Genomic DNA, 55,756 nt, shown 5'->3' on the forward strand with positions numbered 1-55,756 from the left:
GTCGACTGACAGTCGACTCTACCGGCTCCGATGCGTTCACGCAGTACCTGCCTGCAGGCGGTCATACATCCGCACAAGGTCGACCAGGGTGCGCGCACCCATCTTGCGCATCACCTGCGCGCGGCGCACCTTCACCGTGATCTCGCTGACCCCGAGGTCGCCGGCGATCTGCTTGTTGAGGCGGCCGCGTACCACACCGTCGACCACCTCGCGCTCGCCGGCGTTGAGAGTGTCCCAGCGCAGTCGCAGCGCGCCGAGTGCCTCGCCGTCGCGGCGGCGCTGGCGGTCGATCTCGATGCCCTTGTGGATGGCATCCAGCAGTTCCTGGTCGCGGAAGGGTTTGGTCAGGAACTCGATGGCGCCGTCCTTGATCGCGTTGACGCCCATCGCAATGTCGCCGTGGCCGGTGATGAACACCACCGGCAGCTGCAGGCCGTGACTGCCCATCGTGCGATGGAACTCCAGCCCACTCTGGCCGGGCATGCGCACGTCCAGCACCAGGCAGGCCGGTGCATCTTCCAGTTCGTGTTCGAGGAAGGCCTGGGTGGAAGCGAACGCCCGCACCTGCAGGCCCATCGAGGCCAGCAGGTCTTCCAGTGCCGCGCGCACCGACGGGTCGTCGTCGATCACGTAGACGATGGGTGCTGGATCGATGGCTGGGGCAGCGGGCTTACGCATGTTGAACGTCCGTGGCGATGGGCAGGTCGAAGACGAAGCAGGCACCGCCGCCTGCTGGTCGTTCGGCGCGGATCTGGCCGTCGTTGGCCTCGATCATCGAACGGCTCAGGCTGAGGCCCAGGCCGAGCCCATGTGATTTGGTGGTCCAGAATGCATCGAATACGCGCTCGGGATGATCGGCGGGCAGGCCCACGCCCCGGTCGCGCACGCTGAGACTGACCCGCTGGCCGTCACGCCGGGTCAGCAGGGACAGCCGACGGTCGGCGGCGGGGACTGACTCCATCGCGTCCACCGCATTGAGGATCAGGTTGCCAATTACCTGCTGCACCTGCACGCGGTCGGCCTGCACCAGCGGCAGGTCGGCATCCAGCAGCAGGGCCACCGCCACGCCGTGCTGGTCCAGTTCACTGCGCGACAGCGCCAGCATCTCCTCCACCGCCTGGTTCAGGTCGAAGGCCCGTCGTTCCGGTGCCGCGCCCTGGGTCAGGCCGCGGATGCGGACGATCACGTCACCGGCGCGGTGCGCATCGGCCAGGATGCGGGCTACGGTCTGGCGTGCCTTGTCCACGTTCGGTGGGTCCTGGGCCAGCCAGCGTTGGCAGGCCTCGGCGCTGCTGGCGATGGCCGCCAGCGGCTGGTTCACTTCATGGGCGATGGAGGTGGTGAGCTCGCCCACGGTGGAGGCGCGCGCCACCCGCAGCAGACGGCCCTGCGCTTCCTGCACGGCGGCCTTGGCCGCTTCCATGTTCAGGGCGAGATAGGTGGTGATGCCGATCACCAACATGCCGATCACCGAATTGACCAGGCCGATGCGGTAGGTGCCGAAGCGGGTCAGGAAGAAGCTCAGCCCGGTGAGTGCGATGCAGGCGACGGCCAGGGTGATCAGCCCGCGCGCGCTCAGTACGCGCGCTGCGGCGAGGATGACCGCCGCGTAGAAGCAGGCGGCGGCGACCGCGTAATCGGTGACGGTGTCGATCACGAAGATCGCCGCCATCACGACGATCAGGGCCAGCAGCACCAGCGGGCGACGGGGCGACAGCGATGGCATCGGGACGGCTCCCTGGCGTGGGCGGAAAGGATAGCAAAGCCATCGTCGGTCGATGCCGGCCCTGGTCGGCGTGCTCTTGTGCCCTGGGTGCCAGCTCCTGGTAGGTGCCGACCAACGGTCGGCACACACCAAAGCGATGTACGGTGCGTCCGGGGATCATGAGGTTGCCGGCCAGCGGCCGGCACTACTCCTCCAGGCTGGCGTTCCAGAACCCCTGCAGCACGCCGGGGGTGGTCGCCAGCGTGGCCAGCACCGCATCCAGTTCACCGGCATCGACCGTGGTGGCATACAGTACGGCTTCTATCTCCACGTCGCGCTCGCCGAACGGGCGCTGGTCCACCGCGCGTACCGGGTACTGCGCCTGCTCAAGCAGCAGCAACAGCTGGTCCAGCACCTCGGCCTGCTGCTCGCGCTGGCAGACCACGTTGATCGCATAGGTCGCCTCGCTGAACGCTTCCGGCAGCGGCTGCCGCTGGATGCGGTTCACCACCGGCCGCAACAGGGTGTTGGCGGCCAGCACAAACACCGCAGCCAACACCGCCTCGGGCAGCAGCTTGATGCCGGCACAGGCGCCCACTGCCGCCGATCCCCACAGGGTGGCGGCGGTGTTCAGGCCGGACACCTGCGCACCGTCCTTCATGATCGCGCCGGCGCCGAGGAAGCCGACGCCGGAGATCACATAGGCCACCACATGCAGCGGCGAGGGTGGTCCGCCATACAGGTCATGGAAGCGCACGGCCAGGTCGACGAACACCGCCGCACCCACCGCCACCAGCGTATTGGTACGCAGGCCGGCGGTGCGTTGGCGCAGCTGCCGTTCCAGGCCGATGGCCGTGCCCAGCACGAACGCCACCGACAGGCTGATCAGCGAACTCAGGGTTGCGCCGGCGTTGAACGCCGGCAGGTTCGGATTGATGTCCATTGTGATTCTCCCTGGACAAGGCGGCGGGCGCTTACTGCCAGCCGTAGCGACGGATGTAGAACTTCTTCAGCGCGGTGGTCAGCACCGCATAACCGAACAGGATCGCCACCAGGAACGGCCAGTAGCCGGCCGGCAGCGCCTGCAGCTTGAAGTAGCCGGCCAGCGGGCTCATCGGCAGGGCCACGCCGATTGCCATGATCAGGCCGGTCATCACCAGCAGCGGCGGCGCGGCGATGCTCTGCAGGAACGGCACCTTCGGCGTACGGATCATGTGCACGATCAGCGTCTGGGTCAGCAGGCCGACCACGAACCAGCCGGACTGGAACAAGCCTTGGTCGGCCGGCGTGCGTGCATCGAACACGTACCACATCAGCGCGAAACAGGTCAGGTCGAAGATCGAGCTGATCGGCCCGAAGAACACCATGAAGCGGCCAATGTCCGCCGGGTTCCACTTCAGCGGCTTGCGCACCAGCTCCTCGTCAACGGTGTCGAACGGGATGGCGATCTGCGAGATGTCGTACAGCAGGTTCTGCACCAGCAGCTGCAGCGGCAGCATCGGCAGGAAGGGCAGGAAAGCCGAGGCCACCAGCACCGAGAACACGTTGCCGAAGTTGGAGCTGGCGGTCATGCGGATGTACTTCAGCATGTTGTTGAACGTGCGCCGGCCCTGGATAACGCCTTCCTCCAGCACCATCAGGTTCTTTTCCAGCAGGATGATGTCGGCCGCCTCCTTGGCGATGTCTACTGCGCTGTCCACGCTGATGCCGATATCGGCCGCACGCAGCGCTGGTGCATCGTTGATGCCGTCGCCGAGGAAGCCGACCACCTTGCCCTGCGCGCGCAGCTCGCGCACGAGGCGTTCCTTGTGCAGCGGCGTCAGCCGTGCGAACACGCGATGGTGGTGCAGCGCCCGCGAAAGCGCACCGTCATCCATGCGCTCGATCTGCGGGCCGGTCAGGATGGTGTCGGCGTCCAGCCCCACCTGTGCGCAGACGCGGGCGGTCACCAGTTCGTTGTCACCGGTGAAGACCTTGACCTCCACGCCATGCGCGGCCAGCGCCTGCAGCGCCTGCGCAGCCGATTCCTTCGGCGGGTCCAGGAAGGCCACGTAGCCGACCAGGGTCAGTCCGCACTCGTCGGCCTGCGAGTAGGCGGTCTGGCTGGCGGCGGTCTCCTTCATCGCCACCGCCACCACGCGCAGGCCCTGTTCGTTCAGTTCCTCGGTGGTCTGCCGCACCCGCGCCAGGCGGCGCTCGTCCAGAGGCATGTCCTGGCCGTTCTCGCGCACGGTGCTGCACACCGCCAGCATTTCTTCCACCGCGCCCTTGCAGATCAGCTCGTGGTGGTCCTCGCGCTCGGACACCACCACCGACATGCGACGACGCTCGAAATCGAACGGAATCTCGTCCACCTTGTGGTAGTCCTGGGACAGCCGCAGCGAACTCTGCAGCTCCACGTGTTCCAGTACCGCACGGTCCAGCAGATTGATCAGGCCAGTCTGGAAGTGGCTGTTGAGATAGGCGAACTTCAGCACGTCTTCCGAATCGTGACCGAACACATCGGTGTGACGTTCCAGCGCGATCCTGTCCTGGGTGAGCGTGCCGGTCTTGTCGGTGCACAGCACTTCCATCGCGCCGAAGTTCTGGATCGCATCCAGGCGCTTGACGATCACCTTGCGCCGCGACAGCAGCACCGCACCCTTGGCCAGGGTGGAGGTGACAATCATTGGCAGCATTTCCGGGGTCAGGCCCACCGCCACCGACAGCGCGAACAGGAACGCCTCGGTCCAGTCGCCCTTGGTCCAGCCGTTGATCAGCAGCACGAACGGCACCATCACCAGCGCGAAGCGGATCAGCAGCCAGCTGACACTGTTGACGCCGGCCTGGAACGCGGTCGGCGCACGGTCGGTGGCGGTGCTGCGCAGGGCCAGCGTGCCGAAATAGGTGCGGTTGCCGGTGGCCAGCACCACGGCGGTGGCGGTACCGGACACCACATTGGTGCCCATGAACAGCAGGTTGTGCTGTTCCAGCAGGCCAGCCAGGCCGTCGCCCGGGTGCGCGAACTTCTCCACCGGCAGCGACTCGCCGGTCATCGCGGCCTGTGCCACGAACAGGTCCTTGGCAGTCAGCACGCGGCAGTCGGCCGGAATCATGTCGCCGGCCGACAGCACGATGTGGTCGCCGGGCACCAGTTCGCGGATCGGCAGGTCCAGCAGGCGCGCCGGGCGCCGGCTGTGCAGGTGCGCACCGAAGTACTGGTCGGCCACATCGGCGGCCTCGGTACCGGGATTGCGGCGCAGCACGCGGGCGGTGTTGCCGACCAGTGCCTTCAGCCGCTCGGCCGCGCGGTTGGAGCGACCCTCCTGCACGAAGCGGATCAGCGTGGACAGCAGCACCATTGCACCGATCACCATGGTGGCCTTGATGTCCTCGGTCAGCCAGGACACCGCCGCCAGCACGGTCAGCAGCAGGTTGAACGGATTGCGGTAGCACTGCCAAAGGTGCCGCCACCACGGTAGCGGCTTTTCGTGATCCACCTCGTTGGGACCGAGCGTCGCCAGCCGCTCCTCGGCCTCATGCGGGCTGAGGCCATCGGCATGCGAATCCAGCGTGAGCAGCAGCTGGGTTTCATCCTGCTGGGCGAGGGTGACCAGGCCGGTGGTGAGCGCGAACGGCGCTGCTTCAGTGCTACCCGGGCCAAATCCGGCTTCGGGCATCGCACGGCGGCGGAACAGGTTGCCTGCGCGACGGCTGCGCAGGAAGGCGTTGAACCAGGCGTTGAGCAGGCTCATGGGACGCTCCTCGAATGTCAGAGCCGGCCGCGGCCGGAACATGAACGGAATAGTTGGAAAGGTCAGGCGTGGCGCATCGCCAGCACCGCCGGCGACCACGGCTGCATGTGCAGGCGCTGGCTGCCACCGATGCACAGTGGCTTCATCGCATCGCGCAGGGGATAGGGCAGATGGCGCAGCACAGTGATGCGCTCGCTGATCGGCAGCAGCGACAGCGCGTCGGCCACCACGCGCGGTGAACCGAGCGACAGCGAGCGGGCGAACATCACGGGGCCGTGCTGCAGCAGCTGGCTGCGCAGGGCGGCGACATCGCGCTCGCCAATCAGGCGGCGCAGGGTGATGTAGAGGATCTTGTAGGACATGGGGGCGATCTCCAGGCAGGCGGCGCCTGGCGGTCCCCCGTCACTCAGGCAGGCAGGGACCGGCGGGCAGGCGCCAGGAACAGGCAACAAGCGGTCATCCGGGGCGCGGTGCGCCCGGCAGGGTCGGGGTCCATCTGCGTCTCCATGAGGGGAGGGTGCCGGCCAGGATTGCCCTGGCCAGTCGCGCTATTGTCCGCCCCTGAATGGGGCAGGCCTAGAGGCTCGTGGGTTAGCCGGGCTATACCTTGGTATAGCCGGGCATGCGCAGCGCCAATCAAGGGTTCAGTGATGGATCAATGCGAAGCGCTGGTCTGCTTGCACACGTCGTACTCGCCACGGGTCAACGTCTTGTCACGGTCGGTATCGCAGGCATGCAGGCGTTCGGCCCAGTCCGGCGCCACGGCATCCACCTCGGCCAGCGTGACGATGCCGTCCTTGTCCTTGTCCAGCGATTCGTAGGCAGGGATGAGCCTTACTTCTGTCACGTCCTCGGCGGCGGTGGCCCTGCTGGCCTCCTGCGGATTGGAACAGGCGCCCAGCAGCAGGCCCGCAGATAGCGAGAGAGCGATGGGAAGGCAGCGATAACCGGTCATGGCGTGCTCCTGGGGAAAGGGCGAACCACCGGTGCGGTGGTCACCGCCGGATCTTCTGCGCGGAGCTGTAAGCGGGCTGCGAAGAATGGGGCCGTGGACCGTTGCCGGTGGGTCGCCATTCACCTGGCCGCGCAGCAGCGATTGCGCGGAGTCGACGCTACCCTCGAACGGTGGGATGCCGGCCAGCGGCCGGCACCACCATCTGCTCAGAAACGGTCGGCAAAGGCGTCCGTCGCCCGCACCAGCGCATCCACCGTGGCCGGCTCGTTCGCGCTGTGGCCGGAGGTCACCATCTGCAGCCGGGCTTCCGGCCAGGCCTTGGCCAGATCCCACGCACTGCGCGGCGGGCAGATGATGTCGTAGCGCCCCTGCACGATCACGCAGGGCAGGTGGCGGATGCGATCGATATCGCGCAGCAGCTGGTCCGGCTCCAGGAAGATGCTGTTGCGGAAGTAATGCGCTTCAATGCGGGCCTTTGCCAATGTGTCCAGCGGGTCGTCGGTGGATTGCGCATCCACGTCGTGCTGCAGGGTGGCGGCGTTGTCTTCCCAGCCCAGCCAAGCCTGCGCGGCTTCGATGCGGGTCGCTTCATCCGGGCCATCCATGCGCGTCCAGTAGGCCGCGATCATGTCGCCACGCTCGGCTTCCGGTATGTAGGCCTCATAGCGTTCCCAGCGTTCCGGGAAGATCCAGCGCGCACCGCCGTTGGCCTCGGCGAACCAGCGGTTCTCGATCTCGCGGCCGAGGAACACGCCACGCACGATCAGGCCGGTGGCGCGTTCGGGATGCGCCTGCGCATAGGCCAGCGACAACGTCGAACCCCATGAGCCGCCGTAGACCAGCCAACGCTCGATGCCCAGGTGCTCACGCACCTTCTCGATATCGGCCACCAGATCCTGCGTGGTGTTGTCGCGCAGTTCGCCGAACGGTGTGGAGCGGCCGCTGCCGCGCTGGTCGATCAGCACGATGCGGTACCGCGCCGGATCGAAGAAGCGGCGGTGGGTGGGCGAGATGCCAGCACCCGGGCCGCCGTGCAGGTACACCACCGGAATGCCCTCTGGCGTGCCGCACTCTTCGATGTGCAGCGTGTGCAGATCGCTCACCTTCAGGGTGAACTCGCGGTACGGCTCGATGGCGGGGTATAGGGTTCGCACGGCGGACGTCTCACAAGCAGGGGCGGCCAGCATAGCGCCCCCGCCTGCTGCCTGCAGCGTCGTGCTCCTGCGCGGCGCTGGAAATGGGCTGGCCGATGCGCATAAGCTTCCGCGATGCAAGCGACCACGACCGGGACGTCAACCTTCAACTTCACCCTCCGCAGCGGCGCGCGCGAGCTGCTGAAGTGGATCGCACTGCTGGCCATGACGGGTGACCACGTGGCCAAGGTGGTCTTCGGCGGCTACGTGCCGGTGGTCAGCGAACTGGGGCGCATCGCCTTCCCGCTGTTCGCGCTGGTGATGGCCTGCAATCTCGCCCAGCCCGGAGCCGACCTGCGCAAGTCGATGCGCCGGCTCGCGCTGTGGGGGCTGATCGCACAGCCATTGCACGCATTCGCGTTTGGTTCCTGGCTGCCGCTCAACATCCTGCTCACCTTTACATTTGCAGCAGTAGCCGTACATGCGCTGGCGAACAATCGGCCGGTGCAGCTGTTGCTGGCTGCCGGCGTGCTGCCGCTGTTCGTGGACTATCAGTGGGCCGGGGTTGGCAGCGTGCTGCTGGCCTGGATCGCGTTCCGGCACCGGGCGTGGTGGCTGTTGCTGGTTGCGCTTGCAGCGGTGTGCTGGGCCAACCACAACGGCTGGGCACTGCTGGCCATTCCGGTAGTGCTGCTGGCGGCGCGGGTGCCGTGGCAGCTGCCGCGCTGGCGGTGGGCGTTCTACGGGTATTACGTGGGGCATCTGGCGGTGCTGGCGTTGGTTGCCCATCTGCTTGTGTAATGTCGGAACTGGCATGTCGAGTGTCTTGAATGCCGGATGCGGTCAAGGAATGCGCGTCGCAGGTGGGGGTGAAGCATGCCGCCATCGGCGTGTGTAGAGTCGAGCCATGCCCGACTCAGCGGGCGAACCGGAGCCGAGCATGGCTCGGCTCTACACGTTCTGGGAAATCCACGCCATGCGTGACCGGCAAAGCGAGCCGAGCATGGCTCGACTCCGCAGGTGATGCATGTCTGGCGTGGAGGCGCCTGCCTCAGAAGTCCATCGTCGCCGACACCAGCACCGTCCTCGGTGCACCCAGCGCCAGGCTCGACAACAACGGCATGCCCCAATACGCCTTGTTGGTCACGTTGTTCACACTGGCTCTCAGCGCAAGCGGTCGACCCGCCACGGTGGTGCTGTAGCGCGCCCCGACATCGAACAACGTGCGGCCCGGCACTGACAGGCTATTGTCGGCACTGATGTACTGCTTCGACATCGCCGTGGCATTGCCGGTCAAGGTCAGGCCCTGCAAGGTCGGTACATCCCATTCCACCCCCAGCTTGGCCTGCCGTTGCGCTACGGCGGTGGCGATGCGTCCCTCATTCACGCCACCGGCCGTGCGGGTCAGTTTCGGCTGCACGTAGGCCACGCCACCGAGCAGGCGCACGCCATCCAGTGGCGTGCCGAAGAAGCCCCATTCCACGCCGCGATTTCGTTGCTCGCCACCGAACGAGAAGATATTCGTGACCGGGTCGGTATAGCTGCTCGGTCGCTTGATTTCATACACACTGAAGGTGTGCGCGAAGCTGCCGAGGTCCAGCTTCAGGCCCAGCTCCTTCTGCCTGGTGCGGAACGGTGCGAACACATCACCGGCATTGGCAGCGGTCATCGGCGCGGTGGCGCCCTGGCTGAGGCCTTCGATGTAGTTGGTGTAGATGGAGACCCTTCCGGTGGCCTTCACCAGCAGCGCCGCTGCCGGCGTGTTGGCGCTCTCGTCGTAGCGCGAGGTGCGCGCACCGCTGGCGACATTGAAGGTCTCACTGACCACCTGCTGGCGGCGCACGCCCAGGGTCAGCTGCACGCGGTCATCGGCGAAGGCGAGGGTGTCGGCGAAACCGAGGCTGTCCAGCCGCAGCTCGGTGTGCGAGATGTGCGGCGCTACGAACGGTGCCGCCGGGCCCCATGCCGGGTTGTACAGATTGGTGGTCCAGTCCCAGCCTGGCACGCTGCGGCGGCCGTAATCGTTCTGGGTGTGCTGGTAGTGGGTCACGTTGGCGGCCCACTGATGGCTGACGCTGCCGGTGTGGAACGAGCCGCGCAGGCCGGCATCTGCGGACTGCTTCTTGATATCGAAGGCGAGCTGGCCGATCACGGTGGTGAAGTCGGCGGCTGGATTGAGGATCTGCGCGCTGATCGAACCATTGTAGCGGTAGTCGGTCTTGCTGGTGCCGTAGGCCAGGTAGGCCATCAGGGTGTCATTGATGTCCAGCTCGCCCCGCAGCATCGCGCCCTTGTCCTGGCTGTCCACGTAGGCCCAGTCCGGGTTGATCAGCGTATTGCCACGCGGCGGCCGCGGAATGGCCACGCCCGGTGCCAGACCGACACCGCGTGCCGGGCCGTCCACGCGGTCATCGGCGCTGTACAGGTCGGCCGACAGCCGCGCACGTTCGCCGCGCCAGTCCACTGCCAGTGCGCCGAGCTGCACCTTCTTGCTCTGCTTGCCGACCGCGCCATCACCATCACGGTACGCGCCGTTGAAGCGGATGCCGAACTGCTTGTCGGCGCCCAGGCGACGGCCCATATCCACATGGGTGCCGAACTGCGCATCGGAGGCAAAGTTGGCGCTGACGCGCAGCAGCGGTTGATCGCCGGCACGCTTGGGGACCAGATTGACGCTGCCACCAACCGAACCGCCCGGCGGCATGCCGTTGAGCAGCGCGGAGGGGCCCTTCAGCACCTCGATGCGCTCGAACATTTCCGGCGAGGTGCGGTAGTACGGCGCCATGCCGCTCAGGCCATTGAAGGTGGTGTCGCTGGTGTTGGAGGCGAATCCGCGGATCGCGTAGTTCTCGCTCCACGAACCGGTGACGCCGTTGCTGAACACCGTAGGGTCGGTGGCGGCGATGACGTCGGTCAGGTCCTTGGCCTGGCGGTCGCGGATGAAGGACTCGGTGTAGCTGACCGTACTGAACGGCGTGTCCATGAAGTCCTTGTCGCCAAGCAGGCCGACGCGGCTGCCGGCAGCCACTTGCCCGCCCGCGTAGTCCGCAGTGACCCGGCGCTGTTCCTGCACCTGCACCGAGGGCAGGGTGGACGGTGCGGTGTCGGCCAGCGCGGCGAACGAGGCAAGCAGCCCCAGCGTGAGGGCTGACACCCGGTAGCGCAGGGGCATGCCCGGCGGATGCATCTGACCGGAGAAGGGGGCGGCAGCACGATGCTGCGGAGAAGAGAAGTCGTACACGTTCATGCCAGATTCCTGTGAATCGCAGGCGCGAGCGCGCCTGGCGCGCTGCCGACGGCAAGCACGGGGAGAAGGCGCAGCGCAGGGTTGTTGGCTGGGTGGGGACCTGGCGGGAGGTGAGCCATGGGCTCGACTACGGGCAGCGTGCTGGACGCATTCCGAATTAGTTGAGTAAATTAAACTAAATCAATCGAAGCGGACAAGGGGGTCCCTTTACTGGCACCCTCAGCAGGGTATGAGCACGCACCCAGATCCAACGGCGCCGACCCGTGGCCGCCCACCGACCATCACCCCGGAGCGCCTGGCCGACATCGGCATCCGCCTGGGCCTGCCCAACCTGACCATGGCCAACGTGGCCGCCGAACTGGCGGTGACCCAGGCGGCGCTGTACAAGCGCGTGGCCAACCTGGAGGCATTGAAGCGCCTGGTGGCGGAGACGGTGTTCCAGCGCTGGCAGATTCCGCTTGCGTCGGTCGATGCACCGGGTGGGCTGGAGGCCTACCTGATGGGGTTCGTGGAGTCACTGTGCGAGGTGGTGAAGGCGCATCCCGGGCTGCCCCCATACCTGCTGCGGCGCACGGTGGCGACCGCGTCGATGCTGGAAAAGATCGCCTCGCACCAGGCGCACGTGGCTGATGTGTTCGGCCTGCCGGTGGACAAGGTGCGCTGGCTGCTGGCCACGATCGCCTTCTACTGCATCGCCGGCGCCGACACCATCTACGCGATTGCGGACGATGAAGAAGGGCAGGTGATCACCGAGTTCAAGCAGGGCATGCGGGCGTTGGTGATCGGCTCGTTGCAGCTAGTGGAGGCGGACGGCGCCCTGCAGGGTCGAGCCATGATCGACGGATCTTCCCGATGAATGCAGTCGAGCATGGCTCGACTCTACAATGCGGCCATGCCTGCCACGCCTACTCTCGATGATCTTCGCCGCCACGCGGTGGCGCGCACCCTGTTCAAGCCGACCACGCTGCTGACCGCGATACGACGGCTGGGCTTCGTGCAGGCCGACCCGATCCGTGCACCGGCACGCGCGCAGGACCTGACCCTTCGGCACCGGGTAAAGGACTACCGCGCGGGCGATCTTGAGCGGCGCTACACGCGTCTGCCGGTGGAAGAGGATTGCCTGGTGAACTACGGCTTCCTGCCGCGTGAACATCTGGCGCTGATGCACCCACGGGTTTCCAAGCGCGAGTGGGATGCCGAGACCCGTCGCCGCGCCGCCGACGTGCTGGCCTTCGTGCGCGAGCGCGGCAGCGTGCACCCGCGTGAGGTCGACCAGGCGTTCGCGCATGGGCGGGTGACCAACTACTGGGGAGGCACCAGCAATGCCAGCACGCATCTACTGGACGGCATGCACTACCGTGGCCTGCTGCGGGTGCAGCGGCGCGACAGCGGTACGCGCATCTACGCGGTGGCTGAGCATGCCGAGCCCGATTCCAGCGAACAGGCGCAGATCGAACGTGCTGCCGCCCTGATCGATCTGGTGGTGCGCAAGTACGCGCCGCTGCCCTCGGCGAGCCTGACCTATCTGGTGCGCCTGCTGGGCTATGGCGCACCGCATCTGTCCGAGCAGACCCGGCAGGCGTTGGCGTTGGCCAAGCAACAACTTGCCAGCTGCACGCTGGAGGGCACTACCTGGTACTGGCCGGCGGACGAGAACCCGCGCTCGCGCCGCCATGCGCCGGACGACCAGGTGCGCCTGCTGGCGCCGTTCGACCCCGTGGTGTGGGACCGCCGCCGCTTCGAGCTGCTGTGGGGCTGGGTGTACAAATTCGAGGCGTATACGCCTGCACCGAAGCGCCAGTACGGCTACTACGCGCTGCCAGTGTTGTGGCATGAGCAGGTGGTGGGCTGGGCCAACCTGAGCGTGCGCGAGGGTGAGTTGATGTCGAACGTGGGCTATGCCGGGAAGTCGCTGGCCCGCGACAGGGTGTTTCGTGGTGCGCTTGAAGACGAACTGCAGCGCATGGCGGATTTCCTGTAGCGCCGAGCCATGCTCGGCTGTTGTTTGCGCGGGCCCAGGTGCCGAAGCAACGCGCGTGGCGTCGTGATACCTGGCGCCCACCAAGATGGGCCGCTACCAGCGCAACGTTAGTGGCCGACGTTGGTTGGCGTTGCAATGTCAACGACGCGCATGCACCGGCCAGCGGATCTCGAACGCGCTGCCGCCGCGTTCGGTTGGACGGCATTGCGCCGTTCCGTGATGGGCCACAGCAATCGCCCGTACCACGGCCAGGCCGAGACCTGAGCCACCGCTCTGCCGTGAGCGCGACACATCGGTGCGCTGGAAGGCTTCGAAGATGCTGTCGCGCAGGTCGTCTGGCACGCCGGGGCCGCCATCTTCAACGGTCACGGTGCAATGGCCTTCAGCCAGCGACACGTGCACTTGCAGCGGGCAGGGAATGGCATGTCGGCGTGCGTTTTCCAGCAGTGCCAGCACCGCCTGGCGGATGCGTGCCGGATCGCAGTCGGCAAGCGAGGGCCGTGCGTCCAACGTCACCGAGAAACCACTCTCGGTCAGCGCCTCGGACATCGCCTCCACCACGGCCGCGACCTGCACGCTGACATCGCTGCGCTGCAGGCGCAGATCGAGGTGGCCACTCTCGGCCAGGCTGACCACGCGCAGGTCCTCGATGATGCGGGTCAGGCCCTCCAGCTGGGTGAGCATGCTGTTGAACTGCTCGGGGCCGGGCTCGAACACGCCCTCGGCGATACCCTGCAGGCGGCCACGCAGGATGGTCATCGGCGTGCGCAGCTCGTGTGCGATGGCCGCGTTCCAGAACACGCGGTTCTCAGACATCCGGCTCAATCGCTCGGCCATGGAGTTGAAGTCGCTGACCAGCGTGGCGGCCTCGGTCATCGAGGTGTCTCCGCCGCGCGCACGCGCCTCCAGGTCACCGCTGGCCACGCGACGCAGGCTTGCGGCCACCGAGTTCAGCGGGGTGATGATGCGCCGGGTCAGGCGCGAAGCGATCAACGTGGCCAGCGCCACCACCACGGTGGCGGTCAACCCGATCCACAGCCATTCCAGTCCGGACGGCATGATGGTTTCCGGCTCGTCGTACCACCGCGGATAGAACACCTCCATCAGGTAGTAGAACAGGTAGAAACCGCTGATCGACAGCACCGTTGAGCACAACGAGGCGACGGTGATGGACAGCGTGATCTGACGACCGATGCTCTTGCCCTTGGGATTCATCATTCAGTCCAGGAAGCGGTAGCCAACGCCACGGATGGTGGCAGGAATGCCAATGACACCTACCTCTTCCAGCTTGCGACGCAGCTTGCTGACATGGCTGTCCACGGTGCGTTCCTGCGCATCGCCCTCAGGCAGGCAGGTCTGCAACAGGTCCAGCCGGCTGTGCACCTGACGCGGTGCACGGGCCATATGCACCAGCAGGCGAAACTCGGTAAGCGTGAAGTTCAACGCGCGCACATGATCCCCGGTGCGCACGGCGACCTCGTGGCTGCGCAGGTCGATCTCGAATGGTCCCTGGCGGATCACCCCATCCGGCTCCTCGGCGACAGGCTTCGCGCTTCGGCGCAGCACCGCCTGTATACGGGCGACGATCTCGGCCGGATTGAAGGGCTTGGCCACATAGTCATCAGCACCGACGCGCAGTCCGGTCAGCTTGTCCACGTCCTGGTCGAGCGCGGTGAGCATGATCACCGGCGTGTTGCCGCGCCGGCGCAGCTCGCTCAGCACCTGCCAGCCATCGAGTTTGGGCATCTGCACATCCAGCAGCACCAGGTCCGGGCGCAGTTGGCGGTGGCTGGCCAGGGCGGCCTCGCCATCCGCGGCGCGGGCGCTGCGCAAGCCGGAGCGGGTCAGGTAGGCGCCGAGAATGTCTGCGATCTCACCCTCATCTTCGGCAATCAATACCAGAGGTGGTTGTCGGGTGCGGAGATCGTGTTTCATGGGGTGCTGCGGATTCGGAAAGAGAGTGGGCAGATGCGTCGGCAGGGGCAGCGTCATCGTCGGCGCTCCATGGCCTGTGCTTCCTCATTGGCGGCCCACGCCAGCGTTGCCAGCACCAGGGTGCGATGCAATGACGGTTGCATCGGGTCCTTGCTGAGCAGCTGCTGTACAGCAAGTGCGGATACGGCGGCGGGCAGCTTGATCCAGCGCGCCGCCATCGTGGTTGCATCCACCCGCGCCTGCAGGCGCATTGCCATGTGCAGGACGGTGCGCAGACGGAGGGCCGCCAGGGCGATGACCAGTACGGCGGCAGCGATGATCAGCAGATGCAGCGCAGTACCGCTTGCCGGGTGGGTCGCCCACCATGCCGCCAGGCCGATCAGGGCCAACGCAGCGGGCGACCCGAGGTGGTTCAATCGGCCGGGGCCATCGCTGTGGAACCACACCAGTGCGGCGGCGCCGAAGCCTGCCAGCACGGACGGCAGCGCGTGCTGGCTGGCCAGCGTGCAGACGCCGGTTGAGGCCAGCACCAGCACGAGCAGCCACGGCGAAGGCGCGCAGCAGGCCAGATAGGCGCGACGCACGTCGATCGAGGGCATATCTGGATAAGGTCGGGTCACGGCGCGCAGGCAGTCGACAAGGGCGCCGAGGCTAGCCTCCATTGATGGAGACTCGGTCGAGATTGTGTCGAGATTGCGTGGACGCGGGGAGCCCGATTCAGCCGGCGGTGGCGCGCCTGAACGGCGGCCACGTCTCCATGCAGTCTCCACAGTGGCTCCAAGAAACGTCCACTCCGGGCTCGCAGACTGCGGCCTCAGCGGTCGCACTGGGTGGCCGCCCGAAGCCGGGCGTTTCAATGAACAACCGCAGGACCTGGATCATTGCCGCGGCCGTAGCTGCCGTTGCAGGCACCGCCGGCTGGTGGGCATTCACAGGCGGCGATGATGCCGCGCTGATCACTGCGCCGGCAAGGGTTGCGGACCTGGAAAAGACCGTGCAGGCCGTTGGCCGGGTCAACCCCAAGGAACTGGTGGCGGTGGGCGCGCAGGTGTCGGGCCAGGTCACGCGCCTGCACGTGGTGCTGGGCCAGCGTGTGCACGCTGGCGACCTGATTGCCGAAGTGGATTCGCAGCCGCAGCGCATCGCCCTGCGCAGCGCCGAAGCGGCTGCCAACACGCTGCGTGCCCAGCATGCGGCCAGCCAGGCGCGCTACGCCCAGGCCATCCGCGTGCATGAGCGCCAGTCGCAGCTGGTGGCGTCGCGGCTGGTCTCGCAGGAAGGTTTCGAGTCCGCGCGGGTGGCGCGCGAAGCGGCGCGCTCTGACGTCGCAGCGCTCCAGGCCCAGATCGACCAGGCGGTGACCCAGGTGGAAACGGCGCGGATCAACCTGGGCTACACCCGCATCGTCTCGCCTTCCGACGGCTACATCGTGGCTATCGTCACCAAGGCCGGGCAGACGCTGAACTCGATGCAGACCACGCCGACCATCGTGATGCTGGCACAGATGGACACGATGACGGTTCGCACCGAGATCGCGGAGGCCGACGTGGAGTTGATCGCGCCTGGCCAACCCCTGTGGTTCTCCACGCTGGGACCGGGCGGACGCCGCTACGAATCGCATCTGCAGCAGCTTGAACCCGCGCCGTCGTCGATTGCCGACGTGGCCACCGGCAACACCGGTGGATCGGCGCAGACGCCGAAGGCGGTGTACTACGCCGGGCTGTTTGACGTACCCAATCCGGGCCTGAAACTGAAGCCGTCGATGACGGTGAAGGTGACGATCCAGCTGGCGCGCGCCGCCAACGCGCTGCAGGTGCCGTTGACGGCAGTGTCCGAGAGCGATGACAGGGCGGGCAACCGCGCGACCGTGCAGGTGATCGATGCCAAGGGCCGTGCCCGCGAGCGCGCGGTGACGACCGGCCTGCGCACCGCTACTGCGGTGCAGATCCTGTCCGGGCTCAAGGCAGGTGAGAACGTGGTGGTCGGGCAGGCGCCCAGTGGCGCGGAAGCCGAGCCCACCAGCCTGCTGGGGATGTGAGCATGGCCGACGCGCTGCTTGAACTGCATGGCGTATCGCGCGCCTATCGCTCGGCCGCCGGCGAGGTGGCGGTGTTGAAAGACGTGTCGCTGCGCATCCTGGCGGGCGAGTTCATCGCCATCATCGGCCCGTCCGGTTCGGGCAAGTCCACCTTGATGAACATTCTGGGCTGCCTGGACCGGCCGACCGAAGGCAGCTACCGCGTGGATGGGGCAGCGACCGAGCAGATGTCGCCTGACCAGCTGGCACGGCTGCGGCGCGAGCACTTCGGCTTCATCTTCCAGCGCTACAACCTGATGGAGAACCTCAGTGCCACCGAGAACGTGGCCTTGCCCGCCGTCTATGCCGGGGTGGACGCCGATGCACGTACGGCGCGTGCACGCCTGCTGCTGGAAACACTCGGCCTGGGCGAGCGCACCACGAACCGGCCCAGCCAGTTGTCCGGTGGCCAACAGCAGCGCGTCTCCATCGCACGCTCGCTGATGAACGGCGGCGCGATCGTGCTGGCCGACGAGCCGACCGGTGCGCTGGACCAGGCCAGTGGCCAGCAGGTGATGGCCGAGCTGAAGCGCCTGCACGGGCAGGGCCATACCGTGATTCTGGTGACCCATGACGCTGCGATTGCCGCCCACGCGTCACGTGTGATCGAGATCGCCGATGGATGCGTGGTGGCGGATCGCCAGGGACGAGGCCCTTCAGTGCGGCAGCGTGCGGACGCGCCGGGGCGCACACCCACGGTGGCTACCGAGCGGCGCGCGCGCATCGATGCCATGCGCGAGGCGACGCGGATGGCCGTGCGCTCGATGCTGGCCCATCGCCTGCGCACCCTGCTGACCATGCTCGGCATCATCATCGGCGTGGCCGCGGTGGTGACCGTCGTGGCCCTGGGCAAGGGCGCACAGGCGCAGGTCGAGTCACAGATCAACGAGCTGGGCGCGAGCACGCTGGAGATCTTCCCGGGCGCTGATTTTGGTGACCCGCGAGCGGCGGAGATCGAAACGCTGGTGGTGGGCGATGCCGATCACCTGGCCGCCCTGAGTTACGTGGACAGTGTCAGCCCCAACCTGAGCGGTTCGGTGACAGCACTGCAGGGCGGCCGGCGCGCCAACACGCAGGTGCTGGGTGCCGGTGCTGATCTGCCGCGCGTGCGCGGGCTGCGCCTGAGGGCCGGCCGGTTCCTCACCGACGCCGAGGTGGAGGCGCATCGGGCGGTGGGCGTGGTCGACCAGAAGGCCGCGAAGGCGTTGTTCACCGGCAACCCCATCGGCAGCACGGTGCTGCTGGGCGGCATGCCGGTCGAGGTGATCGGCGTGGTCGGCCCCAATGCATTCGCCGGTGGCGCCACGCCGACGGTCTACGTTCCCTACACCTCGGCTGCCTCGCGCCTGCTTGGCAGCCAGCGGCTGGAGAGCATTACCGTGCGTGTGCGCGATGACGTTCCGACCCGTGCAGCGGAGGTCTCGCTGGGTGCGGAACTGCAGCGGCTGCACGGGCGTCGCGACTTCTTCATCTACAACTCGGACCAGATCCGCAAGGCGGTGATGAAATCCAGCCAGACCATGGCGGCGCTGGTTTCGGCGATCGCGGCGGTGGCGCTGGTGGTCGGTGGCGTGGGCGTGATGAACATCATGCTGGTGTCGGTAAAGGAGCGCGTGCGCGAGATTGGCGTGCGGCTGGCGGTGGGTGCGCGGCAGCGCGACATCCTGCGCCAGTTCCTGATCGAGGCGGTGCTGATCTGCCTGTTTGGTGGCGTGCTGGGCGTGTTGTTCGCGTTGGGTGCGGGCGCCCTGTCCAGCCTGCTGTCGCTGGGGGTGCCGTTCCTGTTCACGCCTGGACCGGTACTTGCCGCGCTGGCATGCTCGTCTGCCATCGGTCTCGGTTTCGGTTACTTCCCGGCGCGCAATGCCGCACAACTGGACCCTATCCAGGCATTGGCGGCGGAGTAGTGTCGGCCGCCGTGGTACCCGTAGAGCCGAGCCCGCGCTCGGCTGCTCTCCGTGCAGACCGCAAGGCACCCTGCGCTGTGTGCAGCGAGCCGAGCTTGGGCTATGCCGGTCGTCGTGACCGGCACCCTTCGGGCCGTCGCACGCGACGTTGGCAACGGCTCTTGCCGCGGCCTTCGGCTCTACACGGGATTCCCGGCGGCAGAGCGAGCGTGTCAGTGCGGCGGAAAGGCGATGACGATGTCATTCAGCGGCAGCTGGTTCTGCCGTGGCGCGGCCACGGCTGGCTTCCAGGCATCACCCTGGCCGAACAACTGCGCTTCGCCTTCAGGGCCGAGATCCTCGAAGGCCTGGAAGACATAGGGAATGCCTTCGGATCCTTCGAAGCTTGCCTTGTTGGAAAGCTGGAAGTGCAGATGCGGAGCGGCGGAGTTGCCTGACTGCCCAAGTTCGGCCAGCGGCTGTCCGCGCTGGACACGTTGCCCGGCTTTCACCCTGATGCTGCCGGTGCGCAGATGGGCGTAGCTGGCAAAGGCTCCCGGCGCGATTTCCAGGACCACGTAGTTCCCGAACAGACCGTCTGCTGTCAGTGAGGCAGGCTCCGGCTGTGGGATGAGGGGCGGATGCTCGGATTGCCCATCTCGCACCGCGCGCACGATGCCATCGGCGACCGCCAGTACGGGTGCTGCGTATCCTATCCAGTCCGAATGACGCGTGTGCTGCAGATCCTTGGCGGTCGAACGCAGTGCGTGGCCGTGTTCGTCGACACCGACCAGATCGAGTGCGAAGCGCTGCGGAATGGTCAGCTCACCATTCACCGCTACCAGGCTGCCCCAATGGTGTGACTGCGCGTCGCCGGGTCCTTCGTGGGCGAGCCACCGGCCTCCTCGCAGGGGCGGACCGAGCGCAATGGCTGGCGATGCGTTGATCGCAACGCGGGCGCCATCAAGCGCCACTCTGCCGTGGTCCGCGGTCTCCAGCAGCATGCGGTGCCGGAGCGAATGCGGCACGTGGGCTGCGGCGGGCAGTGACAGCCACAGGAACACCACCAGACGCTTGCCCGGCGCAATGGAGACCACGCCATCCTCCGCTGGCGTCGGCCGCACCCAGCGGCGCAGGGCAGAGGCGTCCAGGCTCAGCAGCGGCGTGCCGGCATCGTCGCCCAGCACCTGCAGCCACTGCGGCTGCAGCGCACCGGTATCGCCGTAGTAGTTGGTGATGTGCAGCTCGTAGGCCAGATGGCGCAGGCCGTCGCTGCCGACAAAGAGAGTCGGTGCGAAAGGTATCCTTGCTTCGACCGGCGCAGGGGTCGGCGTCGGCAACGCCAGTGAAGGAAGCAGCAACAGCAGCAGGGCGAGGCAGATGCTGCGGGTCATGCGCGTTCCCCAGTCGGCCGTGGGCGGCCGATGGCGAGCATAGCGCCGTGTGACGGCCAGGGATATACGGACAGGGGTTGATCAGGGCTACGCCCGCGGGTGCCTGCGCACGCGGGCGCGCTCGCGATACAGGTGGCTGTCGGCACGTTGCAGGGTATCGGCCACCGACTCGCCCGTTGCATGGTGGGTCGCCCCCATCGAGAAGGGCGTGGGCGATTGCCCCGCGTGCTGCGTATACCACTGCTCCAGCGCGGCCAGCCGCCCCGGTTGCGGGGCGGTCAGCACCACCATGAACTCGTCACCGCCCATGCGCACCACGTTCTCCGCCGTACCCAGCGGCGAACGCAGGAAGGCGGCGAATTCCACCAGCACGGCGTCACCCCGCGCATGGCCCTGGATGTCGTTGACCTGTTTGAAATGATCCAGATCGAACACCAGGCAGGCCCATGCCTGGTCGGCCAGTTCATCAAGGCGGGGCAGGAAGCGGCGGTTGTAGCTCTGGGTAAGCGGATCCTTGACGGACATCTCGCGCAGTTGCTGTTCCTGCATCCGCAGCGCGGTGACGTCCTGCGCATGCCCCAGCACGTAGGGTGGGTTGGCTTCGCTGTCGAGCACGTTGTGATACGCCCAGTAATGGCGCGCTCCATCGGCGGCGATCAGTTCGATCACGCCGGCATCGGTGTGGTTGGCCTGGATCCGGGCGAGGTAGGCCTTGAAACCCTCGCGCTTCTCAGGCGGCATCAGGTCACACAGGCTGCGCCCAATCATCTGGCCCTCATCGTATCCCAATGACTGTACGGCCGCAGGATTCACCGAAGTAAGAACGCCTTCCAGCGTGTGCGTGCAGATCAGGCCGAGGCTGTAGTGGAACAGGCGGCGGTAGCGCGTCTCGCTGGCTTCCAGCGCATCCAGCGCGGCGCGCTCTTCGGTGATGTCCTGGATGGCCCCGACCAGCCGCGGGCGGCCATCGACCTGCTGCCGGCTACCGACCACGCGGGTCCAGATGGCGCGCTCGTCGGCGGTGGTCATGGGCAGCTGCACCTCCCAGGACCTGCCTTCGTCGATGCAGCGCTGCACTGCGGCGCGGATGATGTTGCGGCTGTCCTCGCGATAGAACGAGAGTGCAGTCTCCAACGTGGGCTCGAAGTTGCTGCGCACGCCGTGCAGTTGCTTGGTTTCGCGGGTCCAGCGCACTTCGTTGGTGAGCAGGTCCATCTCCCAGCCGCCCACCCGCGCCGCGCGGTTCGTGCGCTCCAGAAAATCTTCGCTGCGTTTCAACTCGCGATGCAGTGCTTTGGCCTGGGCAACCTGCGCCATCAGGGTGCTGCGCTGTTCCAGCACCTGGGTGGTGACCCGTGCCAAGTGAACCATCAGTTCGCGCTGCGAGGGCGACAGCACACCGGGCATCGGGTCGAGCAGGCACAGCGTGCCAATGCGTGCACCATGGGCCGAACCCAGAGGGATACCGGCGTAGTGGCGGATGCGCGGCCCACCGGTGACCAGCGGATTGGTGGAAAAGCGTGGGTCCTGGCGCGCATCGGGTATCTCGAACAGCTCGTCCTGGCGTATGGCATGGGTGCAGAAGGAGATCTCGCGGGCTGTCTCGCTGACGCCCTCCAGGCCGATGTTGGTCTTGAACCATTGGCGGTCTTCGGCCACCACGGTGATCAGGCCCATGGTCAGTCCGGTCGCGGCGCGGGCCGCGGCGACGATGGCATCGAACACCGGCTCAGGGGGCGTATCCAGCAGATGGAGTCGTTCGATTTCGAGCAGTCGTTCGGCTTCGTCCATGGCGCTTTTCAGGGCTGGGTGGCGAGGGCGGTTGCGGCGGCTGTCTGGCGCTACGCTAGTGCGCGCACCGTTATGTATCGCCACGGCGGGGTGATGCCGATGTGAGGCGGGCGCGCCGGATCAATGCTGTTGGAGCGATGCCTGCAAGGCGGCGGCCAGCGCGGCGTCTCCGGATACCAGGTCCTGCCAGCGTAGGGTGATGCCCTTGCGGCGCCCCTTCTCAACCAGCTTGAGGCCTTCGGGGTCCACGGTGAGGGTATAGGGACGGCCATCAATGTGCACTTCGCGGCGCAGTGGTTTGTCGAGCGGGGTCATCATCGTTTCCTCGCAGGGGCGGAAGCGCGACGTGGCTGGATCGATACGTGACGGTGATCACGGATGTGCCACCGCCAAGGGAAATCAATGGCGCGGCTGATGCCGATGCGGGGCCCGATCACTGGATCCTCCGGGGGCTGCACGCCGTCGCTGGCGATGACAATGCCGTGGCTGCCGGTCACCAGATCGGCGCCGTCGAAGCTGCGGTCCAGCCCGAAGGCCTGTGACAACTTGCCGGGGCCGCTGGCCAGATCGTGGTCGCGGCGCGCGGCGGGGCGCAGTTCGCGCATGCGCTCCAGGCCCACCAGCGGCTCGATGGCCCGCAGCAGCACCGCCACCCCTTCACCCACTTCGCCGCAGACAACGTTACTGCCCCAGTGCATGCCGTAAGTGAAGTAGACATACAGGTGCCCGGCGTCGCCGAACATGCTGGCCGTGCGCGGCGTCTGCCCGCGATAGGAGTGCGCCGCCGGATCGACGCTGCCCGCGTACGCTTCGACTTCAACGATGCGACCCGTTCGGCCATCGTCACGGACCAGCAGTTTGTTGAGCAGCTCGGGCGCAACCTCGACGGGCGGGCGCCGGTAGAAGCTGCGGGGGAGGATCTGAAGAGCGGCGGGCAACCAATCCGGCACGGTAGAGGCAGGCTCGGGCAAATGTTGGTGGCACTGTGGCATTGGGCTGGTGAAACGGGCGCAGACGCAGCGTCATTCCGGCGCGGGCGGTGCAGCCAGCGCGGCGCGCCGGGCGGCATAGACCTCGGGTGTCTGCGGTTTGATGAACAGTGCCACCAGTTCCGGATACTCGCGCTTCACCGCCGTTTCGATGCGGGTGATGCACGCCTCGATCTGGGGCGTCTTCCGGTCATCCTCGAACTCGGCGCTGAGCATGGCCACGACCTGTTCCGGTCCCATCTGCATGGTGGTCACGCCGTTCGCGCGGCGCAGGTCCGGATCAGTTTCCGCCACCGCCATGATCCGCTGGGCCACCGCCGGGTGAGCAGGCTCTCCAACCAGCAGGCCCTTGGTTTCACGGGCCAGGAGGAAGGCGGTTGCGGCCAGCACGCCGGCGATGCACAGCGACGCCACACCATCAAGCACCGGCATATCCAGCGCCTGCGCGGCCACCAGGCCGATCAACGCGAAGCCCAGCCCGAGCAACGCAGCGCTGTCTTCCAGCAGTACGGTGAAGGTGGAAGGATCCTTGCTGCGACGGAAGGCCTCGAAGTAGCCCAGTTTGCCCTTGGTACGCCGGAACTCCCGCAACGCCACCCACCAGGAAGCGCCCTCGAACAGGCTGGAGATGCCCAGCACGCTGTAGCTCAGCGCATGGTTGGTGGCCGGTTCCGGCCGGCGGATGTGCTGGATGCCTTCGTAGGCCGAAACACCGGCGCCGGCGGCGAACACCAGCAGGGCGACGATGAAGCTCCAGAAGTACAGCTCGCGGCCGTAGCCAAATGGATGCAGGGAATCCGGCGCCTTGCCGGCACGGCGCAGCCCGTACAGCAGCAGGAGTTCATTCAATGTGTCGACCAGCGAATGCACGCCCTCACTGAGCATGGCCGAGCTGCCGGAGATGCCGGCAGCGATGAACTTGGCGATGGCGATGGCCAGGTTGCCCGCGAGGGCGGCGTAGATGACCAGACGGGAACCGGTGGGAGCAGACATCAAGGCAAGGGGGAGGGCAGGTGGATGCCTGATCTTCCGGACGGGCATGTCCCCGGGATGTGCAGGTGTCCGATGTGCCGGGGCCGGGCAGGGGCCCAACTGCCGCTGCGATCAAGCCGGTTAGACGACGGGACTGCGGACGCCAGGCCCTACGCTTGGGTCAGTCGTCGTTGCCGATCCTGTTCGAAGCGACGTCGACTATTTTTCCATGACCTGAAGAGACTTCGATGAATCGCAAACTTTCCTCGCCGATGCCTGACCCTACTCCCCGCTCGAACGGTGGAGAGGTGCCCGTCTGGTACGCCCTTATCAGTCTGGCGTTCTGCGCTACCGTCGCATCGATCTCCAGCACCCTGCTGTACATTGCGGGTCGCACGTTTGTTGCAGTGGCAGGTGCAGCCCCGATCGCAAGCTGGGGACGCCCGGGATACGGGCTGCTGATCGTCATGGGATTCCTTGCGTTGGCGTCCTGGTACTTCAAGGCGAGCGTAAAGGCCGCACAGAAGGTTCTGCCGGCCCGCTTCTTCATCTGATACAGTCGTTTCGGCCCAGGGTGCCGGCCAGCGGGCGGCACCACCGTTCAATCCGCCATCACGCGCCCAATTGCATCGGCCAGCAGGGCGCGTACCCGTTCCGGTGGCAGGTCGGGATCGCGCACGGCGCGCATGGCCAGGCCTTCTACCAGCAACCGCAGCAGCAGGGTGCGGCCGGCAATCTGCTCTTCGTCCAGAACCCGGCCAAGGCTGGCATCGCGCTGGCGCAGCCAGGCATGGATGGCGGCGCTGGTCTGCTTGTCATGGGTACGCAGCACACCGGCCAGCTCCGGATCGCGATGGGCTTCGGCATTGATTTCCGCGTACAGCGCAACGCTTGCAATCGCATTGCCGTGAATAGGCAGCACTTCACCGCGCGCCCATTGCTGATAGCACGCGAGCAGGCCATCGACCAGGTCCGAGGCCGCCGGCATCTCGCTGATCGAGGCCTGGTCGTGACGCAGCTGGCGCTCGATCAGCGCCAGGATCAGGGCGCGCTTGTTGGCGAAATAGCGGTACATCAAGCCTTGGCTGATCTCGGCCTCGGCGGCGATATCGCCGATGGACCCGGCGTGAAATCCACGAGTGATGAAGCACTTCTGGGCGGCGTCGAGGATGCGCCGGCGCTGGGCCTCGGCATGGGCTGCAGCAGGATCTTCGGCGGTCGGGGCTACGGCGGATCTCGGCGTCATTGCGTGAGGTCAGGGCGTCCAGAGGCGGGATAGTACGTCACAAAAGGTGTGAATGAACGGTCATTCATTTGTAATTCCCGCCTCCCAGACTGCGCCGGCCTTCTCCTTCCGCGAATGAGTCCGATGCGCCACGCTATGCTGCACCGCCCGCTGCTCACCCTCGCCATCGCCGCCGCTCTGCCGGCGCTGGCCCATGCCGAAGACAGCCCCAGCGCCGACGCCAGCGCGTCCGCCGATGCCGCACGTACCGTGGTCGCCCTCGACCAGGTAATGGTGACCGCCCAGAAGCGCGCCACCAACCTGCAGGAGACGCCGATCTCGGTGTCGGTGGTCGATGCCGAAGCGCTGAAGGATCGCAGCGCGATCTCGCTCGGCAGCCTGTCCGATGGCTCCATCCCGTCGTTGCGGGTCACGCCGTTCGCCACCCGCAGTTCCGCACTGAATATCGGCATCCGTGGCATCGGCGCCTCCGGCGACGCCAACCAGCCGGCGCGCGATGCCGGCGTCGGCATCTACGTCGATGGCGTGTTCATGGGCCGCGCGCAGGGCCTGGGCAGCATGCTCTACGACGTGGAGCGCATCGAAGTGCTGAAGGGCCCGCAGGGCACGCTGTTCGGCCGCAATACCGAAGGCGGCGCCGTGAGCATCGTGACCAAGGCGCCGACCGGCGAGTTTGGCGGCAGCGTCAGCGCCGGGGTGTCCAACTTCAGTGGGTACAACAGTGCGCTGCACCTGGACCTGCCCAAGGTGGGCGATGTCAGCTTCAAGATCGACGCCGTACAGGCCAAACGCGGCGGCACCACCGACAATCCCATGCGCGGCGAGCGCGACTTCAACAGCTACGACAAGCGCGGCGCACGCCTGAGCGCGCTGTGGCAGCCGAGCGATGACTTCTCGCTGCTGTACGCCTTCGACCGCTCCTACGATGCCACCACGCCGTATCACACCCAGGTCCTGGTACCGGGCGCCTACCTCAGCCCGCTGCAGAAGGCAGGTGCCAGCCAGGACCGCCGCGACAGCGCCATCCTGGGCGGGCCGCAGGAAGACAATATCGGCCGCACCAGCGGCCATCTGTTGAACCTGTCGTGGGCATTGAATGACAACCTTGAGCTGAAGTCGATCAGTTCCTACCGCGAGCTGACCCAGGGCCAGTTCGACATGGGCCTGGTCGATGCGATCTCGGCCTATGGTGGCGCCGGCACGCCGTTCGGCCGCTACAGCCTGGCCCAGGTCTACCAGCACCAGTACAGCCAGGAATTCCAGCTGATCGGTAACACCTCGCAGGTGCAGTTCCTTGGCGGTGCGTTCTACTACCACGAGACCGCTGGCGACAATGCACAGACCCCGAACATGCTGGTGTGGGGGCCGGGTGGCAACAGCTACACGGTGAACCCCGCGACCAATCCGCTGGATCTTTCCCGGGTGCGTATCGACCGTGCCAGCAAGGCGTGGACCGACAGCCTGGGCGTGTTCGGCCAGGCCACGTGGACACCGGAAGCACTGCAGCGCCTGCACCTGACGGCCGGCGGTCGCTACACCCGTGATGACAAGAAGGGCAACCTGTACATCGTCAACGGTGCCGCCACCAACCTTGCGTTCAAGGACCGCTGGAGCCGCTTCGACCCGATGGTCAACATTGCCTACGACCTTGGCGAACACGCCATGGTCTATGCCAAGTACAGCACCGGCTTCAAGGCGGGTGGCGCCAACTCACGTTCGACCAATTACGCGGCCTTCGGTCCGGAGGAAGTGACGGCCTATGAGCTGGGCTTCAAATCGCAGTTCTGGGACAACCGTGCACGCCTGAACCTGGCCGTGTTCGATTCGACCATCGCGCACAAGCAGATGGACTTCTCGCTGCCGTTCGACCCGAACAGCGGTGAAACACGCACCACCATGGTCACCACCAACGCACTGAGCGATGGCAAGTCCCGGGGTGCGGAGCTGGAATTCAACGTGATGCCGGTCGACAACCTCACCCTCGGCCTCAACTACGCCTACACGAAGATCGATGCGCAGACAGCAACCGACCCGTTCGGCGCTGGCGTGCAGGTGACCGTGCAGCCGCTGCTGGCACCGAAGAATGCGGGCAGCCTGTCGGCCGACTATCTGGTGCCGTTCGCCAACTTCTCGGCACTGAAGTTCCATGTGGACGGCAACTGGTCTGATGGCTACTACACCAGCGAGTACGACCAGATGCTGACCGACAGCTCGTTCGTGGTGAACGCGCGGGTGGCGCTGGTGGACGTTCCAGTCAACAGCACCGGCACCACGATGTCGTTCTCGCTGTGGGCGCGCAACCTGCTGGATGAGCAGCACCTGTTCTACAAGATCAACAGCGCGGCGCTGGGCCAGAGCGGCATCTTCAACGACCCGCGCACTTTCGGCCTGGACGTGGCCGTCAATTTCTGATTCGAACGGAGAACCCCATGAAGACCCGCCATACCGAACTCGCCCTGGCCCTGATGCTGAGCCTGCCGCTGGCTGCGACGGCTGTTGCCGCCAATGCGCCGCAGGCCGTTTCCACGAAGGCGACGGCCGCCGCCAATGTGAAGCCCGTCGCTGCCGATGCACAGCGTGTGATCGCCCTGCAGGGCGCCTGGAACGTGCGTACGTTCGCCGGCCTCCAAGGCCGCCACGGCCCGATTCCGGCTGATGCGTTCGTGCGCACGGCCGATCTCGGTCGCTTGACCGATGCTGACCGCGACGCCCTGGCCGCGGCCGGCGTGAAGCTGGACATCGACCTGCGCACCGCCGATGAAGAAGCGCAGTCGCCGGACCTGCTGGCCGGGGATGATCGCTTCGCTTACCAGCGCATCTCGCTGATGGGCACGGAGAAGATGGACCTGCAGAAGATGATGAGCAGCTTCCCCGATTCGCTGGGCGAAGCCTATGTGCAGTGGTTGGGCCACAGCCAGCCGCAGTTCAAGCAGGTGTTCCAGCGCATTGCCGCGCAGCAGGACGGTGCCGTGCTGTTCCATTGCACGGCCGGCAAGGACCGCACCGGCATCATCGCCGGCCTGTTGCTGGACCTGGCGGGCGTGCCGAAGGCCGAGATCGTGCACAACTACGCGATCTCCGCGCACTACCTGGAAGGGCAGCCGAAGGACAGCGCGATGAACGCGCAGATCATGGCGCTGATCAAGCAGAACCCCGAGATCGCACGCAAGATGGCTGGCATGTCCGGTACCGCACCGGACAACATGGAACAGTTCCTGGCCGCGCTGCACAGCCAGTACGGTGGTGCCGAGGGTTACCTGAAGTCGATCGGGGTGAGCGAGCAGGAGATCCAGCAGTTGAAGGTGCGGCTGGGGCAGGCCGGTTGACAGGTAGTGCCGGCCGCTGGCCGGCTCCCCTTTGATGTCCAGAGACTGAGGGAATGCCGGCCGGCGGCCGGCGCTCCCCGCATCCAGGCGTGGCCTGGCGCTACTGGTCGGGCTTCACCCTGACCACCCGTTTCCGGTACTCATACACGTTGTCACCGCGGATGCGCTTCTCCTCGGTGCCGGTAACCCGGCCCACCTGCTGGTCCGAGCCGGTGACCGGCTTGGCCTCGATGGCGGTCTCGTGCTCGAAGGAATGCGATTTGTCGGTGTTGCGGTAATAGCGGTACAGCGCCCAGTACAGCGCGGTTGCGCCGGCTGGTCCTGCCGCCAACAGCCAGAGGCCACTGTCGTCGCTCATGTCGATGCCACCAGGAAGGCAATTGCGAGGGCTTCAATGACGGTGCCGGTGGCCAGTGCCGCCAGCAGCATCTTCCATTGCTGCACGGGCACACTGCCCATGGTTTCGCCGGTTCGGCCGTTCACCGCGATGTAGTGCAGCATGCCGCCGTTCTTGCCGGTCTGGTGGTACGAATACAACCACACCGGCAGGTACATCGACACCCAGCGGGTGCCGTGCACTTCCAGCTGTTCCTGCTCCCAGCGCACGCCACGGTTGTAGCGCTTCACCGAGCCTTCCACCTGTGCGCGGGCAATGGACAGCAGCTGGTCTTCCAGCCGCGGCCGCAGCTTTTCGACATCCAGGTTGCGCTTCTCCGAAGTGAAGCCGGCCAGGTACGAGGCGTTCCACTTCACGGCGTTCTTGGTGTCGAACGGCAGGATGGTGTTGATGATGTTGTTGGTATTGGCGCGGGTATCGAGATTCCCGCGCTCGGCTGAGGATTCCAGGGGCAGGTCATCGACGGTGAAGTCGACCTGGCGTTCGACCTGGTAGACGTCTGCGTCATACAGGGTGCGCTTGTTCTTCTCGCTGCCCACCGTGTACTCACGCGTCTTGATCTCGCCCTTGCCGGCCACGGCCGCGCTGACATTGCTGTCGACGATCATGTAGGGCAGGAACACGCCCACCACGTTTTCCGGGGTGAACTGGTCCTTGAACGCCTTCAGCGCGAACATGCGGCGCTTGTCGACGAACTGGCGGATGCGCGCGACCGCATCGTCCTTCTTGATGTGGAAGGGCAGCACCGCATCGGGCACCGCGCCGTTGGCGATCTGCTCGTTGACGCCAAACACGTGGCGGCACCAGTGGCAGCGCGCCGTCATCGTACTTTCGGTATTGACCGTGACTTCGGCGCCGCAACCGGTGCATTTGAACGTCATCAGTGCCGAGGTGTCGGCATCGATGTCACGCGCACCGGAGGCAATGACCGTACCGCGCAGCTGGTCGATGGCGTCGCCCAAGCCGAATTCCTCCTCGACGCGTGCGCCATGCCATTCGTGACGGCAGTACAGGCAGACGAGGATGTCGGTGCCGGCCTTGGGCCGGATGTCAGTGGCGCCGCACTTCGGGCAGCGGTTGAGGCCGTCCTTCAGCTCGCTGGCCGAGGTATCGATGGCCACAGGATCGGGCGCTTCCACTTCATCGCGGATGGCCTGTGGCAGCTTCGAGGTGTCCAGCGGGAAGCTGCCGGGCAGGGGAGGGACGTCCTGCGGCGAACCGGGCCCATCCAACGACGCCGCCGGCAAGGGCGGCGGCGTCGCGGGCGCGGATCCGGGCAGCGGCGGTGGGCCGTTTCGGGGATCGGACATGTTGGGTGTGCGTCCTGCTGTTACAGGCCCAGTGCCTTGGCCTTGAGCGCGTCGTAATCGCTCTGGGTGATCAAGCCCAGATCGAGCATTTCCTTGGCTTTCTTCAGCTTGGCGACCGGATCGTCGGCAGCCGGGGTGGCCGGCTGCTGCATGCCGCCGACACCGAACATGCCCGAGGCCATGCCGACACCGACCAGACCCGCCGCACCGCCGTTCTCGCCGGCCGACTGGATGCCCTGGGCGACGCTGGCCTGCAGGTTGGAATTGCCGCGCGAACCGGACAGCGCGTCGGCGCGCTGCACGGTCTTCAGCAGTTCGCGGGTGTTGGCGTCGTACTCGATCGAAACGATGGCGGTCTTGATAATGACCAGGCCGCGGTCGGACTTCCACTGGTAAGCCTGCTCGACGGCAGCCGACAGGCTCTGCGCGAAGCCCAGCGCGTCCTGCTGCAGCTTGGTGATGCGGTTGCCCTTGCCCGGATCGTTGGTATACAGGCTGAAGGCCGGGGCCAGCGAGCCGACCACTTCATTGAACAGCTGGCTGGCGGCGGCGTTGTCCAGATCCGTGAAGTCGAACACCTGGCCCGGCCGCAGATAGCTGGCCGGCACGAAGTTCTTCACGAACAGGATCGGGTCGACGATCTTCAGCGTGTACGAGCCGCGGGTGACCGCGCCGACCTGGGTATTGAGGAAACCATCGTCCCAGTAGATTTCCGACTGGGTGCCGAAGCGGTTGTCCGGCAGTTCCTTCAGCGAGACGAAATACGCGGCCTGCTGCGAGCCCGGCTGGCCGCCGAACTTGAAGCGTTCCCAGCTCTGCTTGATGAAGGTGCTGACCAGGCCGTCGCCGGCGAAGATCGACTGCGAGTTCAGATCGTCCGAACGCCATTCATAGCCACCCGGTTCGGCGACGAATGCGGTGATCGCGCCGTCCTGCAACAGCAGCAGGCCATAACCCTCCGGCACGATGATCTTCGAGCCGTTGGTGATGATGTTGGACGAGCCGCTGGTGTTGGAGCCGCGGCCGGCGTTGGTGCCCTGCGGCACCGCCGCGAAGAGGGCGGCCGTGGACGGCAGGCCCGCCGGCACGGTGTAGAAGTCCTTCCACTGGTCGGCCAGCACACCGCCCACCGCACCCTTCACCGCCTGTACCAGACCCATGACCAACTCCCTGTGATTCGAGGGCAGGCACCATGCCTGCCGAGCTGGACTGAATATAGCAGCGGGCAGGGACTGCTGTGGTGCCGGAAGATGAATCCGCGCCGTGCCCATGCCCTGCGCAGCGCCGGGCCGGGCGCTGTCGCTACAACATGTACGGGATCTTGAAGGCGAGAGTGAAGTCCGGCGCGTCCGGGGTCAGCCCGATGCCCAGCAGCGTCACCAGCGTGGTGTGCTGGTTCAACGCGTAGGTCACGCCAAGGTTCAGTGACGCCGCATTGGCGTCACTGCCGATCACCTTCATCCATTTGCCGCCCTGGAAGCGGGTGGAGGCGCGGGCGCTGATACGGTCACTGAAGGACAGGCTCAGGCTGGTCCGCTCGTTGAATGCAAAGGCCACGCCTGCGCCGAAGTACACCGAGCCGCCCAGCTTCACGTCGCCCGGATTGACCGTGTCGGGATTGCTGTCGATGTCGTTGAAGCCGCGCGGGATGGAGTGCACGTAACCGATGTTGGCAAACAGGATGGCCGGGTCGGCGGTCTTCACCATCGACAGGCCAAGGTTGGCCTGCCATACACCATTGCCGGTGGGTTGCTCGCGTGGCACGGCGAAGCGGATGTAGTCATCGTCATCGCGCTCGATCACCTTCCAGTCCAGGCCGTAGGGTGCGCGCCCGGTGGGGGCGGTGACACCGGCCGTGAGCACGGTCTCCGGGCGCCAGCCGCGTTCGCCGAACAGCCGATAGTTCGCGCTCAGACCAATGTCGCCCAAGCCGTTGCCGTTGGTCTGCTCCTGCGCGATGGCGGCCGCTGCACCGCCGGCGCCGCCTTTCTGGTACACGGTGCGCCGCGCCAGATAAGGCACATCCAGATTGAGCGTCAGGTTCGGGCTGACGCCCCAGCGGGCCGCCACGTTGTAGGTCAGTGAGTCGGACTCCACGTTCTCGATGGCGATGTTGCCGAGGAAGATGGCATCCAACGCGAGGAAGCCGTTGAGGGTGAGCTGCTTGCGGTCGTAACGGGCGTAGGTGAGGCTGTTCTCGATGGTGAAGCGACGGGAGAACAGGGCCGATTGCTGCTGCTTCACGTCGTCCACGCTGCGCCGCGACTCCTGCCTGGCCTGCTGGGCCTCGGCAGCGGTACTGGCGTAACCTTCGCTGCCCCGCGACGTCTGTAGAGTCGAGCCATGCTCGACTGCCGTGCCCGTGCCCGTGCCCGTGCCCATGCCCATGCCCGTGCCGGTTGCCGCCGCCGTTGCCGGCCCAGTGGCGCCCGTACGCCCGCTCAACCGCGCCTGCATGGCCTGCACCTGCATGTCCAGCTCGCGCAACCGCCGCACTTCCTGCGCGTAGTTGGCCTTCAGCTGTTCCAGCTGGTTGGCCAGGGCCTGCACGTCGGGGCCGTCGTCAGGCGTCGGCGGTGCAGCAAGGGCGGTGCCCGCCAGCGCCGCCAGCGCCAACGGGGTGATCCTCATCAAGGTGTGCATGTCCGTGTCCTGCGTTGTGGAACGCTTCCCCCAACGCCGTGCCGTGGTGCTACCGGCCCGGCCCCATGCCGCGGTTCATCGCAATCGCCTGGGCCACGCTCTGGCTCAACGGCAGGTTGCCGCCCGCGGTATCCCGCACCAGTTCCAGCCGCAGCTGGTTGCTGGCGATCTGGCCGTCACCGGCGAGGGCGATGCCCTGGCCGACGCTGCCATTGCGGATCCACTGCTGTACCAGTCCCTGGCCGTCCACCTGCAGCAGCAGGCGTGCCTGGTTGCCTTCCAGCACCGCCGTCGCGCTGGCGCCGCCCTGCTGCGCACTGACACTGCCTGCGCCATCAGAAAGAGCCGCCGGCACGCCACCCTCGCGAACCGTCAGCGTGGTGACGTTGCGCGCGAGATTGCCATCGCCGGCCACCTGCACGCTCTGCACCAGACCGCTGGCGTTGGCCAGGCCGCTGCTGTCGATGCTGCGTCCGTGGGTATCGGGCAGCGGCGCATCGGCTGCCGTGACATGCACGCTGGGCTGGAAGCTGAGTTTCGGCGCGCCACCGCCACGGAAGTCCATGCCCAGGGTCAGGCCGCCCTGCAGGGTCGTGCCGTTGCTGGCCTGCCACTGCGACACCATGGTGACCCCGAACCAGGCGACGTTGTTGCCGCCCACGGTGTAGCGCCCCCGCATCAGGCTCAGCTCCGGATCGGGGATTTCCGTGAGGCCACGCCCGGTCCTGCCGTCGGCGGCCTGCAGGGGCAGGGCAGGGGCCATCAGCAGCAGAGCCATCCATACGTGTTGGCGGAACATGGTTATACCTCCTCAGAACAGGTCGGCGTGGCTGAAGCCGAAGTCGACCAGTTCGGCATCGGTGATCGGCCCTTGCCGCGCGAAGAGCGCGCGGGCACTGGGCCGTTCGCTGGGTTGCAGCAGGACCGTGTTGCGATCGAAATCACTGCCGATCACCACGAAGACCGCACGTGATGGCCAGGCCGCCAAGAATTCGGGCAGTGCCAGGCTGCGGTTGCCCAGGATCGGATCGGCCACCTCGACGACTCCCTGGCGGACCTGCTTGAGCACCACGAAGTGGCGGAAGCCGCGCACATCCATCAGCACCAGTCCTGGCACGCGCAGGGTGCGCAGTCGTGTCTCGTCGATGCGGTAGCCCCGGCCACGCATGCCCAGCGATTCCACGTAGCGCTTGATGTCGAGCAGGGAGAAGCCGCGCTCTGCCACCAGTGCTGGATCGGAGACCCCCATCATTCCTTCGATCACCGTCGCTTCGTCGGTCTGCAGGTGATAGGCATGGCGCAGGATGGTCGCCAGTGCGGCTGCCCCGCAGCTGTAATCGGTGTGCTGGCGCACCACGCTGCGGTAGCGCCGCTCCTGCATGCTCTCCACCTTCTGCTGCAGCAGCGCACCATTGGGCAGTACCCCACTGAAGCGCACGTCGCCCGCCCACGCGGAAACAGCGGCCAGCAGCAACAGGCAGGCCAGCAGGCACATCGAAAGACGGCAACGGATCATCACGTTCTCCGGCAGCAGGGGGAGCCCCTGTCCCAAGGGGGAGGAGGAACAGGGGCTCCCGGGAACCCGGCCATTGGCGGACGGCCGGGGTGTTGCGCTTACTCGCCGCTGCCACCACCACCGCCGGTGCTGGGCTGGGCGACTGCCAGGGCAAGGCTGTTGGCCTGCAGGTTGCCGGTGCCGGAAGCTACGTTCACGCCGATGTTGCCGGAGGCGCCGGAGAAGGCGCTGCCCGACAATGCCGAGGTGTTGGTCGCGTTGACGTTCACCCAGCGCGTGGTGCTGACCGTGCCGCTGAGGCTGGCATACAGGTCGGCCACGCCCAGTTCGACGAACTGGCTGGTGCCACTCTCACGCGTGTCGAAGCCCAGGCCGCCCACCCCCGGCCGGTTGGGGTTCATCGTGGCGTTCTGGATCTGGTTGTCCAGGTCGATGTGGCCGGTGCTGTTGCCACCCGGGTGCGGCAGTTCGCCATTCCAGGTGTCCAGATAGTAGTTCGCCATCTGGTAGGCGTTGCCGGTGCCGCGGTAGGTACCCGCGCCATAGGCCAGGGTCAGGCCGCTGACGCCGCCATGCATGCCGACCTGCACGGTATCGGTGTAGGACTGCACGAAGCCGGCGTTGCTGACCGTGTTGCCGGTGGAGACCTGGTTCGAACTGATGCTCGACTGCGCCACCGCCGTGGTCGCGACCGAGGCCGCGAGCGCGTTCTTCTGCTCGTTGTTGTTGCCCGAGGCGATGTTCACGCCGATGTTGCCGGACGCGCCGCCGAAAGCGTTGCCGCCAAGACCTGCGGCGTTGGTGACGCCGGAGTTCATGGTGGCGTTGCCGAAGCCGGCCTGGTTGACGAACACCTCGGCGTCAGCCATGCCGAAGCTGAAGGACGCATCGGCAGCGGACAACGACGCGGCATTGTCCTGGGCATTGTTGTCGCCGGAGACCACGTTGAAGCCGAGATTGCCCGATGCGCCGGCCCCCACGCTGTCACCGATGGACGCACTGTTGGTGACCAGGCTGTTGCTGGTGGCGTTGTTGCTGATCGACTGGCGGTTGTCGATCACGGCAATGGCCGCCGAGTCGAGGTCGATGTCGCCGGTGATGTTCGGATCGCCGGAGAAATTGATGTCGGTGCTCAGCCGCAGGTCCTTCTCCAGGTTCACGTCGACGCCGTGGTTGTTCTTCTCCTTGCGTTCGTCGGCCTGGATGTTGCTGTGCTTCTGCACATTGACGTTGACGGTGCGGTTGCGCACGTCGTTGTCGGTGTGGTTGTGCGTATCGTTGCGGGTTTCACTGACGGTGTGGTTGTGGTTGATGTTCGCGTTGGCGTTCTGGTTGTCCCAGCCATTGGCCGCAGCGGCGGTTGAGGCAGTGGCAATCGCCATGGCGAGCATGGTCTGTTTGACGGTCGCTTTCATGGTGCCCTCTCTCTCATCAGGTGGTGCATCGGTTGGGTGGTTGTCACGGGCGGTCCTGCACGACCAGGCCCAGTACGTTGGCCGTGTCGTTGCCGTTGCCCGCGATCTGATTGAGTTGCAGGACCCCGTCGAATCCCTGCAGCGCGGTGCTGGCTACACCGGCGCTGCGGGTGCCCGTCGCGACGCCGCGATCGGTGTCGTCCCGCCCCCCTGCCAACGCGGAACCCTCGGCGGCCAAGGCCGTATCGTCGGTTTCGCGTATGCCCTGTCGGGCCAGCGTCGCGCTGACGACATTGAGCGTCGTGTTGGCGATGCCGCTGGCCTGGTTGATGGATGCGATGCCACTGGCACCGGCCAGTACGTCACCGCCAACGAATGCAGTGGCCTGCAGCGGCCCGGACAGCACGCGGTTGCCCTGCTGCAGTTGCCGCGTGTTGATTGCCACGTCGGCGCGATCGCCCTTGGCGATACCCCGCAGGTTGGCCTGCACGTTGAGGTCGCCGGCGGCCTGGTTCACGGCGATGGCGCCATTCGCCCCGGCCAGTGCGTGGCCGTCGATGCGGGCCACGTCGAGATAGGCGAGCATGCCGCTGTAGTCATCGGCCCGCGTCGCCCAGGGTGCAGCAGCGAGCAGCAGAAGCAACCCGTGCAGGGCCTTCATTTTCCACCTGCCGGGGCCGTGCCCTGCAGGGGGAACTGGGCCAGTGCGCCGCGCATGGTATCGGCGATACCGCGGGTGCTGCTGCCGACCGCACCGAGCGGACCGCTCATGGCGCCCCCCAGGTTGCTGCCGACCATGCCATCACCACCGCGGCCAAGCGTCCCGCCCAGGGCCTGCTGGGTGACCCGTTCAACAGTGGTTCCACCCGGCGCCGCGATGGACGCTGCCTGGCCGGCACCCATGCCGGCATAGTCCTCATCGCTCAACTCGTCCATGCCGGTCTTCGTGCCGCCGGCGCCCAATGCGGTGGCGATCTCGCGCTCTGGCTTCGGGTCGGCAATCAGCGCCATGCCCGGCGGTGCCATGCGATAGGCCGGCCGCGCCGAGACGTCCCTCAGCAGGACGATTTCGCCCGGTTGTGCCTTCACGCCCTGGCGGGCGCCCGATGCGGACGCGTCGGCGCCAACCGACAGCAGGGCCATTGCCAGCGCTGCGGCCAGGCCGCGAATCAGGGTGGTGCCGTCCATGCCGATCTCCCGCGATGGGTGCGGCGGAACCACGCATCAACCGTGCCAACTTCGAAGTGCCCATCCGCCAACGTTGGGACCATGCAGTACCTGACCGGGCTGCTGCCACGCTGTTACAGGCACGTCGCGGAATTGTTGGGATTTCGAAGCCCCAGGCACCGCAGGGCAAGGGCGGCGGGCGACTGTCGCATCGGTGTTACAGGTGGCGTCGCCGTCTGCAACGGTGCCGCTTCAGCCTCGAATTCCTTGACGCACTGCTCATTGCGTCGCCGTTTAGGTAAGCGCTAGGATCCGCCCAACAAAGGCCGCCCAGGCGGCCGTAGAGGTCCCGGCGGGGGGCGGCACGCCGGTGATTTGCCTGACAGTCCGCCGACGGTGTCCGGATGCTGGGGGAAGCATGGCAGCGGTCCCGGAGGCTTCTACGTCACGTTGCGTGCTCTGGTTTGGCGAGCCGTTGGCGAACGAACGCAGTGCGCTGGCGGCAGCGGGCTGGTATGTGCGCAGCATCCATCCCGATCCCGCCATGGCGATTGGCCTGCGTGGGCGCGATCGATTGCTCGCCGTACTCGATCTGCGCCATTTGGATTCAAGGGCATTGCAGCTGCTCACCTCCTGGATGGAGCAGCATCTGCATCTACCCTGGTTGGCGGTGCTTCCACCCGGTGCAGGTGTTGTACCTCCGGTGTGGTTGCCGCTGCTGGCGCGCTGCCAGGGGAGGTTCACCCTGCCATTCGGGCTGCAGGAGCTGGTCTGCGCGATGCGCCAGCAGTTCGATGCGGATGATCCTTCGATCGATGAGGCCTGTGGTGGGCAGGGACCACGTGCCCTGATTGGAGAAAGTTCTGCGCTGCATGCGGTGCGCACGGTGCTGCACAAGTTTGCGCCGGTGGAGCTTCCGGTGCTGGTCACCGGTGAAACCGGTACAGGCAAGGAGCTGGCCGCACACGCGCTGCATGCGCTGTCGGGGCGCGCCGGCAGGCCTTTCATTGCGGTTAACTGCGGTGCGATTCCGGCCAACCTGGTGCAGTCGGAGCTGTTCGGCCACGAACGTGGCTCGTTCACCGGTGCCGACAAGCGGCAGATCGGTGTGTTCGAATCGGCGCACGGCGGAACGGTGTTTCTTGATGAAGTGGGCGATCTGCCGGCGGAAGCACAGACCAGTCTGCTGCGCGTGCTGCAGGAGGGAACCTTCGAGCGCGTGGGCAGCAGCCAGTCGCTGCGCGCAGACGTGCGTGTACTTGCCGCGACCCACGTCGAACTGGAACACGCGGTGGCGCAGGGGCGGTTCCGCAGCGATCTCTACTACCGTCTGAATGTGCTGCGCCTGCTGATGCCACCGCTGCGTGAGCGCGGCGCCGACGTGCAGCTGTTGGCCGAGCACTTCCTGCGCTGCTTCCGCTTGCGCCACGGCGTGCGTGCACGCGGCTTTGCACCGGCCGCACTGCAGGCCATGCGGCGCTTCGACTGGCCCGGCAACGTACGCGAACTGCTGAACCGTGTGCAGCGCGCAGCGATCATGGCCGAAGGCGAGCTGATCAGTGAGCGTGACCTGGAGCTGGGCGCATCGGCGGCGGTCCTGCCCGCGGCGATGCTGCACGATGCACGGGGGCAGGCCGAGCGCGATGTGCTGCTGCAGACCCTGCGCCAGACCGGCTACAACGTCTCCGAGTGCGCGCGGCAGATGCAGATATCGCGGGTGACGGTGTATCGCCTGTGCCGCAAGCACCGGCTGGAGCTGCCTGCGCAGCGCTGATCAGCCGGCCGCCAGGTGCTTGAACAGGCGCAACGGCTTGCCCGCGACGCGCTCGATCACGCCCTTGGCTTCCAGGTCCAGCTGCACGGCCTTCAACCACCAGCCGGCGGTGGCACCTGCCGGGAACAGGGCGGCGGGCAGATGTGGCAGCAGTGCCTGTTTTGCCTGCGCAACGGTAAGGCCGGGCGGTTGCGCAGGCAGGGCCCGCAGCAGGGCATGGCGCATGGCGAGATACTTGGCACGATCCACGCGCTGGATGTGCCCGGGCGTGGTGATGCTCTCGATCTCGATCCGCTCGGGCTCAGACATGGGTATCTCCCGCGACCTCGATGCGTGGGCTGCGGAAGCCCATGGCGACCCACGCCTTCATCAACCGGGCATAGAACCGCAGCGACCGGGTTTCCAGGTTCGGCACATCGTCGGGAAGGACAGACGCATCAGGAAGATCACTGACCATCGTCCGCATCTCCACGGCGGGTCTTGCCGATGCCGGCCACAACAGGCCATACAGGCTCAGCCAATGGCCGCCGCTGAACTCCAGGAAGAGTGGTGTATTGCAGCATCCCGCCACGACGCGGCGGCTGCCACCCCTGCTGGACAACCGCAACGCGCGCAGCATGGCATGTCCGGCATCGATGCTGACGCGATCCTTGCGCTGCATTACGAAGAGCGTCTGGCCGTGCGGGCCCAGTACGGCCGGTGCCCGGGGCATCGACTGCAGCATGGCGCCGGCCTTGCGGCAGCTGTCGCAGCAGCATTCGACGGTGGCGATGGGACTGCCGGTGGCGGTCAGGCGCACCTGGCCGCAGGCGCAGGCAAGGGACTGGTGTGAGGCCATCTGCGTTTTCTCCTGGGTAGTCATCCTCTCGACGAGCAGGGGCGCCGAGAATCGACAACATCTGGCTTCAAGGGCGCATCATCCGATAGCGGACGCGGTACAGGTCCAACCCTGCACCGTCTGCGCGCCGTGCCGAATAGGTCAAGGTGTCGGGTTGTGAGCCATCCAGCATCGCGCCGTAGCTGTCGCCGGAGGCTTCGTTCATGGGCGAGGGCAATGCAAGGCCCGCGTCATAACGGCCTCCATGCGCGTAAGCAATGAACTGGCGCACCGGTGCACTGCCGAAGTCCAGAGCGCGGGCAAACACCAGCGTCCGGCCGTCGCCCAGGAAGGTGGCATCGAACTCCTGCGCTGCGGTATTGAGGTCTCCGGCCAGTGGCCGTGCCGGCTGTGCCCTGCCACGGACCATCGCTGCGACGTAGAGGTCATGGCCACCCGCACCGCCTGCGCGATCGCTGGAGAACAGCAGCGTGGCTGCGTCCGGCGAGAGCATCGGCGCGAACTCATCGGCCGCGCTGTTCACTGCCGGGCCAAGATTGACCGGCTCCCCGAATCGACCGTCGCTTCCCATGCTGACCCGATACAGATCGTCGCCGCCCTGGCCGCCTGCGCGATCCGAACAGAAATACACCACGCGGCCATCGGCGGAAAAGGCGGGATCGAAGTCGCGCCCCGGCGTGTTGAACGGCACCGGCGTCGCCGGCCGCCAGCGCTGCCCGTCGTTGCGGGAGACCCAGATGTCATACCCGCCCGGACCGCCAGGCCGGTTGCGGCTGAACCACAGTGCGGTTTTCCCGTCCGGGCTCAAGGTCAGTCGAATCTCGTCGTACTGCGTGGATGCAACGCCCGGGGCAAAGCGTTCGGCCGGGCCGACGATCTGCAGCACCCTTGATGGAGACGCGGCAGGCGACGCAGCAACCAGCAGCATCACGGCCAGCAGCGCCTTCATGCCTGTCGCTCGAAGTCGCTGACCCAGTTGGTTTCCCAGCTGCGCCCACCATCGGCCGAGGCCGCCTGTTCCCAGCGCGCCGAACGCGGGGTGATGCGTGACCAGATCACCCGCGTCTGGATTGATCGACCGTCGTGCTGGTCTTCGCCGAAGAAGCGGCCGACACCGGCCTGGAAACCACCGCGCAGTGGCGCGCCGATCCGGGTCGGCTCCCGGCCATCCAGCCACCAGCTCAGCCAGTGCTGCTCCGCCGCATTCCAGGCGCGGATGCCCATGCCGCGCAGCGGTGCTGCAGGCACGTCCATCAGGTTGTCACCCACGTTGCCGAATCCTCCCAGTACCGGCCAGTTGTGCAGGGTGCCGTTGAACGCGTCCCACGCATCGCTGCCTGCCAGCCGAGCGCGCAGGCGACGATGGCGCACGTTCCAATGGCCCACCAGGAAATCAAAATCGCCCGGTGCATCCGGCAGCTTCGGAAGCGGAGAGGGGATCGCAGCAGTGCGGCGGAACCAGTTGCGCCAGTTCACTTCCCAGTGCGCACCGGCATCGTCGGAGAACGCCTGCTCCCACCACGGCTCCTCGCCGTGGATGTCATGCCAGCGGAACCACACGTCGATGGGGCGTCCGTCGATCCGGTCGGTGCCGCGGAAGCTGCCTGCATCGCCCTCGAAAACGCCACGCACGGGGGCTTCGATACGGGCAGGGTTGCGGCCATCGATCCACCAGATCGACCACATGGAAGACACCGGATCGAATGCGCGCACGCCCAGGCCCCTGTAAGGGCCCGAAGGCAGCGCCATGATGTTGTCATCGATGGTGCCGAGTCCCCCCAGGGTGAGCCAGACCGCGCTGGAACCGGTGAAGGACTCCCAACGGGTATCGCCGACCAGGCGCTCCTTCAGGCGTCGGTGCCGGACCTGCCAGTTGCCCTGCAACCATTTCCAGTCTTCGCTGTGGCTGGGCAGGGCCCACCCGGAGGGCAGGGCAGTGGACGCCGCCGCGGCGGCCAGGGTGGCCAGGAACTCCCGTCGATCCATGTGCGTGATCCCTTGTCGAAAGTGCCTCCATCGTTGCGGACAGGAGGGGGATTGACCACGCAGATAACGGGGCTCAGGCTAAGTCACACTTATGGTCACCCAACGCCAGCTGCCATCGCTTGCCGCCATCCGTGCCTTCGAGGCGGCGGCGCGGCTGGGCAGCTTCGCGCGTGCCGCCGAGGAGCTAGACACCAGCGCGGCATCGGTGAGCTACCACGTGCGGCGGCTGGAGGCCCAGACCGGCACCTGCCTGTTCCTGCGCCACGCACAGCACGTGGAACTGACGGTGACGGGTGCCAGCGTCGCGCAGGAGGCCACCCGCGCATTCGATGCACTGCGCGCCAGCTTCATGCGCGCCGCTGAGATGGATGCGGCGCGACTGCGCCTGTCCGTGCTGCCGACGCTGGGCACCAGCTGGCTGACGCCGCGGCTGGGCACGTTCCGCGCCCGCCACCGGCAGTTCGTGCTGGAACTGGACCTGTCGGCAGCGCCGCAGGATCTGGCCGCCGGTCACTTCGATGCCGCCATCCGCAATGGCCAGGGCGGATGGCCGGGTCTTCAGGCAACTCCCTTGTTTCCCAGCGTGTTCACACCGTTGTGTGCGCCGGCGCTGCTGCACGGGGCGCGTGGGCTGGGCAGCGCCGCGCTGGAGATTCCCCTGCTCGGGCGACCGGACTGGTGGGCCCTGTGGTTTGCCGCGCACGGGCACATTCCACCGCCGGCACCGGAGAGTTTCGTCACGCCCTTTGCCGTCGAGCATCTGGATGTCGGCGCCGCGATCGCCGGGCAAGGCATCGCCATGGGTTCGCCGATCCTGTTCCAGGCGGAGCTGGACAGCGGGCGGCTGGTGCAGGCGCATCCGGGTGTGGCCGGTGACGGCCGCAGCTTCTGGTTCGTGGCACCTACGGCGCGAAATGGCAGTGCCAAGGTCATTGCATTGCGTGACTGGCTGGTCGAGCAGGCCGCTGAGGCGCGGCATGCGGCACGCCACTATCTGGCCCAGGCGGTGGTGCCATGAACCAGAGCCCCGAACTGCTGCGGCGCCTGCTGCGTGCCAAGGACCGGATGGATCGCGCCAGCCACGAAGAGTGGCCAGTCGCGCGCCTGGCCGAGGTCAGTGCGGTGTCGCCGGCGCACTTCGCCCGCTCGTTCAAGCAGGCCTTCGGGCTGCCACCGCACCGCTATCTACTCAGCCGGCGCATTGAACGGGCCGTGGCGATGTTGCGTGACACCGACCTGCCGGTCACCGAAATCGCCGCGCAGACCGGGTGGAGCAGCCTGGGCACCTTTGGCCGCATCTTCCGTGACATCACCGGCGACAGCCCGGGCAATGTGCGTGAGCGTGAGCGTGCAGGCCAGGCGGCGTCGGCCTGCGTGCCGGAATGCCACGTACGTGCCGCGCAGCGACCGGACCTGAACATCGCAGTTTTGGAGAAGCGCCGCCGCGAGGCGGTTGCTAGCGTGGACCCCACCTGAGGGAGGTCCCATGACGAACACTGTGAACACGGTCGGCCTGTATGTGCGCGACCAGGATGAGGCGCTGGCGTTCTACGTCGGCAAGCTCGGCTTCGAAGTGCATACCGACGTACGCAATGGCAGCTACCGCTGGCTGACGGTACGCAGCCCGGGCCAGGACGGTTTCCAGCTGGGCCTTTTCGTGCCAGGCCCGCCCACCCACGATGCCGCTACCGCGCTTTCGCTGCAGCAGCTGGTGGCCAAAGGCGCAATGCCGCCCCTGGTGCTGGCCGTGGATGACTGCCAGGCGTGCTACACGCAATGGCTGGCACAGGGCGTGGAATTCACCCAGGAGCCGATCGAGCGCTATGGCGCGGTCGACGCTGGATTCCGCGATCCATCAGGCAATGGCTGGAAGATGATTGAAGCCCGTTCCGAGGCGAGGCGCCGGCAATGAGCCGCGGTGGCTGGGCACGGCCCGTGCATCGTTGGACCTCGATCGTGTTCACCCTGGCGGTGATCGCCAACTTCGTGGCGCGCGGGCTCGGGCAGGGCCAGCCTGCGGCGTGGATCACCTATTCGCCGCTGCCGCCGCTGTTCCTGCAACTGTTCACCGGCCTGTACCTGTTCGCGCTGCACTACGCCGGAAAGCGCCGCAGCGCCGCACTGGGCACTGCGGGCTGAGCAGGGTCAGGCGACGGCGTCCACCGCGTAGGCGGCAAGCAGGCCCGGCAGCTGGTCCATGCGCTGGAAAATTACCTTTGCACCGGCAGCGCGCAGGGCTTCGGGCGTACTGTGGTGCGGACCACCCTCACTGAAGCCGAACACGGTGGCGCCTGCGGCAACGCCCGCAGTGGCGCCGGTGACGGTGTCCTCGATCACTGCACAGCGCGTCGGGTCGACGCCCAGCGCTGCAGCTGCAGCCAGGTACACGTCCGGGTGCGGCTTGGTGCGCGGCATGTCCTGGCCACTGAACACATGGGGGCCGAAGGCATCGAGGATGCCGACTTTGCCCAGCTGCAGCTTCACCTTGAGCAGATCGGCGCCGGAGGCGCAGGCGATCCGGCCGCCGGTGGCCGCAGCGATCGCACGCACGGCCTCGGGCGCCCCCTGGATCGCTTCAAGGTCACGTTCCAGTGCCCGGTTGCGCTGCTGGCGGAATTCTTCAAGCCATTCCTCGGTGAACGGCTTGCCGGTGCGCTCTGCGATCAGGCCAGCTAGATGGGCCACGGACTGGCCGAGGAAGACTTCACCCGCCTGCGCAGGGGTCAGCGGCCAGCCGCGTGCGGTCAGCATTTCCGAGAGAACGCGGGCGACCAGCGGCTCGGAATCGACGAGCACGCCGTCGCAGTCGAACAGCACGGCATCAAACGGAAAACGGGACATCTACAGCTCCAGGGGGCAATGCAATTGCGCAATTGCCCGCTATTTTCCCACAGCCATCCTTGCGGGGCACCCGGTCCGGGTGCCCCCATTCCCGGCAGGCCGGTCAGCCCAGGTCACAACCCGCCGGCTGCGGCCAGGTGCTGGCCGGCAGCATGTTCTTCAGCGAGGCCGGTGCGTTGATCGCGACGTAGCTCGCACCCAGCAGCTCCTCCAGATCGGCGATGGTCACCAGGTAGCTGTCGAGGCTGCCGAGATTAGCTTCGTTGGGAATGATCCAGCTGATCGCCTTGGCCGTGCCGGTGTTCGGGTCACGGGTGATGATGGTCTTCCAGAAGAACTCCGGTGTCGGGATGCCGTGGCTGGAAAGGAAGTAGTCGTTGGAGGCGTCGCCGTAGACCACGCCACCGTAGACATCCACCGGCGCGATGTCGCGGTAGCACTCGGCCACGTTCTCTGCCTTCACCCAGATGCCCTGGTTGAAGCTGGACACCTGCGGAACGATGTTGGTCATGTAGTTGGCGCGGCGGATGTAGGTCGCGTTGTAGTCCATGTGATTGGACGTGACGAGATGGCCACGGTCGTAGCCGGACTTGATGCTGGCGTAGGAGGCGGTGCTGGTCTGGCCGAGGCAGCCTGCCGGCAGGTCCGGATCCTTGTAGAAGCTGGACGGGCGCGCGGCCGAGCCGGTGTCGGCGGTGAGCGTGTACTCGTAGCGGGTGGCGCTGTGGATGCTGCAGTCGTAGGTGAGCACGAAGCCGCCCTTGTTGAGGGTGACGACCTGGGCCTGGGCAGCGCCAGCGAAGGCACTGAGGACGAACGCGAAGAAGAGGCTTGCAAGGCGCATTGCGGTTCTCCAGCAGAAGTTCAGGGCGCAGCCGTCCGCCACGACCGCGCCGAGGCGAGGTCATGGGGGACGTTGCGGAGACGAGTGCTACGGATTGCGGTGAGACGTGACCGCGATGACAGGGCCGTGGAGGCCGTGCGGTGCCGTAAGCGTCACAAGCTGTCGTCTTTCGGTCAACGATGAAAAGACGAAGCTGTGACAGCGCGCAAGCACTGGAGATGTGTCAAATGGAGCAGGGCGTGGCTGAAACGCTCGCGTGCTAGAGCACCGCGATGCCTGCAGGTGTTGTCAGGGGTTCGCCTTCAGCACGTAATCGCCGTTGCGTGTTCCCGGTACCAGCAACCATCCTGGTTTCAGACTCAGCGACCACCCTGGACCCTGTAGCGGCGGGTCGGCAGTTGCGGGTGCCTGCACGAACACGGCCTTCCAGTCGCTCTGCATCAACGCTCCGTCGGTGACGTCCAGGCTGCCCCAGGTGTCGGTCAGCCGCATCGTTGGATATACCGTTCCACGGCCCGGCAACGGCTGCATCGTGTTGGGATTGAACTGGATGCGCATGCTGCGCAGATCCAGCCGCACGACCGGGCCTGTCACGAAGCGCGCACGGTTGTGTTCCAGCTGCGCAATGCGCTGCTGTTCGCGCAGCATTTCGGCTTCGCGCAGTGCCTGTCCGCCGTAGCGCGCAGCAGCGGCCCGCAGCTCGGTCGCACCCCCCTGCATCGGGGTCCGGGTCACTTCGGCCAGATGCGTGCCGAGGTCCCGGGCGGGGTGGGCGAGATGGTTGCGCCAGCCGGGGGCCGCCTGGTCCAGCAGCAGGCCATAGGCCGGACCGGTGGCATAGGCGAAAGAGCGGACGAAACTGCGATCGACAACGTGCGCGCGAAGGTCATGCAGCGCCGCCTGGATACGTGTGGAGCGCGTTGGGTTGCCGACGAACACGCCGGTGTACTCGGCCAGGCCCTCGTTCAATTCCAGCGCCGCTTCTTCCTGCGCTGCCGCAGGGAACTGGCGGTGGCGCTCGGCGCGGAATGCGAGTGCGTCGTTCACCGCAGTGTGCTGCGCCATTGCATCGGTGGCCGTGAGCGCATCCGCAAGCGCGCGCCATTCCAGCTGCAGCCAGTAGCGTCCTTCAAGTGTGTCGAGGTGCTCGTTGCCGCCTTCGGTCGGGGCGGTGATGGGCAACGCCGGTTGCAACCGATGGAACATTTCGTGAGCCAGCAGCGTACTGCGCCTGGACACGTCCTGCGGCAATGGCCAGAGCAGTTGCGTCCAGCGTATGCCGGACCATTCCACGGCGGTGTTGGCAACGATCGCATCGGGCGGAAGCTGGCCCACGAACACCTCGCCACGCGCCTTCAACGCGCCGTGTACATCCGCATGCGAGGCGGTGACCTGGCGGCTCTTCGGATCGACCAGCATCAGCGGCCCGCACAGGGATTGCCCCCACAGCTGGCCGCCATCGGCCTGGCACAGGTGCTGTGCCTCGATGAAGATTCCGCGCGCGTCGGCGTCTGCGATCGGTGATTCAGCGGACCATGCCGGTCCTGCTGCACAGGCAACACCGGCAATCAGTGCAGTGCGGAAAATATCCATGGCATCCGTGCGTTGATGGGCGCAGGCAGTCATAGCACTGGACACCGTTGTCCTTCAACGACGGGCAACGAACGCGTTGCCGCTTCGGCGGCCGGGGCCATGGCTACGCCATGCAGGCGCACATCCATACTTTCGCGTACTGATCTCTGTCTTGCAGCTGTCACGAAAAACTGTGCGCCGCGTCAAATTTTGAGGTAGTGTCGATTCTGCTGCCGGGGCGCAGCGGGGTGCAAGGCGTCGGGGACTACGCGCCGCACCCGCAATTGAAGCACCAGACATCACAGCGCCGGCGTTGACGCCGGCGTGCATCTCGGGCTTTCAATGAAAAGGGGGTATTCGATGCGCAATGCATGGATCAAACGAAGCAAATGGGTTGCACTGACCCTGGTGGCGGGTGCCGCACTGGCCGCCGCTGCCGTGGGCATACGCAGTACCGGTGCCCAGTCAAAGACCGGCAATCCCTCGGTGGACGCGCGCGCCGGCAATCCGTCCGGGCCTGCGACACGCGGTCCGGGCAGCGGCTTCGCCGAGCTCTCCAACCGCTACATCGTGGTCTACCGCGAGGAGCCGCTGGCCACCTACAAGGGCGACATCCAGGGCCTCGCGGCACCGGAACGCATGCGCCCATCCGCCAGCGCCGCGCGTGCAGCGGCAGCCACCGGCAATGCGCCGACACCGCGCATCGCTGTAAGGGGGGCACGCTCGCAGGACTATGTGCGCTTTCTCGCTGACCGCCAGGTACAGCACGAGGCCCGCATCAATGCAGCATTGGGTCGCAGCGTGAAGGTAGAACGGCGCATGCAGCATGCGATCAACGCATCGGTGCTGCAGATGAATCCGCAGGAAGCGGAGCGCGTGCGCGCACTTCCTGATGTGCAACTGGTTGAAGAGTACAGGGAGTATGAGCAGGACACCGACGTCGGACCGGGGTTGATCGGCGCACCTGCGCTGTGGAACGGCACACCTGCGCCGTTCCGTGGCGAAGGTGTGGTGGTCGGCGTCATCGACTCGGGCATCAACTTCGGCAGCCCGGCCTTCACCGCCCGCGCCGAAGATGGTTACGAGCACGTCAATCCGCTGGGCGCCGGCAACTACCTCGGTACCTGCGCGCCGGGCGGCATCGACGAAGGTCGCTGCAACAGCAAGCTGATCGGCGGCTACGACTTCGTCTGCGGCGCGCCGGGCAACCAGTGTGGCGTTGCGGACGTACGCGAGGAGCCTGGATTTGGTGACACCAACGCTCATGGCAGCCATACCGCTTCCACCGCCGCCGGCAACCCGCACACTGCGTCCCACCGTGGCAACCAGATCCACATTTCCGGTGTTGCGCCGCGCGCCAACATCATCGCCTACGACGCCTGCTACACCGAGGTCTCCACCGGGCGCGGCTTCTGCCCGAATACCTCGACGCTGGCAGCGGTCAACCAGGCCCTCGCCGATGGCGTGGTCGACGTCATCAATTACTCCATTGCCGGTGGCACCGCGCCGTGGGGAGAGGCGGTCTCGCTGGCGTTCCTCAACGCATCCGATGCCGGCATCTACGTGGCCACTTCGGCCGGCAACTCCGGCCCAGGTCCGAACACGATGGGCCATCTGGAACCCTGGACCGGCAGCACTGCGGCGGCCACGCATGGCCGCGGCGACATCGTGCTGTTCGCTGCGGTCAGCGGCCCCGGCAGCGTGCCGCCGGCGCTCACTGCCATCCTGCTGACCGAAGGCTCGGGCGGCGTGCCGTTCGCAACGCCGATTCCTGCAACCACGCCGCTGCGTGTCAGTGCAGGTATCGACAGTGTCAACGATGGGTGCGCGCCGTTCCCGGCCAATACCTTCCAGGGCGCCGTTGCGGTGATCCGCCGTGGCTCGTGCAACTTCAGCGACAAGGTCAACAACGCCGCTGCAGCGGGTGCGATCGCCGTGCTGATCGGCAACAACCAGCCGGCCCCCATCCTGCCCAACGTGGCCGGGGCGACCATTCCCGCCTTCGCCATCGACCAGTCGGACGCCAATGCACTGCGGACCTTTGCGTCGAGCGTTGGCAACAACGCAACCGCCGGCATTGCCTATCCGGCCAGCAAGATCAGCAATACGCCGGATGTGCTGGGCGACTTCAGTTCGCGCGGCCCGGCCGGGATCTTTGATCTGGTCAAGCCGGACGTGACCGCCCCGGGTGTGCGTGTGCTGGCCGTGATCGCGGGCAATGAGGTGACCGGCTCGGAGAACGCCGTCGGCCTGATGGACGGCACCTCGATGGCATCTCCGCATCACGCAGGTGCCGCCGCGCTCCTGCGCCAGGCGCGTCCTGACTGGACCGTGCACGAGACACGCTCGGCGTTGATGATGACCGCGCGACAGGAGGTGCTGAAGGAAGATGGCGTCACACCGGCCGACGCATTCGCGATGGGCGCTGGACGCATCCAGGTGGACCAGGCACTGCGCGCAGGGCTGGTGCTCAACGAGACCAAGACCAACTTCCTGGCCGCCAATCCAGCCAATGGCGGTGAAGTGTCGTCGCTCAACATCGCCAGCCTCGGCAAGCGCAGCTGCCCGGACAGCTGCAGCTTCACCCGCGTGTTCCGCAATGTGCTGCCGACCCGGCAGACGTGGACGGCGAAGGTGCAGGGCCTGACCGCGGTTGTCTCGCCATCGGTGTTTACCCTGGCGCCGGGTGAAAGCAAGTCGGTGCGGGTCATCGTCACCACCGGTTCGGTGCCGAACGATGGCAGCTGGCGCTTTGCCAGGCTCACCCTCTCACCGCAGGGCGGTGATACCAGCCAGCCGCTGCTGCGCCTGCCGATCGCCGTGTCGGTGCCGCCGCCGCAGATCGCCGCCACGCCGCCGACGAACTCGCTGACCCTGCCGGCCGGTGGCAGTGGAACGGTGAACCTGCAGATCGCCAATACCGGCGGCTCACCGCTGGAATGGCAGATCGACAATTCCGGAGTGGGCACCCGCACGCTGGTAGCGCAGGCGCCAAACAACGCCAATGGCCGTCGCTCGACGCGCTTCACCGATGCGGCGACAGTGGGTGCACGTGCACAGCTTGGTGCCGATGACTTCACTCTGGGCGAGGCCACCGGCATTACCCGCATCGTCGCTGACGGCTTCGTCAACGGTGGCTCGCTGGCAACTTCGACCAACATCAACTGGTCGATCTACCGGGATGTTGGCGGCAATCCGGAGGGCAATCCGGAATCGAGCCCGCAGCTGGCGCTGTGGAGCTACACCTCCACCGTCAGCGGTCCGGGCGTAAGAACGTCGGCCACGCTGGCCACCATCAACCTTGACCTGGCCGCTGCAGGCCAGAACGTGAACCTGCCGGCAGGCCGCTACTGGCTGGTGGTCTCGGTGCGCGCGCCGCTGGCTACCAGCTGGTTCTGGTTCAACGCCACCAGCGGCGACAGCGTGTACCGCAGCGCGATCATCAATCCCGATGGCAGCGGTGCCTGGTCCGCCACCGCCGGCGCGCCTGGGCTGGCCTATGGGCTGGGCGGAAGCAATGCGTGCGGCGCCGGCTGGATCGGCACACCGACCCGTGCCCTGGGCCGCATCTCCGCAGGCGGCAGCCAGAGCACGCAGGTGCAGATCAACGCCAGCGGCCTCGCGCCGGGCAGCTATTCGGGCTTCGTCTGTGTCGGCAGCAATGACCCGAGCACGCCGAAGACTGCTGTCCGTGTCGCCTTGACCGTAACGCCGTAAGGCGCCTGCAGCATCCCGGCCGCCCCTGTGCAGGGGCGGCCGGTTTCCCACCGTTTCCGGCGCTTGCCGGGAACCCTTCCTGATGGACCTCGGGGGTACCGTGAAGACGATGCACAAGCACATCCTTGCCGTGGCACTGGCCATGGCAACCGCACCGGCGTGGGCCGGTGATACCTGCCAGCTGGACGATGGCTTCGGCGGCGTGTCCAACGGTGGCGCCAGCGCCGGTGGTGCCGCCTCGCTGGCGTGCGGCAGTGGTGCCGATGCCAGCGGTGATCTATCGGCGGCCGTCGGAACCGGCGCCAGTGCCAGCGGCACCGGCAGTACGGCGATCGGCGCAGCCAGCAGCGCCTCCGGCGACCAGAGCGCCGCCGTGGGCGTGGGTGCTTCCGCCTCCGGCGCCAACAGTGCGGCGATCGGCGACAGCGCCACCGCCAGTGGTGACTTCAGCAGTGCCAGTGGCTCGGGCAGCTCCGCAACGGGCTCGTTCTCCACCGCGTCAGGCGCTGGCAGCAACGCCACGGGCGAAAACAGCACCGCGCTCGGCAGCTTGTCCGAAGCCAGTGGCAACAACAGCAGTGCCGTGGGCAATGGTGCCATCGCTTCTGCGAACGACAGCGTTGCACTGGGCAACGGCTCCGTCGCCGACCGTGCCAACTCGGTATCGGTGGGCAGCGCCGGTAACGAGCGCCAGTTGACCAACGTGGCCGCCGCCACGCAGGGCACCGATGCGGTGAACCTCAATCAGATGAATACCGCCAACGCCAACACGCTGACTTCGGCCAACAGCTATGCCGATGCGCGGGCCACGGCGACCATCAACTCCGTCAACGCCTACACCGACGCGAGCAGCGCCGCGGCAGTGACGACCTCAAAGGCCTATACCGATGCCAGCAGCGCAACCACGCTCTCCTCGGCCAACTCCTATACCGATACGAAGTCCGCGCAGGCGGTGACGACGGCCAATGCCTACACCGACCAGCGCCTGGCGCAGTTCGCGCTGGACAACAACGGGCTGAAGCAGGAGATGGAACGCCGCCTGCGTCACCAGGACCAGCGCATCGATCGCATGGGTGCGATGAGCTCGGCGATGTTGAACATGGCCATCAACGCCGCCGGCTCACAGAGCCCGCGCGGTCGCATTGCGGTGGGTGCCGGCTTCCAGGGCGGCGAGCAGGCGCTGTCGATCGGATACGGTAAACGGATCGGCGAGCGTGCTTCGTTCTCGCTGGGTGGTGCCTTCAGCAATGGCGAGAGGTCTGCTGGCATGGGCTTCGGCGTAGACCTGTAACGCAGTGCAGGGCAGGGCAGGGGGCGTGCAGCGCCCCCTGTTCAGCCAACAAGCGCTGCGAACGTGCAGCAAACGTCATGCTGCGTCGCAAGGTGCCACCCACCATTCGCACTGGTACGGTCCAACCCGTTGCACCACCACCGACGGGGAGAGACGACGATGCGCAAGGTATTGCTGCTGTTGATCCTGCTGACCGGCCTGGCGCCCACTGCCTGGGCTACGACGGTCAAGACCACCCATCGCACCATTTCCGGCTGGGATGGAACGCCTCTCGGGGCCTTCGTCATCGAACCGCAGGATGCGGGCGGCGGGCGCTATCCGCTGCTGGTGATGCCCAGCAGCTGGGCGGTGCCCAGCGTGGAGTATGTGGGGGTGGCGCAGTCGCTGGCACAGCGCGGCTATGTGGTGATCAGCTACAGCTCGCGTGGCTTCTGGGAATCCGGCGGCAGCATCGACATCGCTGGGCCCTCCACGGTGGAGGATGTCAGCGCGCTGATCGACTGGGCGCTGGACAACACCCGCGCTGACCCGGACCGGATCGGCGTTTCGGGCATCTCCTACGGTGCGGGCACCAGCCTGCTGGCGGCGGCACGCGATCCGCGCATCAAGGCCGTGGCCGCGCTCAGTGGCTGGGCCGATCTGCAGGCCTCGCTGTACAGCAACGACACCCCGAGCGCGCAGGGCATCGCACTGCTGGTTGCGGCCGGCCTGGTGACCGGACGTCCCGGCGCGGAGCTGGCCACGATCAACCGCAATGTTCTGGCCGGCAACTACCAGGGCGCGGTGGATTCGCTGTTGCCGGTGGCGGCGCAGCGCAGTCCCGCGGCCAGCATCGACGAGATCAACGCCAACCAGCCGGCGGTGTTTCTGGCCAACGCCTTCAACGACAGCCTGTTCCCGCCGGGCCAGCTGGTTGATTTCTTCAACCGGCTGAAAGGCCCGAAGCAGCTGCAGCTGCGCCACGGTGACCACGCGCTCAACGAAGCGCTCGGTGCACTGGGCATTCCCAACGAAGTCTATGACCAGGTGGGTGACTGGTTCGATCACTATCTGAAGGCAGTGGCCAACGGCATCGACCGCCAGCCGGCGGTGCAGCTGAAGTCACAGGCCGGCAGCTGGAGCCGCTACCCGGACTGGCAGGCGACCAGCAAGGGTGCGGTCAGCTACGGCCTGACCGCACCCTCTGGTTTGCTGCTGCCGACCGGCGGCCTGGCCGAGCACGGTGGCGGCACCGGCTGGAACTACCGCATCGGCAGCGGTTTGCTGACTGCGGCCAACTCCGGCGTGGCAATGGCCTCCGGCGCGCTGCAGATGATCAACCTTCCGCCGGGCGCCTACGTGCCGTTTGTTGGCCGCAGTGCCGCCGGTGTCTGGCAGGGGCCAATCCAGTGGAGCGCCAAACGCCTGGACGGTGCGCCGGAAGTGCGCCTGACGGTCACGCCCAGCCGTGCCAACACCACGCTGTACGCCTACCTGTACGCCGAGGATGTGCTGGGCAATGGTCAGTTGATCAGCCACAAGCCGTACACCTTGCGCGGTGCCACGCCAGGCCAGGCGAAAACGCTCGACCTGCGGCTGGAAGCGAGCAGCTGGAACCTTCCAGCCGGCAGCCGCCTGACCCTGGTGGTCGATACCGTGGACCTGCGCTATGCGGGCATCAGCCAGCTGGGTGGGGCGGTGACCTTCAGCTCGCCAGTCAATGCGCCGTCGGTGCTGAAGGTGCCGCTGCATTGATGTGCGGCCGCGCCCGTTGTGGCGGGCGCGGTACACCGGGCTGGAAAACTGCGAGACTCGTGCTTGTTCCGGGAAACGGATGAATCCATGGTCATTGCATGGCTGCTGCTCGGTGCGGTGCTCGCGGCACCCACCGCGAAAGGTGCGCCGATCGATTGGCCGGACACGCTGTTGAAGGATCTGGACGCTGCCGACGCCGCCCTGCGTGGCAGTCATCCGGGCGCGGTGGATCTGCGGAATCCCGGGTTCGGCGCGCAGCTCGACGAGGCCCAGGCGCTTGCACGCTCGCGCGCGAATCGGGTCACCAACTATCAGGGCTACTGGTGGGCGATGAAGGGCTATGCGGCGTTCTTCAACGATGGGCATGTCAGCCTCAACGCGCTTGCCGGCGCTCCCGATGTTCCAACGCAATGGCCCGGGTTCCTGACCGGCTTCGACGGCGATGCGCAGTTGGTCATGACCGTGGACGGTGGTCCGGGCCATCCGCCGCTGGGGGCTCGATTGCTTTCCTGTGATGGCATCGATGCGCAGACGTTGGCCGCACGGCGGGTGGGTGACTTCAGCGGGCGCTGGAACCTGCTGGCCAGCCGCATCCACGGCGGCGGTGAAGTATTGCTGGATCAGGGCAATCCGTTCGTGCCCACGCTGCACGCCTGCGTCTTCCAGGTAAATGGACGCGAGAAATCCTACGCACTGCAGTGGCAGCCACTGCAGGCGGCACAGCGCAAGGAGCGTCTGGCCGACACCCGGCGCAGCTTCCGCCCGGCCAACGGCTGGCACATCATGCCCGATGGCGGCTACTGGATCACCACCAGCAGCTTCAATGCCGACCCCACGGAGCAGAACTTCAAGGAACTGACCGCTCTGCTTGAGCAGCTTGCTCCGAAAGCCGAAGCACTGCAGCAGGCACCGTCGGTGGTGCTGGACGTGCGTGGCAACAGCGGCGGAGCTTCGCAATGGAGCATCGAACTGGCGCGATTGATCTGGGGCCGGGCCGCCGTGGACGTGCTGCCCGATCCCAGCTGGGTGGAGTGGCGGACCTCCGAGGCCAACATCGCCCAGTTGCGCAGCTTCCTGCAGAAGCTGGTGCAGGCGCCCGACGCGTCGCCAGAGCTGCGTCGCATGCTGGAGTCGGTGACGGCGGGCATGGCACAGGCACGCGGCCGGGGTGAGGCATTGTGGCGCGAGCCATCCGAGGCCAGCGCAGATACAGCACCAACCCCAGGCCCGGCCGCACCGCTGCGCAAGGGCAGGGTGGTGATCGTGGCCGATGCAGCCTGTGGTTCAGCCTGCCTGGATGCGCTGGACCTGTGGAAGCGGTTGGGCGCGGTGCAGGTGGGCGTCGAGACATCGGCCGATAGTCTCTACATGGACGTGCGGCCAGAGCGGCTGCCAAGCGGGCTGGCCAGGATTTCAGTGCCGATGAAGGTGTTCCGGGGGCGGGTGCGTGGTTCGAACGAACCACACGTGCCCGATCATCGATATACCGGCGACATGCGGGACACCGCAGCACTTGAGGCGTGGATCTCCGGACGATGATCCCGTCCTGGTGGCGTACCGGTGAAGCAGTTCCGGCGCATTAAACCTTTTCACCGACAGCTGCATCCAACCCGCAATGAGCCGGGTAACCGCTGCTGCAGCTCTACTGACCGAAGGAGCCCTTGGATGTGCGAACTGCCTCGTACTGCGCTTCAATGCGCGATGTTGATCATGCTGGTGCCTTTCGCAGCAGGTGCTGCGGTCACCGAAGTTCCCTTCGAACTGGGCAAGGATCACCGGATCTACGTGGAGGGTACGATCAACGGCTCGCGACCACTGCGCTTTCTCGTCGATACAGGCGCGTCGGCCATGGCCGTTGCCAGGCACATCCAGCAGGACGCGAAGCTGGTCATTGACGACCAGAGTGAGAACACCGGTTCCGATGGCGTCACGCTTCTCGACTACAGCACGCACAACGCCGTGCGGATCGGCGGCGTGCAGCGACCGATGGGAGCCGTTGTGATCGACTACACGGGGCGCCCCTTCGATGCGGTACTGGGCTGGACCTTCTTCCAGGGCAAGGTGCTGGAGATCGACTACGACCGCAGCCTGCTGCGTCTGCATGACGAGGTTCCCGACCTTGCCGGGTATGTCCGGGCCAACGTGCGCTGGATTGACAATATTCCGACCATCCAGGTCACGCTCGGCAACGGCAACACCACTTTCACACCCTGGCTTACCCTGGACACCGGCAGCAACGGCAACATCGACCTGTCCTACGCCTTCGGCACCGCCCACCGCCTGCAGGAAGCGTTTCCGGAACGACTTGGAACATCACAGTTCAGCGGCAGCGCGGGCCGG

General features: G+C 66.5%; 51 protein-coding genes (1 of these 51 cut by a window edge). 18 read left to right on the forward strand and 33 right to left on the reverse strand.

Features of this window, described 5'->3' with window-relative positions:
- Nucleotides 1-36: 36 nt before the first annotated feature.
- From N5J73_RS05495 to pip, 7 genes are all read right to left on the reverse strand, one after another.
- Nucleotides 37-678: a response regulator gene (locus N5J73_RS05495; RefSeq protein ID WP_049448083.1), complete on the reverse strand. Its 642-nt coding sequence runs from the start codon at nt 676-678 to the stop codon at nt 37-39.
- Complete coding sequence (locus N5J73_RS05500) at nt 671-1,726, reverse strand: ATP-binding protein (RefSeq protein WP_049448084.1); 1,056 nt, start codon at nt 1,724-1,726, stop codon at nt 671-673. The genes N5J73_RS05495 and N5J73_RS05500 overlap by 8 nt, the downstream gene beginning before the upstream one ends.
- Nucleotides 1,727-1,910: 184 nt before the next feature.
- Nucleotides 1,911-2,648: an MgtC/SapB family protein gene (locus N5J73_RS05505; RefSeq protein WP_049448085.1), complete on the reverse strand. Its 738-nt coding sequence runs from the start codon at nt 2,646-2,648 to the stop codon at nt 1,911-1,913.
- Nucleotides 2,649-2,679: 31 nt separating this feature from the next.
- Nucleotides 2,680-5,439: a magnesium-translocating P-type ATPase gene (gene mgtA / locus N5J73_RS05510; RefSeq protein WP_049448086.1), complete on the reverse strand. Its 2,760-nt coding sequence runs from the start codon at nt 5,437-5,439 to the stop codon at nt 2,680-2,682.
- 62 nt (nt 5,440-5,501) lie between these two features.
- Entirely contained in the window at nt 5,502-5,801 is a 300-nt protein-coding gene (locus tag N5J73_RS05515) for a hypothetical protein (RefSeq protein WP_005413574.1), read from the reverse strand.
- Nucleotides 5,802-6,094: 293 nt separating this feature from the next.
- Nucleotides 6,095-6,394 carry a hypothetical protein gene (locus tag N5J73_RS05520; RefSeq protein WP_049448087.1) on the reverse strand — a complete coding sequence of 100 codons (300 nt, stop codon included), beginning with the start codon at nt 6,392-6,394 and terminating at the stop codon, nt 6,095-6,097.
- Nucleotides 6,395-6,600: 206 nt separating this feature from the next.
- Entirely contained in the window at nt 6,601-7,548 is a 948-nt protein-coding gene (pip, locus tag N5J73_RS05525; RefSeq protein WP_192840571.1) for a prolyl aminopeptidase, read from the reverse strand.
- 114 nt (nt 7,549-7,662) lie between these two features.
- Between pip and N5J73_RS05530 the strand changes: the two genes are divergently transcribed.
- Complete coding sequence (locus N5J73_RS05530) at nt 7,663-8,328, forward strand: TraX family protein (protein ID WP_049448089.1); 666 nt, start codon at nt 7,663-7,665, stop codon at nt 8,326-8,328.
- A 250-nt stretch (nt 8,329-8,578) separates the two neighbouring features.
- On the opposite strand, the gene N5J73_RS05535 is transcribed toward N5J73_RS05530, so the two are convergent.
- Nucleotides 8,579-10,774 carry a TonB-dependent siderophore receptor gene (locus N5J73_RS05535; RefSeq protein WP_049448090.1) on the reverse strand — a complete coding sequence of 732 codons (2,196 nt, stop codon included), beginning with the start codon at nt 10,772-10,774 and terminating at the stop codon, nt 8,579-8,581.
- Nucleotides 10,775-11,003: 229 nt separating this feature from the next.
- Here N5J73_RS05535 and N5J73_RS05540 point away from each other — a divergent pair, with 229 nt between their 5' ends.
- Nucleotides 11,004-11,630, forward strand: a complete 627-nt coding sequence (locus tag N5J73_RS05540; protein WP_049448091.1) for a TetR/AcrR family transcriptional regulator — start codon at nt 11,004-11,006, stop codon at nt 11,628-11,630.
- A 12-nt stretch (nt 11,631-11,642) separates the two neighbouring features.
- Nucleotides 11,643-12,755 (forward strand): crosslink repair DNA glycosylase YcaQ family protein, encoded by a 1,113-nt coding sequence (locus N5J73_RS05545; RefSeq protein ID WP_239508832.1) that lies wholly within the window; start codon nt 11,643-11,645, stop codon nt 12,753-12,755.
- A gap of 138 nt (nt 12,756-12,893) precedes the next feature.
- Here N5J73_RS05545 and N5J73_RS05550 read toward each other — a convergent pair whose 3' ends face one another.
- Genes N5J73_RS05550 through N5J73_RS05560 form a run of 3 tightly spaced genes read right to left on the reverse strand, consistent with a single transcriptional unit; the run spans nt 12,894 to nt 15,289 of the window.
- Entirely contained in the window at nt 12,894-13,970 is a 1,077-nt protein-coding gene (locus N5J73_RS05550) for an ATP-binding protein (protein WP_057499441.1), read from the reverse strand.
- A 3-nt stretch (nt 13,971-13,973) separates the two neighbouring features.
- A complete protein-coding gene (locus N5J73_RS05555) occupies nt 13,974-14,690 on the reverse strand; it encodes a response regulator (RefSeq protein ID WP_088479339.1) in 717 nt (238 codons plus the stop codon).
- A 53-nt stretch (nt 14,691-14,743) separates the two neighbouring features.
- Nucleotides 14,744-15,289: a hypothetical protein gene (locus N5J73_RS05560; RefSeq protein WP_241897812.1), complete on the reverse strand. Its 546-nt coding sequence runs from the start codon at nt 15,287-15,289 to the stop codon at nt 14,744-14,746.
- Nucleotides 15,290-15,546: 257 nt separating this feature from the next.
- Between N5J73_RS05560 and N5J73_RS05565 the strand changes: the two genes are divergently transcribed.
- Nucleotides 15,547-16,728 carry an efflux RND transporter periplasmic adaptor subunit gene (locus N5J73_RS05565; RefSeq protein WP_164078487.1) on the forward strand — a complete coding sequence of 394 codons (1,182 nt, stop codon included), beginning with the start codon at nt 15,547-15,549 and terminating at the stop codon, nt 16,726-16,728.
- 2 nt (nt 16,729-16,730) lie between these two features.
- The gene (locus N5J73_RS05570; RefSeq protein ID WP_164078486.1) at nt 16,731-18,674 is read left to right on the forward strand and encodes a MacB family efflux pump subunit; all 1,944 of its coding nucleotides are present in this window, start codon (nt 16,731-16,733) and stop codon (nt 18,672-18,674) included.
- Nucleotides 18,675-18,886: 212 nt separating this feature from the next.
- On the opposite strand, the gene N5J73_RS05575 is transcribed toward N5J73_RS05570, so the two are convergent.
- The 5 genes from N5J73_RS05575 to N5J73_RS05595 form a co-directional block, all read right to left on the reverse strand.
- Nucleotides 18,887-20,047, reverse strand: a complete 1,161-nt coding sequence (locus N5J73_RS05575; protein ID WP_164078485.1) for a M23 family metallopeptidase — start codon at nt 20,045-20,047, stop codon at nt 18,887-18,889.
- Nucleotides 20,048-20,134: 87 nt separating this feature from the next.
- On the reverse strand, nt 20,135-21,838 hold the full coding sequence (locus tag N5J73_RS05580; RefSeq protein WP_164078484.1) for a PAS domain S-box protein: 1,704 nt from the start codon (nt 21,836-21,838) through the stop codon (nt 20,135-20,137).
- 120 nt (nt 21,839-21,958) lie between these two features.
- Complete coding sequence (locus N5J73_RS05585; protein ID WP_164078483.1) at nt 21,959-22,153, reverse strand: hypothetical protein; 195 nt, start codon at nt 22,151-22,153, stop codon at nt 21,959-21,961.
- A complete protein-coding gene (locus tag N5J73_RS05590) occupies nt 22,153-22,788 on the reverse strand; it encodes a DNA-3-methyladenine glycosylase (protein ID WP_099589562.1) in 636 nt (211 codons plus the stop codon). Before N5J73_RS05590 ends, N5J73_RS05585 begins: the two co-directional genes overlap by 1 nt.
- Nucleotides 22,789-22,860: 72 nt before the next feature.
- Nucleotides 22,861-23,820 (reverse strand): cation diffusion facilitator family transporter, encoded by a 960-nt coding sequence (locus tag N5J73_RS05595; protein ID WP_164078482.1) that lies wholly within the window; start codon nt 23,818-23,820, stop codon nt 22,861-22,863.
- Between the two features lie 227 nt (nt 23,821-24,047).
- Between N5J73_RS05595 and N5J73_RS05600 the strand changes: the two genes are divergently transcribed.
- A complete protein-coding gene (locus tag N5J73_RS05600) occupies nt 24,048-24,353 on the forward strand; it encodes a hypothetical protein (protein ID WP_141097636.1) in 306 nt (101 codons plus the stop codon).
- Between the two features lie 47 nt (nt 24,354-24,400).
- On the opposite strand, the gene N5J73_RS05605 is transcribed toward N5J73_RS05600, so the two are convergent.
- The gene (locus N5J73_RS05605; RefSeq protein ID WP_088479284.1) at nt 24,401-25,045 is read right to left on the reverse strand and encodes a TetR/AcrR family transcriptional regulator; all 645 of its coding nucleotides are present in this window, start codon (nt 25,043-25,045) and stop codon (nt 24,401-24,403) included.
- A gap of 123 nt (nt 25,046-25,168) precedes the next feature.
- Between N5J73_RS05605 and N5J73_RS05610 the strand changes: the two genes are divergently transcribed.
- Both N5J73_RS05610 and N5J73_RS05615 read left to right on the forward strand, forming a co-directional pair.
- On the forward strand, nt 25,169-27,457 hold the full coding sequence (locus N5J73_RS05610) for a TonB-dependent receptor (RefSeq protein WP_204315332.1): 2,289 nt from the start codon (nt 25,169-25,171) through the stop codon (nt 27,455-27,457).
- A gap of 17 nt (nt 27,458-27,474) precedes the next feature.
- Entirely contained in the window at nt 27,475-28,371 is an 897-nt protein-coding gene (locus tag N5J73_RS05615) for a tyrosine-protein phosphatase (RefSeq protein WP_107379671.1), read from the forward strand.
- A gap of 100 nt (nt 28,372-28,471) precedes the next feature.
- Here N5J73_RS05615 and N5J73_RS05620 read toward each other — a convergent pair whose 3' ends face one another.
- The 9 genes from N5J73_RS05620 to N5J73_RS05660 all read right to left on the reverse strand — a co-directional run bounded on the left by N5J73_RS05620 (nt 28,472) and on the right by N5J73_RS05660 (nt 36,840).
- Nucleotides 28,472-28,729: a hypothetical protein gene (locus N5J73_RS05620; protein ID WP_053463096.1), complete on the reverse strand. Its 258-nt coding sequence runs from the start codon at nt 28,727-28,729 to the stop codon at nt 28,472-28,474.
- Nucleotides 28,726-30,078, reverse strand: coding sequence for a TFIIB-type zinc ribbon-containing protein (locus N5J73_RS05625; protein WP_164078480.1), 1,353 nt, complete (start codon nt 30,076-30,078; stop codon nt 28,726-28,728). Before N5J73_RS05625 ends, N5J73_RS05620 begins: the two co-directional genes overlap by 4 nt.
- Nucleotides 30,079-30,098: 20 nt before the next feature.
- Nucleotides 30,099-31,238 (reverse strand): SPFH domain-containing protein, encoded by a 1,140-nt coding sequence (locus N5J73_RS05630; RefSeq protein ID WP_164078479.1) that lies wholly within the window; start codon nt 31,236-31,238, stop codon nt 30,099-30,101.
- 142 nt (nt 31,239-31,380) lie between these two features.
- A complete protein-coding gene (locus tag N5J73_RS05635; protein WP_164078478.1) occupies nt 31,381-32,721 on the reverse strand; it encodes a transporter in 1,341 nt (446 codons plus the stop codon).
- Nucleotides 32,722-32,770: 49 nt separating this feature from the next.
- Nucleotides 32,771-33,520 (reverse strand): hypothetical protein, encoded by a 750-nt coding sequence (locus N5J73_RS05640; RefSeq protein ID WP_164078477.1) that lies wholly within the window; start codon nt 33,518-33,520, stop codon nt 32,771-32,773.
- 12 nt (nt 33,521-33,532) lie between these two features.
- Nucleotides 33,533-34,237: a C39 family peptidase gene (locus N5J73_RS05645; protein ID WP_164078476.1), complete on the reverse strand. Its 705-nt coding sequence runs from the start codon at nt 34,235-34,237 to the stop codon at nt 33,533-33,535.
- A 98-nt stretch (nt 34,238-34,335) separates the two neighbouring features.
- Nucleotides 34,336-35,652: an adhesin gene (locus tag N5J73_RS05650; protein ID WP_088479277.1), complete on the reverse strand. Its 1,317-nt coding sequence runs from the start codon at nt 35,650-35,652 to the stop codon at nt 34,336-34,338.
- Between the two features lie 43 nt (nt 35,653-35,695).
- Nucleotides 35,696-36,313 carry a hypothetical protein gene (locus N5J73_RS05655; protein WP_164078475.1) on the reverse strand — a complete coding sequence of 206 codons (618 nt, stop codon included), beginning with the start codon at nt 36,311-36,313 and terminating at the stop codon, nt 35,696-35,698.
- Nucleotides 36,310-36,840 (reverse strand): hypothetical protein, encoded by a 531-nt coding sequence (locus N5J73_RS05660; RefSeq protein WP_107379667.1) that lies wholly within the window; start codon nt 36,838-36,840, stop codon nt 36,310-36,312. Before N5J73_RS05660 ends, N5J73_RS05655 begins: the two co-directional genes overlap by 4 nt.
- Nucleotides 36,841-37,237: 397 nt before the next feature.
- On the opposite strand from N5J73_RS05660, the gene N5J73_RS05665 reads away from it, so the two are divergent.
- On the forward strand, nt 37,238-38,593 hold the full coding sequence (locus tag N5J73_RS05665) for a sigma-54 dependent transcriptional regulator (protein ID WP_107379666.1): 1,356 nt from the start codon (nt 37,238-37,240) through the stop codon (nt 38,591-38,593).
- On the opposite strand, the gene N5J73_RS05670 is transcribed toward N5J73_RS05665, so the two are convergent.
- The 4 genes from N5J73_RS05670 to N5J73_RS05685 all read right to left on the reverse strand — a co-directional run bounded on the left by N5J73_RS05670 (nt 38,594) and on the right by N5J73_RS05685 (nt 41,417).
- Complete coding sequence (locus N5J73_RS05670) at nt 38,594-38,902, reverse strand: hypothetical protein (protein ID WP_088479274.1); 309 nt, start codon at nt 38,900-38,902, stop codon at nt 38,594-38,596. It abuts the gene before it with no gap.
- Nucleotides 38,895-39,431 (reverse strand): hypothetical protein, encoded by a 537-nt coding sequence (locus N5J73_RS05675; RefSeq protein WP_088479273.1) that lies wholly within the window; start codon nt 39,429-39,431, stop codon nt 38,895-38,897. The genes N5J73_RS05670 and N5J73_RS05675 overlap by 8 nt, the downstream gene beginning before the upstream one ends.
- A 67-nt stretch (nt 39,432-39,498) precedes the next feature.
- The gene (locus tag N5J73_RS05680) at nt 39,499-40,380 is read right to left on the reverse strand and encodes a PD40 domain-containing protein (protein ID WP_088479272.1); all 882 of its coding nucleotides are present in this window, start codon (nt 40,378-40,380) and stop codon (nt 39,499-39,501) included.
- A complete protein-coding gene (locus tag N5J73_RS05685) occupies nt 40,377-41,417 on the reverse strand; it encodes a hypothetical protein (protein WP_107379664.1) in 1,041 nt (346 codons plus the stop codon). Before N5J73_RS05685 ends, N5J73_RS05680 begins: the two co-directional genes overlap by 4 nt.
- Before the next feature lie 91 nt (nt 41,418-41,508).
- Between N5J73_RS05685 and N5J73_RS05690 the strand changes: the two genes are divergently transcribed.
- From N5J73_RS05690 to N5J73_RS05705, 4 genes are read left to right on the forward strand one after another with little or no spacing between them, the layout of a single operon-like run.
- Nucleotides 41,509-42,435: a LysR substrate-binding domain-containing protein gene (locus tag N5J73_RS05690; RefSeq protein WP_164078474.1), complete on the forward strand. Its 927-nt coding sequence runs from the start codon at nt 41,509-41,511 to the stop codon at nt 42,433-42,435.
- Nucleotides 42,432-42,893 carry an AraC family transcriptional regulator gene (locus N5J73_RS05695; RefSeq protein WP_088479269.1) on the forward strand — a complete coding sequence of 154 codons (462 nt, stop codon included), beginning with the start codon at nt 42,432-42,434 and terminating at the stop codon, nt 42,891-42,893. The genes N5J73_RS05690 and N5J73_RS05695 overlap by 4 nt, the downstream gene beginning before the upstream one ends.
- A 10-nt stretch (nt 42,894-42,903) precedes the next feature.
- A complete protein-coding gene (locus N5J73_RS05700) occupies nt 42,904-43,329 on the forward strand; it encodes a VOC family protein (RefSeq protein ID WP_088479268.1) in 426 nt (141 codons plus the stop codon).
- Complete coding sequence (locus N5J73_RS05705; protein WP_088479267.1) at nt 43,326-43,556, forward strand: hypothetical protein; 231 nt, start codon at nt 43,326-43,328, stop codon at nt 43,554-43,556. The genes N5J73_RS05700 and N5J73_RS05705 overlap by 4 nt, the downstream gene beginning before the upstream one ends.
- 6 nt (nt 43,557-43,562) lie before the next feature.
- Here the strand turns inward: N5J73_RS05705 and N5J73_RS05710 are convergent, their stop codons facing one another.
- The 3 genes from N5J73_RS05710 to N5J73_RS05720 all read right to left on the reverse strand — a co-directional run bounded on the left by N5J73_RS05710 (nt 43,563) and on the right by N5J73_RS05720 (nt 46,695).
- Nucleotides 43,563-44,258, reverse strand: a complete 696-nt coding sequence (locus N5J73_RS05710) for an HAD family phosphatase (protein WP_057499408.1) — start codon at nt 44,256-44,258, stop codon at nt 43,563-43,565.
- A 103-nt stretch (nt 44,259-44,361) separates the two neighbouring features.
- A complete protein-coding gene (locus tag N5J73_RS05715; RefSeq protein WP_019337401.1) occupies nt 44,362-45,102 on the reverse strand; it encodes a DNA/RNA non-specific endonuclease in 741 nt (246 codons plus the stop codon).
- Between the two features lie 288 nt (nt 45,103-45,390).
- Nucleotides 45,391-46,695, reverse strand: coding sequence for a hypothetical protein (locus N5J73_RS05720; protein WP_099589573.1), 1,305 nt, complete (start codon nt 46,693-46,695; stop codon nt 45,391-45,393).
- 339 nt (nt 46,696-47,034) lie between these two features.
- Between N5J73_RS05720 and N5J73_RS05725 the strand changes: the two genes are divergently transcribed.
- The 5 genes from N5J73_RS05725 to N5J73_RS05745 form a co-directional block, all read left to right on the forward strand.
- The gene (locus N5J73_RS05725) at nt 47,035-50,391 is read left to right on the forward strand and encodes a S8 family serine peptidase (RefSeq protein ID WP_164078473.1); all 3,357 of its coding nucleotides are present in this window, start codon (nt 47,035-47,037) and stop codon (nt 50,389-50,391) included.
- A gap of 82 nt (nt 50,392-50,473) precedes the next feature.
- Nucleotides 50,474-51,682 carry a YadA-like family protein gene (locus N5J73_RS05730; protein ID WP_019336522.1) on the forward strand — a complete coding sequence of 403 codons (1,209 nt, stop codon included), beginning with the start codon at nt 50,474-50,476 and terminating at the stop codon, nt 51,680-51,682.
- A 159-nt stretch (nt 51,683-51,841) separates the two neighbouring features.
- Nucleotides 51,842-53,416 (forward strand): alpha/beta fold hydrolase, encoded by a 1,575-nt coding sequence (locus tag N5J73_RS05735; RefSeq protein ID WP_164078472.1) that lies wholly within the window; start codon nt 51,842-51,844, stop codon nt 53,414-53,416.
- Between the two features lie 87 nt (nt 53,417-53,503).
- Nucleotides 53,504-54,955 (forward strand): S41 family peptidase, encoded by a 1,452-nt coding sequence (locus N5J73_RS05740; protein ID WP_164078471.1) that lies wholly within the window; start codon nt 53,504-53,506, stop codon nt 54,953-54,955.
- A 162-nt stretch (nt 54,956-55,117) separates the two neighbouring features.
- A protein-coding gene (locus N5J73_RS05745) for a retropepsin-like aspartic protease (RefSeq protein WP_204315334.1) crosses the window boundary here: on the forward strand, nt 55,118-55,756 show its 5' portion. 219 nt of this gene lie beyond the right edge of the window; the window shows 639 of its 858 coding nt (coding positions 1-639); it begins with the start codon at nt 55,118-55,120; the stop codon falls past the right edge of the window.

Origin of the sequence: Stenotrophomonas sp. GD03654, assembly GCF_029845105.1 — a bacterium.
Classification (GTDB): domain Bacteria; phylum Pseudomonadota; class Gammaproteobacteria; order Xanthomonadales; family Xanthomonadaceae; genus Stenotrophomonas; species Stenotrophomonas africana.

Excerpts from the sequence above, each read along its gene's own strand:
- N5J73_RS05580 (WP_164078484.1), bottom strand. The coding sequence starts at position 21,838 with ATGGACGAAGCCGAACGACTGCTCGAAATCGAACGACTCCATCTGCTG.
- N5J73_RS05705 (WP_088479267.1), top strand. The coding sequence starts at position 43,326 with ATGAGCCGCGGTGGCTGGGCACGGCCCGTGCATCGTTGGACCTCGATC.
- N5J73_RS05645 (WP_164078476.1), bottom strand. The coding sequence starts at position 34,237 with ATGATCCGTTGCCGTCTTTCGATGTGCCTGCTGGCCTGCCTGTTGCTG.
- N5J73_RS05500 (WP_049448084.1), bottom strand. The coding sequence starts at position 1,726 with ATGCCATCGCTGTCGCCCCGTCGCCCGCTGGTGCTGCTGGCCCTGATC.
- mgtA (WP_049448086.1), bottom strand. The coding sequence starts at position 5,439 with ATGAGCCTGCTCAACGCCTGGTTCAACGCCTTCCTGCGCAGCCGTCGC.
- N5J73_RS05540 (WP_049448091.1), top strand. The coding sequence starts at position 11,004 with ATGAGCACGCACCCAGATCCAACGGCGCCGACCCGTGGCCGCCCACCG.
- N5J73_RS05700 (WP_088479268.1), top strand. The coding sequence starts at position 42,904 with ATGACGAACACTGTGAACACGGTCGGCCTGTATGTGCGCGACCAGGAT.
- N5J73_RS05615 (WP_107379671.1), top strand. The coding sequence starts at position 27,475 with ATGAAGACCCGCCATACCGAACTCGCCCTGGCCCTGATGCTGAGCCTG.
- N5J73_RS05680 (WP_088479272.1), bottom strand. The coding sequence starts at position 40,380 with ATGAAGGCGCTGCTGGCCGTGATGCTGCTGGTTGCTGCGTCGCCTGCC.
- N5J73_RS05550 (WP_057499441.1), bottom strand. The coding sequence starts at position 13,970 with ATGAATCCCAAGGGCAAGAGCATCGGTCGTCAGATCACGCTGTCCATC.
- N5J73_RS05515 (WP_005413574.1), bottom strand. The coding sequence starts at position 5,801 with ATGTCCTACAAGATCCTCTACATCACCCTGCGCCGCCTGATTGGCGAG.
- N5J73_RS05535 (WP_049448090.1), bottom strand. The coding sequence starts at position 10,774 with ATGAACGTGTACGACTTCTCTTCTCCGCAGCATCGTGCTGCCGCCCCC.
- N5J73_RS05725 (WP_164078473.1), top strand. The coding sequence starts at position 47,035 with ATGCGCAATGCATGGATCAAACGAAGCAAATGGGTTGCACTGACCCTG.
- N5J73_RS05505 (WP_049448085.1), bottom strand. The coding sequence starts at position 2,648 with ATGGACATCAATCCGAACCTGCCGGCGTTCAACGCCGGCGCAACCCTG.
- N5J73_RS05690 (WP_164078474.1), top strand. The coding sequence starts at position 41,509 with ATGGTCACCCAACGCCAGCTGCCATCGCTTGCCGCCATCCGTGCCTTC.
- N5J73_RS05625 (WP_164078480.1), bottom strand. The coding sequence starts at position 30,078 with ATGTCCGATCCCCGAAACGGCCCACCGCCGCTGCCCGGATCCGCGCCC.
- N5J73_RS05620 (WP_053463096.1), bottom strand. The coding sequence starts at position 28,729 with ATGAGCGACGACAGTGGCCTCTGGCTGTTGGCGGCAGGACCAGCCGGC.
- N5J73_RS05600 (WP_141097636.1), top strand. The coding sequence starts at position 24,048 with ATGAATCGCAAACTTTCCTCGCCGATGCCTGACCCTACTCCCCGCTCG.
- N5J73_RS05675 (WP_088479273.1), bottom strand. The coding sequence starts at position 39,431 with ATGGCCTCACACCAGTCCCTTGCCTGCGCCTGCGGCCAGGTGCGCCTG.
- N5J73_RS05495 (WP_049448083.1), bottom strand. The coding sequence starts at position 678 with ATGCGTAAGCCCGCTGCCCCAGCCATCGATCCAGCACCCATCGTCTAC.
- N5J73_RS05730 (WP_019336522.1), top strand. The coding sequence starts at position 50,474 with ATGGACCTCGGGGGTACCGTGAAGACGATGCACAAGCACATCCTTGCC.
- N5J73_RS05660 (WP_107379667.1), bottom strand. The coding sequence starts at position 36,840 with ATGGACGGCACCACCCTGATTCGCGGCCTGGCCGCAGCGCTGGCAATG.
- N5J73_RS05610 (WP_204315332.1), top strand. The coding sequence starts at position 25,169 with ATGCGCCACGCTATGCTGCACCGCCCGCTGCTCACCCTCGCCATCGCC.
- N5J73_RS05585 (WP_164078483.1), bottom strand. The coding sequence starts at position 22,153 with ATGACCCCGCTCGACAAACCACTGCGCCGCGAAGTGCACATTGATGGC.
- N5J73_RS05710 (WP_057499408.1), bottom strand. The coding sequence starts at position 44,258 with ATGTCCCGTTTTCCGTTTGATGCCGTGCTGTTCGACTGCGACGGCGTG.
- N5J73_RS05545 (WP_239508832.1), top strand. The coding sequence starts at position 11,643 with ATGGCTCGACTCTACAATGCGGCCATGCCTGCCACGCCTACTCTCGAT.
- N5J73_RS05655 (WP_164078475.1), bottom strand. The coding sequence starts at position 36,313 with ATGAAGGCCCTGCACGGGTTGCTTCTGCTGCTCGCTGCTGCACCCTGG.
- N5J73_RS05640 (WP_164078477.1), bottom strand. The coding sequence starts at position 33,520 with ATGTTCCGCCAACACGTATGGATGGCTCTGCTGCTGATGGCCCCTGCC.
- N5J73_RS05715 (WP_019337401.1), bottom strand. The coding sequence starts at position 45,102 with ATGCGCCTTGCAAGCCTCTTCTTCGCGTTCGTCCTCAGTGCCTTCGCT.
- N5J73_RS05735 (WP_164078472.1), top strand. The coding sequence starts at position 51,842 with ATGCGCAAGGTATTGCTGCTGTTGATCCTGCTGACCGGCCTGGCGCCC.
- N5J73_RS05670 (WP_088479274.1), bottom strand. The coding sequence starts at position 38,902 with ATGTCTGAGCCCGAGCGGATCGAGATCGAGAGCATCACCACGCCCGGG.
- N5J73_RS05635 (WP_164078478.1), bottom strand. The coding sequence starts at position 32,721 with ATGCACACCTTGATGAGGATCACCCCGTTGGCGCTGGCGGCGCTGGCG.
- N5J73_RS05560 (WP_241897812.1), bottom strand. The coding sequence starts at position 15,289 with ATGCCCTCGATCGACGTGCGTCGCGCCTATCTGGCCTGCTGCGCGCCT.
- N5J73_RS05530 (WP_049448089.1), top strand. The coding sequence starts at position 7,663 with ATGCAAGCGACCACGACCGGGACGTCAACCTTCAACTTCACCCTCCGC.
- N5J73_RS05570 (WP_164078486.1), top strand. The coding sequence starts at position 16,731 with ATGGCCGACGCGCTGCTTGAACTGCATGGCGTATCGCGCGCCTATCGC.
- N5J73_RS05740 (WP_164078471.1), top strand. The coding sequence starts at position 53,504 with ATGGTCATTGCATGGCTGCTGCTCGGTGCGGTGCTCGCGGCACCCACC.
- N5J73_RS05720 (WP_099589573.1), bottom strand. The coding sequence starts at position 46,695 with ATGGATATTTTCCGCACTGCACTGATTGCCGGTGTTGCCTGTGCAGCA.
- N5J73_RS05605 (WP_088479284.1), bottom strand. The coding sequence starts at position 25,045 with ATGACGCCGAGATCCGCCGTAGCCCCGACCGCCGAAGATCCTGCTGCA.
- N5J73_RS05695 (WP_088479269.1), top strand. The coding sequence starts at position 42,432 with ATGAACCAGAGCCCCGAACTGCTGCGGCGCCTGCTGCGTGCCAAGGAC.
- N5J73_RS05630 (WP_164078479.1), bottom strand. The coding sequence starts at position 31,238 with ATGGGTCTGGTACAGGCGGTGAAGGGTGCGGTGGGCGGTGTGCTGGCC.
- N5J73_RS05555 (WP_088479339.1), bottom strand. The coding sequence starts at position 14,690 with ATGAAACACGATCTCCGCACCCGACAACCACCTCTGGTATTGATTGCC.
- N5J73_RS05565 (WP_164078487.1), top strand. The coding sequence starts at position 15,547 with ATGAACAACCGCAGGACCTGGATCATTGCCGCGGCCGTAGCTGCCGTT.
- N5J73_RS05520 (WP_049448087.1), bottom strand. The coding sequence starts at position 6,394 with ATGACCGGTTATCGCTGCCTTCCCATCGCTCTCTCGCTATCTGCGGGC.
- N5J73_RS05575 (WP_164078485.1), bottom strand. The coding sequence starts at position 20,047 with ATGACCCGCAGCATCTGCCTCGCCCTGCTGCTGTTGCTGCTTCCTTCA.
- N5J73_RS05665 (WP_107379666.1), top strand. The coding sequence starts at position 37,238 with ATGGCAGCGGTCCCGGAGGCTTCTACGTCACGTTGCGTGCTCTGGTTT.
- N5J73_RS05650 (WP_088479277.1), bottom strand. The coding sequence starts at position 35,652 with ATGAAAGCGACCGTCAAACAGACCATGCTCGCCATGGCGATTGCCACT.
- N5J73_RS05595 (WP_164078482.1), bottom strand. The coding sequence starts at position 23,820 with ATGTCTGCTCCCACCGGTTCCCGTCTGGTCATCTACGCCGCCCTCGCG.
- N5J73_RS05685 (WP_107379664.1), bottom strand. The coding sequence starts at position 41,417 with ATGGATCGACGGGAGTTCCTGGCCACCCTGGCCGCCGCGGCGGCGTCC.